Genomic DNA, 57,671 nt, shown 5'->3' with positions numbered 1-57,671 from the left:
CGACGCCGCCCTCCAACGGGCGGGCACGCCGCTGTCCGCCGGAGACGCCGTCGCGGTGCGCGGCGGATGGGACATCAACCGGCCCTTCGACCAACCCGTGCCCGGCCTGGACCTCAGCGCCGTGCGGTGGTTGGACGAGCAGGGCGCGAGCGTCTACGTCGGCGACATCGGCGACGCCCGCCCGGCACGGCCCCCCATGCCGATGCACCAGGTCGCCCTCGCGCGGCTGGGCCTCCCCCTGGTCGACGTCGCCGACCTCGAGCGGCTCGCCCGGCACTGCGAGGCGTCGAACCGCTGGAGCTTCATGCTGGTCCTGGCCCCACCGCGCATCACCGGCACCACCGGGCTCGCCGTCAATCCGATCGCCGTCTTCTGAGCCGCCGGACGGCGCGCCCGGCCCGGCGGGTCCGTCGACGCAGGCGGGGCCGGTCCCCTCCCGCTCGGCCGGCAGGACGGCCGCCCACCCGTGCCCCCGCCCGTTCGGCGGGGGCACCGGGCGGTGGGCATCTCAAAATCATTACGGTCCAGGTCCATGAGAACCGGCGCACCACGCACGCTGCTGCATGGCGGCGCGCACCATCGACGTGACGACGACAAAACCGGCGTCCCTCGGCTACTCGTCCACTCAGCTTCGCCGCCTCTCAAAGCACGGCAGCCGGGGACCCGGGTACGGCGGGCTGGTGGTACGAGCAGCGCGTGCAGCGCACTCCCCTGGTAAGCGGCTCAACCAGGTGGGCACGGGAATTCTCCGCTTCTGCCACACCGTCGGGGTAGAGGGAGAGGGCCGTTTCGAACCCCTGGCGAGCAGCCCGGACCTCGCCCCGGTACAACGCGATGTGCGCGAATCCCTCTTGTGCCCTCGCCTGGTACAGCCTCAGTTTCCGCTCGCGCGCGAGGCCGACGGCGTGTTGGAAGGCCGTCTCGGCGTTGTCCAAGTCCCCCGCCGCGAGGTACGTCTCACCGAGGCCGTCGAGCGCGTCGCACTCGACCTCGAGCAGTTGGTGCTCGCGGGTGAGGCGAAGTGCCGCACGTCCCGCTTCGAAAGCGCGCGGCAGGTCACCGAGCGCGCGGTGGGCCACGCACAGCGTTGCTCTTGCCACTGCGGCGATGTGCATGTGGGAGCCTTCGTCCCCCAGCCGGAGGGCACGGTCCAGGTACCCGGCCGCCTCGGCGAAGCGCCCTTCCCGCACCAGGAGGATGCCGATGTTCGCCAGGGCGTACGCCTCCGACAGGTCCCGATCGGTTGCCTGGTAGAAGATCAGTGCTTGGGAGAGGTGGTCGAAACCCTCGGCGTTGCGACCTAGTTCCCTGCAGACCACTCCGAGATTGTTCCTGAGTGCGGCAGTGAGTTCGGGGTCCGCAAGGTTCTCCACGAGGGCCAGAGCCGAACGGAAGCAGTCGTGGGCTTCGGCGAAGCTCTCGTCGTTGACCTTGAGTACACCGAGCTCCGTCAGCTGGTACGTCTCCGCGAACCTGTCCTCCGTGCGCCTGCTGATGGCGACGGCCAGCTCCAGGGCGGACCGGGCATCAGACATCCGGCCCCGTTCCCGCAGGACACCGGACAGCCCCATGAGGCACAGCGCTTCGCCGGGCTCGTCCTTGGCCGACCGTGCGGCTCCGACGGCTCCCTCGAAGAGTTCGAGCGCGTTGCCGGCATAGTTGGTGCGGCGCAGGAAGGGCTGGATGGCGCAGACCAGCTGCCATGCTGCTTCGGGTGGACCGTCGGCCAGGGCGGCGCGGGCGACCTCCGCGAGGTTGGCGGCCTCTCCGGTGAGAAGTTCGATCGCGTCGGCCGCCGAGGAGGGCACGGGTATGCCGCTGACGGAGTGGGTGATGTCAGGATTGAAGCGGAACGGCCCCTTCGCCAACGGAGCGCACCAGGCTCCGGCGAGCTGGAGGTAGTAGTCGGTCAACCGCCTGCGGGCGTCGTTCCTGACCGTTTCGTTGTCGTGCTCCCTGCACACCCGTGCCGCATAGTCCCGGACGAGGTCGTGGAAGTGGTAGCGGCCGGGCTTGTCCTGGAGCACGAGGTTGTCGTCGAACAGCGCCTCGAGGATGTCCTGGGCCCGGTCCGTCGGCAGGGCGGTGAGCACCGAGGCGGTCCGCGCATCGAAGTCGGGCCCGGGATGGAGGCTCAGCAGCCGGAAGAGCCGGCTACTGTCACCGGACAGGTGCCGGTAGGACAGGGTGAGCGCGGCTGACACGCTCCGTTCCCCGAAGTCGAGGAACCTGGCCCGCCGTTCCTGGTCCCTGAGCTGCTCGACGAGGTAGTGCACGGTCCAGCTGGCGCGGTCGCGAAAGCGTGCGGCGGCAATCCTGATGGCCAACGGCAGACGGCCGCAGAGTTCTACGACCTCGGCGACGTCGCTTTCGTGGGAAGCCAGGCGCCGGGCACCGACGATACGGGTGAACAGCGCAACGGCGTCCTCCAAGGGCATCAGGTCCAGGGACAGGGGGACGGCGCCTTCCAGAGCCGGCAGCCGGCGCCGACTGGTGATCAGGACGAGCGGCCCGCTCGTCCCCGGCAACAGCGGGCGCACCTGCTGGACATCGACCGCGTTGTCGAGCAGGAGCAGCACCTTCTTTCCTGCCACGGCACCGCGCCAGGCGACTGTTCTGGCCTCCAGACCAGGCGGGATCAGCTCGTCCGGCAGACCGCACTGACGCAGCAGCATGCCGAGGGCCTCTCCCGCATCGAGGGGGTCCACACCGGCGGCGAAGCCTCTCAGATCGACGAAGTACTGCCCGTCCGGGTAGTCGGGCGAAACGGTGTGTGCGAACCGGACCGCGAGGGCGGTCTTCCCGATGCCGCCCATCCCGTTGATCGCCGAGATCACGAGCGACACCGAGTCGATCTGCCGACTGTCCTCTGCCAGTTGACGGATCTCGTCCTGTCGTCCGGAGAACTCGCGAGGATCATGGGGCAGAAACTGCCGATGGGCCGATTCCTGCGCCGCCACGGTGGCCACCGCCGCTACGGGCGTCTTGGAGACGGGCGGCAGCCTCGACGCGGGCGGCTCGGCGACCGGAAGCCCGCGCAGGATGTGCTGGTGGAGCGCCTTGAGGTCGTCGCTCGGGTCGAGACCGAATTCCTCCGCCAGCAGCAGCCTGCCCTCTTCGTAGACCTCCAGGGCCTCGCTGGTACGGCCGCTGGAGTGGAGTGCGGTCATCAGGCTCGCCCGGAACGACTCCCGCGTCGGATGCGAGGCGACCAGTTCGACGAGCTCGGCCACCGCCTGAGCGCCGTCGCCCCGTCGGACGTGCAGTTCCAGCAGCAGTTCGACGGTCGACAGTCGCTCCTCCTCCAACCGAGTGGCGACATTGGTGAAGTACTCTCCGCCGAGTCCGGCCAGCGCGGCGCCCCGCCACAGTCTCCGGGCGCTCGCCAGTAAGGAAATGCCGGCGCCGGTGTCCCCGGCCGCCAGGGCTTCGTCGGCGCGCCGCACCATGGACCGGTAGCGGGTCAGGTCCAGCCGCTCGTCGTCGATGTCGACGCGGTAACCGAGCGGAACCGTGAGGATGTCGATCCCCTGTGCGTGGGAGACGATGCGGCGCAGCGCTCCCACCGTGTTGTGGATCTGCTGGCGCGCCGACCGCGGGGCTTCCTCCCACATGACGTCGATCAGCCGATCCGCCGTCACCACGCTGTTGGCGTTCAGCAGGAGGACGGCCAGTAAGCGACAGGAGCGGAGGCCCCCGATCGCCAACAGCTTTCCCTGGGCCTCGACCTCCAACGGCCCCAACAGTCGAACATCGAGGTCCATCCGCTCCCCCACGTCGTTTTCGCCTGTGCTCGCAGCAGGACCGAAACGGTTCACGCCTCCCCCGCGTGCGCCCTGGTCCCGACCACACTGCGCGAGAGGTTCAGACGGCAGGGTGGCCGGAACGGCGTGTACGAGATTAGCCGAACAGTAGTCGGCCGATAGTGCGACTCGGTAAGTTCGGCAACGTCCGTTCAGGTATATCGAAAAAAGTTTGACATACCATCAAACAGAGGAGAACACATGCGGTTTGCGGTCATGGGGGCCGTGATCGGGTTGATCCTGGCGGGAGCCGTCTTCGCCTCGACCGACACCTCGGCCGAAGTGCGGCCCAATGTCACCTGTCAGGCCTGCACGCAGTGACAGTGCGGTGACAGCATCACGGAACACGAAGTCTCCGCCGACGAGCGCCCAGGGATTCCAGTTCACCGCGTTCTTGCTGCTCGCGCTCCTTCTCTCCTCGCTCACCCAGTTGCTCCCGGCCGGGGCCGTGCCCGGTTGGTCGCGGTCAGGACGCTCCGCGATGGCGGTGTTCTGGCCGCAGGGATGGGGCTTCTTCGCCGACGAGCCGACAGCTGATCTCGAGATGGCGCTCACCGCCGGCGACGGCGATCGGCTGATCGCCGTCCCCCAGGTGCAGCAGGACCTTCGCACACGCTGGGGCCTGAGCCGCTCCGGATACGCCCGCTACGTCGAGCTGGGCAACCTGGGTTCCCTGGTCCCCGCGCACGGTTGGCTGGACTGCACAGGCCTGACCCCGTCCGCATGCCGGGACGCAGCGCTGCGCACGCCCCTCGTCCGCGTCCCGAACCGGACCGCACGTCCGACCCTCTGCGGGCACCTGCTGATCGTCGTGGTGAGTCCGGTGCGCTGGACCGCGGACACCAGGTTGTGGCAGAGCGACTGGAAGATCCTCCGCGCAGCGAACAGCTCTGTGGCATGCGGAGGTTGACCGCCTGCCTGCTCAGCTCGGCCGCCGGGTTCGAGCCCCGCGGTCTGCCGCTCGCCGTCACCAGGTCGGCGCTCGCGCTCGCCGAACTGACCACCCTCGTGTTCACTGCGGACCACGACCTCTTCACCTACGAGCCGAGCCTCCCCGGTGGTATGCGCTGCTACGGCGCCCACCGTCTGTCGCTGTGGTGCATCGCCGGCTCCGGTCCGAACGGCATGCTCGTCAGCAGGATGGTCGCGATCGCCGTCCTCGTCGTCACCGCGTCCGGTTACCGCCCCCGGTGGACCTGCGTGCCCCAATGGTTCGTCACCTGGAGCCTGACGACCGGCATGACCTTGCCCAACGGCGGTGACGAAGCCGCCCTCGTCACAACGATGCTGCTCGTGCCCGTCCTGTTGGGAGACACCCGGGCCTGGCATTGGGCTCGGCCACGAAAAGCACTCGCCCCGGTGTGGGCCGGCAGCTCCTACGCCGCCTGGTGCGCCATCCGCTGCCAGACAGCGATCATCTACCTCAGCGCCGCCCTCTCGAAGCTCCGCACACCGCAGTGGCGTGACGGCACCGCGCTGTACTCGGTCCTCGTCGATCCCGACTACGGCCTTCCCTTGGCGGTCCGGTCCTCACTGAGCCCGATCACGACCTCGGGCGCCGTCGTCGGCGCGCTCACCTGGAGCGTCCTGGGTGTCGAACTGGCCATCGCGGTGTGCGCCTTGTCGCGGCGCGGAGCCCGCCGCGCGGCCGGCTGGCTGGCAGTCGCCCTCCACGGCGGGATAGCGGCCGCCATGGGGCTGTTCAGCTTCGGACTGACCATGGTGGCGCTGGTGCTGTCGTTGCGGTTCGATGACCGCGCATCCCCGTCCGCACCCGTCACCGGCCCGGCGCGGTCCCGACGGGAAGCGCCTCCTGAACGCTGTCCTCCCCCCGGGCGGGAGCCTTCCCGCCCCCGATTCCGGATCCATTCCCCAGCATGCGGCACGACCGCGGACAAGGAGTCCCGTTGCCCTTCGACATCCGACCCCTGGATCCACTGACCGCCTCCGAAGACCTACTGGCCGACTACCACCTGATGCGGGCGGCGGTCGTGGCAGAGGACTTCCCCGAGGACCCGCCGCTCACCTACGAGAGTGCGGTCGGACGCCTGCGCACACCACCGATCGAGGACGGGGCGTGCCGCTACTGGGCCTGTCACCTGGAAGGACGCCTGGCCGGCTCGGTCAGAGTCGCCCTCCCCGACGACTCGAACAGCGGCATCGCCAACGTCGAGGTCCACGTGCACCCGGAGCTGCGCCGGCGCGGGATCGGCACCGCGCTGCTGCGCCCGGCGGCGGCCGCCGTACTGGCGGCCGGGCGTGCCGCCGTCCTCGGCGTCCCCGTGAAACCGGGCTCCCCCGGATCCCGTTGGGCGCACGGCCTGGGGTTCGCGGTGACCCGCAGCACCGTGATGCAGGTGCTGCTCGTCGCCGAGACTCCCCCGAAGTCGTGGGACGTACCCGTCCGGCCGGGCTACCGGCTGGCTCGCTGGACCGGCGCCACTCCTGAACCGTACGTCGACTCCTACGCGGTGGCCCGGCAGGCGATCCACGACGCCCCGCTGGGCACGACGAGCCACCGCGAGACGGTGTGGACCCCCGCGCTGATCCGCGCCACCGACCGCGACCTGCTGGACGCGGGCGTGGAGCAGCGGGTCGTCATCGCCGTCGAGGACGACACGGACCGGGTCGTCGGCGTCCACGTCCTCCACAACTACCCCCACCGACGTGAGTTCGGCTATGTCCACGACACCTCCGTACTGGTCGGGCACCGCGGCCACGGCCTGGGCAGGACGATGAAGGCGGCCATGACGCGCTGGCTGGCCGACGAACGACCGGACCTGGAACGCATCCTGACCACCACGGCCACCACCAACACCTTCATGATCGACATCAATCACTCACTCGGCTACCGCACCGCCCGGACGATGGAGTGGATCGAGATCCCCACGGCGCGGCTCGCCGAACGCCTGGCCTCCTCCCCGCACGGAGCCGGAGACTGATCCGCCGTCGGTCTCCGCGCCCGTCGGTGGCAGCCCTACTCTGCCGCTACCGAGGGGAAGTGGCGGCGAAGTACCCGTCGGTGAGGCCCGCTCTCCATACTCGGAACTCGACAGGACGACGCCGATTCCGACAGGTCCGGCAGACAGGAACGACCACCCCGGGAAACCGGATGGGACCTTCCGGATGCCGTTCCGCGCGCCGTCCCGTCCGGCTTCCTTCCCTTCGCGGGAATGGAAGCGGCGCCGTGGAGAGCAAGGAATTTTTCCATGGCGAGAACGAACCGCACTGACACCCTGTCCGACCGGTTCCGGGAGCCGTGAACTGCTCTGTCCTCCCGGAGCTCGGCCGTCAGTGTGCCGGTGCTCTCCGGGAGTCAATCGGTTTCCGGGGAATTCCGGTGGTCCGCTCCGACCCCGGAGCGGACTGTGGGCGGGCGCCCGCCCATGAAGCCGCCGGAACACATGACGATCACACAACCAGTGGAAGGAGTGGCTGATGTCCGACCAGCCGAACGAGAACCTGGACCTCCCCGCCGACGCGACGGAGACCGACGACGTCGAGGCCCACGGCATCGAGGTCGAGGATGACACCGAGGCCGGCATCCTGAACGCCAACGGCGGCTGCTTCTAACTCCGATGCAGACCGATTGGTCCGGCCGGGGGTTCGGCCAGGTGCGCTCCTTCACGGGTGCGGCCTGGCCGGGCCTCCTGGCTCCGGAGGACACGGTGATCTGGAAGCGCCCGGACGACCTCGCAGCGAGCCTCACGACCGAGCTCGCCGACGGAGCCACCGAACGGGCCTTCGTGGTGTCCAACCGACTCGCGCTCGAACTGTTCCGGGTCGGCCTGCGCACGGAGGCCGAGGATGTGTGCCGTCGTCAGATCGCCTTCGCCCGTGGGCTTCTGCAGCACTCGCCGACCCCCGGCCTGCTGGTGCTCGGTCTCCAGGGAGCCGTCAACCTCATCCGGATGCACGGGTACACCTCCGATCCGGCATTCGCCCTCGACGCGCTGTCACAGCTGGAAAGGGTGGCAGACGGAAAACCCGCGGAGATCATGGGAGTTCCCGTGCCCACCCGCCTGTCGACGGGAACCGGCCTCGCAATGAGCCGAGTACGGGGATTCGCCCGGAGCAACCGGATACTGGAGACCGCGAAAATACTGTTCCGCAGGGGGGAGCAGGATCTCGCCTCCTCGGAGTGCCGTCGATTGTGCAGGAAATGGCCGACCGCCGCTGCCACCGGGCCGTTCCACGCCCACGAGGTCCTGTGCCTGCTGGGCGTTCCCTGGCCGGAGCCGAACGACTTCGCCACGGCCGCCCCGGTTCTGCAGCGGATCGCCCTGCTGCGCGGGGCCGCCGGAGAACGGTCCACCGCACGCGCCCGAGCCACCGCTGCCTCGCTCTTCGAATCACGCGTCGCTCCGGAGCCGGGCCACGGGGCAGCGGCGCGTTTCCTGGCCGCACTGGGAGACCTCCTCTACACGTGCCGCCTGCCCGAGGCAGGCGCGGTCTCCTTCCGGGAGGCGCACCGGATGGCGCGCCCCGTCGACCCGAATCTGGCGAACTCCATGGTCCGCCGCTGGAGGGACCACGCCACCGACCACGAGGTCCTGCCTCCCCTGCTCGACGTTCCGGCCGCCAGGCCCGAACAGCTCCTGTCCATATCCGATCTGTTGGCCGCCAGGTTCGACGGAAGCCGGCGGCCCACCGGGCCCGACGACCGGCCGGAGTCCTGCCGTGAGGAGAAACCGTGAGGGTGGAACACCTGCGGGTGCGCGGGGCGGAGGCCGTCCTGGTCCACGAGCCCGCTCTTCCACTCGTGGCCGTGAACGTCCGCATCGCTGCCGGCAGCCGGGACGACCCGCCCGGACGGCACGGGCTGGCGCACGTGGTCGAGCACATGACCTTCTCCGGCACCGACGGGCGGGCGCGCGGGGAGCACGCACGCCTGGTCGAGGGTATGGGCGGATTCCTGAACGCGCGGACCTCTGCGGATTGGACGACCTACCTGCACCTGGTCCCGGCGGACGCGCTGGCCGAGGTGCTCACCCTGGAAGCCGACAGATTCTCGCAGATCACAACGGGCTTCGACGAGACCGGCCTGGCGGCAGACCGGGAGATCGTCCTGCGGGAGCGGGACGAGCGGCTGTCCCCGGCCTTCGGCGACGCCACCGCGACCCTGCTGGCCGGCATCCATCCGGCACCGTCCCCCTACAGCCACCTCCCGGTCGGTGACGCCGACCACGTCAGAGCCGTCACGGTCGAAGACTGCCGCCGGTTCTTCTCCCGCCACTACGTCGCCCCGAACGTCACGATGGCCGTGCTCGGCGGCTTCGATCCGGACCGCACCCGCGCCGGGGCCACCCGGCTGCTGGAGTCCTTCCGCGATGCGCCGGCCGTCCGGCGAACTGCGGTCCCGGGCGGTCCGCGTTCCCCGAAACAGCTCCGGCTGGAACTCGACGGCGATCACCGGAGCCGCGTCTACCTGGGGGTGCACCTCCCCCCGATGAGCGACCCCGCCGCGTTCGACCTGGCTCGGCTGGGCTCGGTCGTGCTCGCCCGCGGAACGTCCGGGATCCTGACCCGGCTGCTCGTCCACGAGCGGCCCGTGCTGCAACGGCTGTCGCTACGGACGGTCCCCCGGCGGTGGGACGGTTCACTGGGGGTCTTGGAACTCGTCCCGCTGCCCGGTGTCACCGCCGACCGGGCAGTGGACGCCTTCGACTCCGCGATGGAAGCGCTACTGCGCCACGGGCCGGAAGAGGCCGACATCACCCGGGCACGGGCCATCCACCTCTCGGACCGGGCCGCGGAGGACGACTCGTTGATCCACCGTGCGGCCAACCTCACGCTCGCCCTGCAGATGCACGGCGTCCTCGACCGGCACGCCGGACGAATCGAAGCCGTGGACCGGGACGGCTTCCACCGGGCCATCGGGTTGTGGCACCGTCCCGACGACCGCGTGAAGGCGGTGTACACCCGATGAACACCCTCCCGTGGCAGGAACAGCCGCCCCGGACGGGCGGACTGCTCGTGGTCCGGGTCCCGGCCCGGCCCGGCGGCTACGAGGTCGCGCGCGTCGTCTGGCACACCGCTCCGGGGACCGGGACCGACGGCGGTCCGGCGCTGGTGGCGCTCGAGGCACTGCTGCACTCCGTCGCGCTCCCCGGGCGCACCGTGGCCGACATGCTGGAATCCCTGGGGGTGTCGGTCGAACCGGGACGCACTCACGTGTCGTGTCACCTCGAGTTCCAGGGGTCGAAGGACGGGATACGGAAAGCGGTTCCCCTGTTCGCAGACGCGCTCGCGGCCACCGTCCTGCAGCCGGACGCGGTACGCACCGCCCGCGCCTCCGTACTCGGGCTCGTCGAAAGGCTGGACAGCAGCCTCCCGGACCGTGCCGAGCGGGCGTTCTACGCCGCCGTGGCCGGTGCGGACGGCCTGCTTGCCCGCCACGGGGAAGGTACCGTCGAGAGCCTCCTGGGCATGACGCCGGAACAGGTCACCGGAGCGCGGGAGGACCTCGTCCGCTCCCTCCCCGTCAGTCTGTTCCTCTCCGACGCCGCCGCAGAACCCGCCTGGCGCGCGGCCCTCGCTCGGACGGCTCCCGCAACCCCGGTCGTGGCCGCCGGTCCGACCCTCGTCCCCGCTCCGGCGCGGCAGCGGGTGGACGTCTCGGTCACCGGCCCCCGCGGTGCCCACCTGCTGTGGGGGTGCATGGCCGAACTCGGCGACGTGATGGACCACGTCGCGCTGGAGATCGCCGCCCACGCCCTCGGCGGCGGGTGGAGCGCCAGGTGGCAGCACTTGTTCCGGGAGGAGCTCGGACGCGTCTACGGCACCCACGCCCGCATACGCTCCCTGGGCCTCGACGGCCGCGCCCACGGTGCCGCCCTGATCGGCATGTCCACCGGCGCGGCCGACGCCGATTCGGCGGCCGCCCTGCTGGAGGAGGAGGCCGCCCGGTTCAGCCTCCACGGCCTGACGGAGAAGGAAGTCACCGACGGGGCCGGGCAGTTGCTGCGCGCGGAAGGGCTGTTCCAGGTGTCGGCCCAGAAGTTCGTCGCACGCGCCGCCCAACCCGTTCAAGCAGGTCTCGGCGTCTCCTTCGCAGCCCGGCGTCTGGAGTGCCTGGCCTCCGCGACACCTGATGAGGTCAACCTGAGGCTGCGCCGGCTGGAGGGCCGGGCGGCGGTCTCCGTGGCAAGAAGCAAAGGAGGACACTGACCAGTGGATGCCCTGCACGACGCACTCCCGACCGGGCCGGTGCCGGCGACGGCCTCCGGGCTGCGGACCGTCGACCCCTTGGTGATCGAGGCGTCCCGAGGAACGTTCCTGATCTCCAGTCCCAGAACCGCCAAGCGGCTCAAGGTGGAACCGCACGTCCTGGACCTGCTCCTCTCGGCACGCGACGGACTCGACGAGAACCGGTCGCCCACCGGCGACCGGGGAACCGTCCACCTGCTCGTCGAGCACGGGTTCCTGGTCACCGGCAACGGATCCGTTCCGGCCCCCTGGGACACCTGGGGAATCACCGCCTGGAGCTTCCACCAACGGGTCAGGGACACCCCGTTCATCGACGACTCCTCGCCCGGCCTCGCCGAACGGTACGCCCGGATGGTCGCCGACCGTCCCCAGCCCTCCAGCCTGCGTCCTCCCCCCACCGACCGGATCCTCCTGCTGCCCAGGGTCCGCACCCAGTGCGAATCCGGCTATCTGGACGTCCTCCAGAACCGGCGCACCCACCGGCACTTCGAGGACCGACCGCTCGACCTCGACCGCTTCTCCGACCTCCTGCACTACTCCTTCGCCCCGCTGCGTTTCACCGACGCCGGGGCGATGGGCACCCTCCAGCTGCGAGCCGCGGCTTCGGGCGGCGCGCGGCACGAGTGCGAGGCGTTCGTCCTCGTCTTCAACGTGGACCACGTCGAACCCGGGCTGTACGCCTACGACGGGGTCCGCCACGGCCTGGTGCCGCTGGACCGTACCGTCACACGGGAGCAGGTCGAGTGGCTGACGTTCCGGCAACGGTTCTTCACCGATTCCGCGTTCGGCGTCTTCACCGCATCGGTCGCCGACCGGATGGCCTGGAAGTACCGCCATCCCCGTGCTTACAAGCTCATGCTCCAGAACGTGGGCCATGTCGCGCAGGTGTTCTCCATGACGGCGCACGCACTCGGCCTGGGGGCGGCCGTCACGGGTGCCATCCGGGACACCGAGACGGACGACCTGCTCGGACTCGACACGCCGATGGAGTTCACCACGTTCGCCATGGCGTGCGGGTTCCCGCGCAAGCAGCAGGACGGGCTGCCGCTCGGCATTCGGACCCCGCGCCGGGCGCCGGAGGGCTACTGACATGGCCCCCCACAGCGAGTCGGCCCGCCCGAACCGGGACACGACGCCGCCCGTACCGGCCGACCGGGCCCCCGGTCTGCGCCACAACCGGAACTGGCAGGTCCTGTGGACCGGCCAGCTGGTCTCCCAATTGGGCGACTTCGTTTTCGATGTCACCGTCGTCCTGTGGGTCGGCACGGTGATCTCACACGGACAGAGGTGGGCGCCGATCGCAGTCAGCGGAGTCCTGGTCGCGGCTGCGGTGCCGACCGTCCTGATCGGCCCCGTGGCCGGTGTGTTCGTCGATCGCTGGAACCGCCGGCGGACCATGCTGGTGGCCGATCTGGTGCGCGCCGCGCTGGTCGGCTCGCTGCTGGCCGTCCCCGTACTGGGGGACCGCCTGCCCACATGGGCGCAACTCGCCGCGATCTACACCGCTGTCGCCGCAACGGCCACGGTCTCCCAGTTCTTCAACCCGGCACGCTTCGCCACCGTCGGCGCCGCTGTCGCCCCGGAGGACCGGCCGAAGGCGTTCAGCCTGGCCTCCGCCTCGGCGAACACCGCATCGGTGCTGGGGCCGCCGCTCGCCGCGCCGCTGCTCTTCAGCGTAGGAGTGCGCTGGGCGATCGCCGTCAACATGCTGTCGTACCTGCTGTCGTACGCCCTCATCCGGATGACCAGGATCCCGGAGAGCGCTGCCGGGTCGGCCCCGCACTCAGGGGGTTTCCGCCGGGAACTCGACGAGGGCCTGCACCACCTGCGCGGCAATCCCGTCCTGCGGACGATCACATTGACCGTGTTCCTGTACATGTTCGGCGTGGGAGCGGTGAACGTACTGGAGGTCTTCTTCGTCTCGGAGAACCTGAAGGCCGATCCCAGCTGGCTGGGGACGCTCAACGGGGCACTCGGTCTGGGAAGCATCGCCGGCGCGCTGCTCTCCCCCCGCCTGGCCGCCAGGATCGGTGAGCGACCGGTGTTCGCCTGGGGCATCGTCGCCACGGCGCTCCTCGTGTTCGCCTACGCGCGGTCGACCTCGCTGCCGTTGACCGTGGCGCTGCTGGGCGTGATGGGGGTCCCGCTGGCCATGGTGAACACCGTGCTCGGGCCGATCATCCTGCAGGAGACCCCCAACCGGCTGCTGGGCCGGATCAACGCCGTCCTGAATCCGCTGGTCTACCTGGCCTCCGTGGCGTCCATGGCACTGGCCGGGCTCCTGGCCAGCCGGATGGCACCGGGTTTCACCGCGAACCTCGGCGGCCTCCACCTGCACCGCATCGATCTGATCCTCAGTTGCAGCGCCGGCCTCATGGCCTTGGCCGGAGCCACGGCGGTCTCACGTCTACGCCCGGTCCCCCCGGCACCACTCCATCCCCCGCCACAGACGGCTGACGACAGATCCCGCCTCAGCCCGTGACAGTCAGTGACAGCCCGTGAAGGACCTTCCCCACGAATGGAGGACGCCGTGCACCTCGCCAGAAGCCGCTACCTGATCACGAGCGACCGTACCTACCGCCGTCCGGACGGCACACCCGTCCGTCTCGGCTACCTGTCTCGCCGGGCCCGCTTCTTCTCGATCGACGCGGCCGACTGCGACCGCCTGGAGCGCGGAGACATCGAGGCGATCGCAGCGGGCACCCTGCGGGAACTGGAACGGCTCGGTGCCGTCGTCGACGCTTCGACGGACGAACTGGGCGAGGTGCTGGACGTCTTCCGGGCCGGGTCGGACTCCGTCCGCCACCGCAGGTTCACCATCATGCCGACGGCCTACTGCAACATGGGCTGCTCCTACTGCGGGCAGGTGCACTTCAAGTCCCGCCTGGCCGCCGACCGGGCCGAGCGGCTGACCGCCCGGGTGGAGGCCGCCATGGCGGCCGAGGGCACGGAGGTCGTCAGTGTCAGCTGGTTCGGCGGCGAGCCGCTCCTCGGGTACCGCTTGATCACCGAGTCGAGCAGGCGGTTTCTCGCCCGCAGCCGGGCCACCGGCGTCCGGTACTACGCTCGGATGGCCACCAACGGCAGTCTCCTCACCACCCGCAAGCTGGCACAGCTCCACGACGACTGCGGACTGCGCGAAATGGACGTCACCATCGACGGTCCGCGCGAGGTCCACGACCGTCGCCGGGTCCTGAAGAACGGGTCGACGTCCTTCGACCGGTGCGTCGGCGTCCTGAGCGAGACCGCCGCACGCGGGCTGGCTCCGGAACTGCGGATCACCGTCCGGGTCAACGTCGACACCGGGAACGAGGCCCAGGTGCCCCGGCTGCTCCAGGACCTGGCGGCCGCCGGATTCGGCACGCCGCAGTTCAGTCTCCAGTTCATGCCGGTCCACTCCTGGGGGAACGACATCTCCAGCGTGGAGATCGGCGCCCGGAAGTACGCCGAACAGGAGGCCGGGTGGCTGCGCAGCGCACAGCAGCTCGGCCTCCGGTTCCTCCCGCTTCCGACCGCCACGCGAGCCACCACCTGCATCGCGACCACGCGCAGCGGTGAAGTCCACGATCCCGGAGGAAAGGTGTACTCCTGTTCGGAGCACCCGCTCGTCCCCGGGGCGCAGGACAGCGAGGTCATCGCCCGGACCGAGGACCTCGTCGGGGCCGGGCCGAGGCCGTCCGGCCGGTTCGACGACTGGTACGACCAGGTCGCCAACCCCTCCCAGCCCTGCCACCGGTGCCCGTTCCTCCCGATCTGCGGCGGAAGCTGTCCCAAGCTCTGGCGGGAGGGACATGTGCCTTGCCCCAGTTACAAGTTCAACGTCCAGGACCGCATGGACATCGCCGCGACCAGCCGGATGGGCTGCGAGCCCCCGGAGGTGGCGGGCCGTGCGGACGCTTAGCTTCGCGCACACCTCGGTCGGGGCCTGCCTCCCGGCGGGACGGGTGGCGGCGTCGTCGGCCGCCACCCGGGAGTGGGCCTGGGGAGACGGAAGCGGCGCGGGAGCGCGGGTCTGCGTCCTGGACAGCGGCGTGGACCCCGGCCATCCGCTGGTCGGGCCCCTCGCCGGCTCCTTCGCGGCCTTCGACGACGGCGGCCGGTGGAGCGTGCGCGCGGACGACAGCGGCGACCCGGCGGGCCACGGTACGGCGTGCGCCTCGATCATCAGGTCACTGGCACCGCACTGCGAACTGACCAGCGTCAGGATCCTCGGGAGTGACAACCGGGGCAGCAGTGCGGGGCTCCTGTCCGGACTCGCCTGGGCGGTCGAGCAGCGCTTCCAGCTGATCAGCGTCAGCCTCTCCACCCGGCACCGACCCGTGAAGGAGGCGCTGCACGACCTGTCGGACCGGGCCTACTTCGAGGGCGTGACGATCGTCTCGTCCGCGCACAACAGCCCCGTCCACAGCTATCCGTGGCGCTTCTCCTCGGTGATCTCGGTCGGCTCCCACAGTCTCGGCGGCCCGGAGCGGATCGAGACCAACCCCTCCCCGCCAGTGGAGTTCTTCGGCGCCGGAGCGCGGATCCGGGTCGCCTGGCCGGGAGGAGGGACCAGGGTGGTCTCGGGAAACAGCTTCGCCACGCCCCACATCACCGGGATGTGCGCACGGATCCTCGGCAGGCACCCCCGGTTCCGCACGACACAGCTACGGCACGCTCTCTCACTGATCTCGGACAACCTCGAAGGAGCATCCCGATGAACATCACGGACTACGAGGAATCGCTCCGATCGACCGTCCGGCTCGCCCGGCTGACCTTCTCCTCCGCCGCCGCGTCGGTGTTCCTCTACCGCGAGGAGCGGGACGTCCTGGTCTTCGAAGCGGCCTCCGGCGCCGGGGAGGACCGGATCATCGGCATGGACGTACCCGCGGGCCAGGGCATCGTCGGCTGGGTGGCCAGGACCGGAGAGCCGATACTCGTCCGCGAGGTGTCCTCGGACGAACGGTTCGACCTGCGGACGGCGGCTGAGACCGGGTTCATCCCCGACACCATCATGGCGATACCGCTCATCCAACACGGCGAGGTCATCGGCGTGATGGAGGTCCTGGACCCCCTGCTCGGCTCCTACGGCGACATCGAGGCCCTGGACATGCTCTCGGAGCTGGCGAACCAGGCCGCGATGATCATCTCCATGGTGCCGCCTCGGCGGTCACCGGAGGACTCGCCCAGGGCCGTCGTGGCGCGCGAGTTCGACGCGCTCCTGGACCGCGTTCCGGACGACCGGATACAGGAGGTCGACCGGCTGATCGCGGCGATCAGGTCGATCGTCGTCTGACCGCTCGAACCGCGTCCGGCCGGCACCCGCTCCGGAACGGACGGCGGCCCCGGAACCATCGAAGCACGGCACCCGACGAGTAGGAGAACGAACCAGTGGCAGACGAGCGGAGACTCGCGGCGATGCTCTTCGCCGACATAGTGGGCTCCACCTCGCTGGCGGACGGGATGGATCCGGAGGACACCAGGGTCCTGATGGGCCGGTACTTCGAGCACGCGGTGGCCGTGGTCGAAGCCGCCGAGGGCCGACTGGAGAAGTTCATCGGCGACGCCGTGGTGGCGGTGTTCGGCATCCCCCGAGCCCAGGGGGACGAAGCCGAACGGGCGCTCAGGGCCGCACTCGAACTGCGGTCCGCCGTACAGCGGGACGCGTTGCTCGGCAGGTACCTCAGAATGCGCGTCGGGGTGAACCTCGGTGAGGTCATGGCCACTTCCGACTCCCGTTCGGAGGTCTTCATCGCCTCGGGCGACGCCATGAACGTCGCAGCCCGGTTGCAGGAGTCCGCCGAACCCGACGAAATCCTTGTCAGCGACCGGGTCTTCCTGGCCACCGAGGACGCCTTCGAGTTCACGGCTCCCCGCATGGTGCGTTTGAAGGGGAAGGACGGCCCGGTTCGGGTCCATCCGGTGGTGGCGCCCCGTGAACGCCGCCGCGCCGAACGGCCGCCGATGGTTGGACGCCGCCACGACCTCCTGCAACTCAGGCTGGCCGCCGACCGGGTCGCCGAAGAAGGGCGCAGCCGCCTGGTGACCGTTCTCGGCGTGGGCGGCATAGGGAAGACCCGGCTGGTCGAGGAGTTCATCGCCGGCCTGCCGCTCGAACTCGGATTCGAGGTGGTCGACGCGTCCGCGCACGGACAGGGGGGCAGCGACCGACTGCGGTCCCTGCTGGACGGACTCGTCGGAAGCGGGCTCAGCACGGCACGGGTGCAGCACGTCTTCGAGGCCGACGGCTACGGCGCCGAGGAGAGCGCCCGCAGGGCACGGGACCTGATGGCGGCCCTCGGCAGCGGCGGCCGGCTCGGTGAAGACGGTGGAACCGTGCTCACCGCCCTGCGGCTCTTCATCGGTATCACGACCCGCGACCGTGCCGTGATCATCGTCCTGGACGAGGCCCACCGGGCCGGCGACTTCCTTCTGGACCTGATGGAGCAACTGGCCGTCTCGCGCGGACGCTCCCGGCTGCTGGTCCTGGTGGTCGCCCGGCCCGAACTCCTCGATCGCCGTCCACGGTGGGGCGCGGGACGGGACAATCACACCAGCCTGACGCTGCAACCGCTGGCCACCGCCCAGATCCGCACCGTGGTCGGAAGCTACCTGCACCAGCAACCGGAGGAACTGCTCGAACTGATAAGCCAACGGTCGGGCGGGAACCCCTACTACGCCCTCGAGTTCGTCCGGTCCGTTTCACGGCTCACCGGATCCGGAGCAGGGTCCACCCTCGGCACCGCGCTTCCCGACACCGTGCACGCCGCGGTGCTGGCCCGACTGGACTTCCTGAGCCCCGACGCCCGGGAGGTGCTGCGGCTCGTCTCGGTGTGCGGTTCCGTCCTGCCGATCCGCCTCTACCCGGACCTGCTGCCGGACCGGACAGATCATCAGATCGCCATCGCTGTCGAGGAGCTGCTCGCCCAGGACGTGCTGCACCTGAACAGTGGCAGGCGACCGGTGATCCGGCAGTCCTTCGTCCGGGACGTCGCCGAGGGCACGCTTACGCGCGCCGCCCGCATAGCCGTGCACGCCGGTGCAGCGGGTCTGCTGTCAGGGCTGGCCGAGGACACCGACAGCCACAGCATTCTCGTCGGCGAGCACTGCCTGGCCGCCTTGCGCCTGAGCCTGCGGTCCTCCGTTCCCGCCGCGCTGCCGTTCCAGCCGGCCGAGGCCGCGTCCCTCCTGGCACGGGCCGGAGCCGCCTCCAGTCGGGCGGGTCTCTCGACGGAGGCGCAGGCGTTCATCGAAGGAGCCCTCACCTTGGCGGGCACCGACCGGCGCGTGGAACTGCTGGAACTCCTCGCCACCGTCGCCGGGGTGTCCGCCAAGGCGGTCGCCAGCCTGGAACAGGCCATCGAGGAGGCCGGCGAACCCGACCGCCTCGCCCCGACCGGGCCGGAGACAGCGGTGCGGCTGCGACGCAGGCTCCTCCTGCTCTGGCTGCGGTGCGGACTCATGGCCCGGCTCCGTGTGAGCCGGGACTCGGTCCTCACCAGGTACACGGAAGCCCACCGCCTCGCCGGACTCGGCATCAGCCCGGACGAGCGGATGCACCTCGCAGCCGTGGACCTGTTCCTGGTGCTCGACAACCGGGCCGTGTCGGTCGAGGACGGCGCCTTCGTCGCCCGCACCGATCCGGACGCCCTCCTGGCCGAGGGGCGTGCGATCGCGGACCACTTCGAGGGGGCGGGAGACATCCGGACGACGAGCGAAGTGCTGGACGGATGCCAGTTCGTCGCCGCCACCATGAACCGCCCCGACCGCGTCCTGGAGTTCTGCGAACAGCGCACGCTCCTGCCCGACCTGCCGTCACGGGAACGCGCCGACGCACTGGCGATGCTGGCCGCCGCACATGCCGGACTCGGCGACCCCCTCGCAGGCCTGCGTGCCGTCGAGGACGAAGCGGTCAACCGCCGGTACGGCACCTACAGCATGCACCTGGCCCAGCCGCTCGCCTACGGCCTCTCCATCGCCTACGCGTTCGGGGAGTGGGACACCGCCGAGCGTCTCAGCGACTACCTGGTCCACGCGTTCGAGGAATCCTCCGCCTCGCCGGAGAACCGCGTCTTCTGCTTGGACGGCTTCTTCGCCCTGATACGCATCGCGATGGCCCGGGGAGAACGCGATGCCGCGAACCGGTTCGCCGACCTCCTGTCGGAATCCACCAAGGACGTCCAAAGTCTGTGGTCGACCACCAGGGCCCTCCTGGCGATGGAACTGCAGGACGGCCCCGGCGACCACGACCTCGACGCCGCGACGCTGGGCTCCCACGCCTTCGCCGTCGTCTCGTTCCACAACGAACGCGGCCTACCCAGTCCGTCCGCTCTCATCCAGGCGGCGGCCACCCACAGTTCCGCCCGCCACTCCCAGGTCGTCGAAGTGGCAACAGCCCTCCGCCGGCACGACCACCGCGCCCTGGCCGAATGCATCAACACACTTGAGAACCACGGACGCAGAGTGGCAGCCGCACGACTGCGCATCGTCCTGGCGGACCGCACCACGGATCCGGCTCCGCTGTCCGCAGCCCGCCACACGCTCGAAAAGCTCCGGGACGCCCGATTCCTGCACCGTCTGGCCGAAACGGAGGCCCGGATCCACGGCAGGCAGACCTCCCCCCGAGCCACCTGATCCGAGCCGACCCCACAACCGGCCTCCTGCTCGATCACCGAACCCCGGAGTGGCGGCTCGACCGAAGGCCGGGCAGTTCACTTACCGGGCGTTTCACTCGTAATTAGGATGGGATGGTTCATTCTGACTTCTCGGGCACCTGGGCTGTCGGCGTTCGGTGACGCCTGGGGTTCTGATACCAGGAGAGCCACCGTTACAGGAATGTCCGCTTGAAATGTGCGGTTCCTCCTGCCTCATCCCAGGAAGCCGAGCCCGTTGGCTTTCGTCCCTCAAGCAGTGTGGGCCCTGGACGGAGCGGCGATTGCGCCGTATGCCGTCGTCATGACGGAACGTCGACCGCACCGGCATCCCCTGGCGCTATCCCCCCCGCCGCGAGCATGCAGGACGGCGCCGCCGGCTGCGGTCGCCACCGAGCACCCCGTCATCCGCAAGGCACGGACCGACACGGGCGACAAGGACGCCCTCATCGAGCACGGCGCAACCCCGGCATCGATGTCGAGGTCATCCGCCGCGACTCCACCGCCAGGGATTCGCCGTCCAGCCCCGCAGCCGGGTCGCCGAACGCACCTTCGGCCGGCTCGTGAACCACCGCCGTCTCGTCCGCGAGTACGAGACCCTGCCGGCCCGTTCCGAAGCCATGGTCCACCTCGCGACGATCAACCTCATGACCCGCCGGCTCACCGGTGAGACCACCCCGGCCTGGCGCGGAACGTGAACCTCAAAACGGCGGACAAAACGCCCAGTCACGCCCGGCAACCTGCCGATACGTCAGACTTGCCGGGTGCCACGGGGCACGCAGGAACAGGCACGGGAGGTACAGCGCATGACGCGCTACAGCGTCGATCTCGACCGGCGTGAACTGATCGCCTCGTGGGGCACCGGGGAAGGCGACCTCTCCAGGTGCATCGCCGCCCTGCCGGACGACGCGGACACCTCCGCGCTGCTGGCCCTGGCCCGCTCGCTCACCCAACTGTCCGACGCCGCGTGGCGCACCTACACCCACCCGTCCAGCGCCGCCGGCTCCCCGGAGCCCGACGGAGAGGGCTGGCGCCGGGAGAGGGAACGCGAGGCGTTCGGCAGGGTTCCCGACGCGATCACGGAGCCCCACCTGCCGCACGGCGGCACGATGACGGTCTCCTACAGCCCGCTCGTCGAATCCGCCCACCGCGCCGGACGCGCCCTGCACGGCCTGCACGGCCCGGGCGGCCCGGGCGACGAAGCCCTGGCGAAGGCAGTCCGGGCCGAGGCGGCCCTGGAACTCGCCGCCGTGGAGAGCGCCGAACTCGGCGACCTCACCGGACGCGCCCAGCAGGCCGTCCTCCTCAGCCGCGAGGACGCCTCCCCCGTCCAGGTCGCCGCCGCCGACCACCTCCTCCAGCAGGACCCGTTCGGCCCCACCGCCCTGTTCTCCACCGTCGACCCCACCGCGGCCGCCGTCGCCGCGGCGCACTGGCTCGCCGCCGCGGCCGAGGTCGCCGCCGAGGCCACCGGCGAGGACCCCACCCAGGTCGTCCTCGAAGCCGACGACATCGAAGCACTCCCCCACGAGACCCCCACCCTCGTCCTCGGCCTCATCCAGGACGGCGCCACCCCGTACGAGGCCGTCGCCGCACTCGTCCGCCACGCCATGCACATCACCGACGGCCTCCTCCTGGACCCCGTCGCCCTGCGCGACCAGTTGGAGGACTTCGAGGAGACCGTCGCCGAACACACCGGCGAGGACGACCCCGACCTCGACGACGTCGCCGTCCGCCTGACCCCGCTCGACCCCAAGCGCCCCGCCCGCGACCTCCTGGAGGACCTCCTCGCCGGCATCCACGGCTGCTGGCTCCTGCACAGCGCACACGACGGACCCGACGAGGACGACGAGGACGACGGCCTCGGCGACACCCAGGACCGGGACGACGACGAACAGGCCGTCGCACACCAGCGGCGCAGCCGCGAACGCTTCGCCCGACTCGTCCGCGCCGCCGCCGCAGCCCACCGCGACCGCCTCATCTGACCGGCACCCCGGCCCCGACGGCCGGGGGCGTCCGCGACGGCGCCGACGGCGCCGGGCGGGGAGTGGCTCCGGGACCGGACCGGACCGGCCGGCCGGTCCCGGAGCCCTCGGTCACTGCGAGACGCGGACGTAGTCGACGATCATCTTCTGCGGCAGGACGGTGGTGGCGTCGGGGTTGCCGGGCCAGTCACCGCCGACGGCGTTGTTGAGGATGATGTAGAAGGGGTGGTCGTACACCCAGGGGCCACGGGTCTGCTCCAGCGTCGAGCGGTCGACGGTGAAGAAGTTGTGGCCGTCCACCGCGAACGTCATGTGGGTGGAGTCCCAGTCGACGGCGTAGGTGTGGAAGGCGGAGGCGAAGTCCGACCCGGCGAGGGTGTACGGCGAGCCGTAGCCGTTCCCGCCGTTGTAGGCCGGGGCGTGCAGGGTGGAGTACACCGAGTCCGCGACCTTGCCGACGTGCTCCATGATGTCGATCTCACCGCAGTTCGGCCACGGCGTGCCCGACTTGAAGTTCGAGCCGAGCATCCAGAACGCGGGCCACAGGCCCTGGGTGCCGCTGACCTTGATGCGGGCCTCGACGTGCCCGTAGGTGAAGTCGAGGTGGCCGTGGGTGTTGATCCGGCCGGAGGTGTACTGGCCGTTGGCCTCCTTGCGGGCCTCGATGACGAGGTTGCCGTTGCCGTCCAGGTTGGTGTTGTCACCGTTGGTGTAGAGCTCCAGCTCGCCGTTCTGGCCGTTGCCCGGGTCCTGGGTCCACTTGGCGGGGTCCGGCTTGGTGTTCGCGGCGCCGTTGAACTCGTCGCTCCACACCAGGCGCGGCGGGTTGGCCGGGTTCGGCGGGAGGGCGGGCGGGGCGGTGGGGCTGCCGCCGGTGCCGTACACGTCGAAGGTCCACAGCGAGTAGCCGTAGCCGTTGCTGCGCGCGGTGCCGTACATCCGCACGTACCGGCCGGTGCCGTCGACGTCGAGGGTCTCCTTGAAGCCCTTGCCGGTGGTGGTGGAGTACACGCTGGTCCAGGTGTTGCCGTCCGGGGAGACCTGGATCTGGTAGGCGGTGGCGAACGCCGGGTCCCACTGCAGCACCACCTGGGTGACGTGCGCGGTCGCGCCGAGGTCGACGGCGATCCAGCCCGGGTCGACCCAGCCGTTGACGTCACTGGTCGCCCAGCGCGTCGCCGGGTCCTCGTCGAAGGCCTTGGCCGGCGTGCAGCCCGTGCAGCTGCCGCTGTCCTGGAAGGTCGAGGCGGTGGCGGGCTTGCCGTACGAGAGCAGGGTCTTTCCGCCGCCCGGGTTGCCCGGGTTGCCGCCCCCGCCGCCGGTGAAGACCTGGAACTCCCAGAGCGAGTAGCCGTACTGGGTGGCGCGCTGGGTGCCGTACATCCGGACGTAGCGGCCGGTGCCGGACAGGGTGACCAGCTCGGTCGCGCCGCGGCCGTCGGCCGTCGAGTAGACGGTGCTCCAGGTGGCGCCGTCCGCCGAGACCTGGATCTGGTACGCCTTGGCGTACGCGTTCTCCCAGGACAGCTGGACGCCGCAGACGTTCTGCGAGGAGCCCAGGTCGACCTGGAGCCACTGCGGGTCGGCGGCGGCGGAGGACCAGCGGGTGCCGGCGTTGCCGTCGACCGCCGAGGAGGCCGGCGTTCCGGCGTTCTCGGTGGACGAGGCGGTGGCGGCCCTGTTCAGGGCGGCGTTGGTGGTCGAGCAGGTGCCGGTGCCGGTGCCTGCCGTGCCGTAGACCTGGAACTCCCAGAGCGAGACGCCGTACTGGGTGGCCCGCTGGGTGGTGAGGATGCGGACGTAGCGCCCCGTGCCGTTCACGGTCAGGCTCTCGGAGCCGCCCCGTCCGGTCGTGGTCGTGTAGACGTTCGTCCAGGTGGCGCCGTCGGCGGAGGTCTGGATCTGGTACGCCTTGGCGTACGCGTTCTCCCAGGTGAGCACGACGGAGGTGAGGGTGGCCGTGCCACCGAGGTCGACCTGGAGCCACTGCGGGTCGGCGGCGGCGGAGGACCAGCGGGTGCCGGCGTTGCCGTCGACCGCCGAGGAGGCCGGCGTTCCGGCGTTCTCGGTGGACGAGGCGGTGGCGGTCTTCCCCTGCGACAGCAGGGTGCCCTCGGCGCGGGCGGGGGCGGCCTGGTTCACGGCGAGGACGAGTGTCGCGATCAGGACGGCGACGAACGCGAAGACCAGAGTGCGGGGTGGTGCGGCGAGGGCGCGAGGTGGGGGGCTACCTGTCACAGCATCTCTCCTGGAGTGGTCCTGACTGAGAGAGCGCTCTCTCATGTCGTGATGATTGCGCCCCTGTTGCGGTCGCGTCAACGAAGTGAACAGGCTTCAAAGCATTGATCGTTAATCGGTGCACCGGATGCCGATATTCAGACATCAAGCTAGGCATTCAGTGCAATACGCACCCCGCGAAACTCGTTCGCCCTACACAAGATTGACTCAGCGAAGGCCGACGCGGGTCGAGGCGGGAGCTCCGAGGCGAAGCCGCGCTCGAAGAAGCGGCGCACTCGCACTGTGCGGGCAGCCGCCACAGAAGCGGAGCGGCCCGACGGATGGACCCGGGAGTGGCCGGGCGGTCTTCCGTTCAAGAGTCGAACCGGCCTTTGTTCGCCGGGGCGACCACCGTGGAACATGCGGACGAACTACGGCCCCTCCGACGGGAGAGCGCTCTCCCTGGTTCTCCTGAGCTTCCGCCCCGAGGCGGGCCGAGGCGTTCGCCCCGGCCTGCCCCACGTCCCTCGCCCGATCAGGCCCCGAACAGGCGCCCCAGCGCTCGTGCAGGTGCTCCAGCACCGTCGCGACGCGGGCCCGCTCGGTGCCGCCGGCCGCCGGGCAGTGCCACAGCAAGTTGGAGGCGTGCCAGTCGTTGTGCGTCCACAGCGACTCCAACTCGCCCAGCAGTGGTGCCAGTCGGGCGTGGAACGGCAGGTGCAGCCGCTCGGTGTCCGCGCGCACCGGGGCCCGGTCGAGGGCCTCGGCGAGCGCGGGCCGGGCCGCCGCGTAGCGCTCCAGCGCGGCCGACGGGTCGCGGTCGGCGAAGATGCTCCCCGAGGAGACCAGCGGCTGCACGGACCGGGCCGGCGCCGGATGCCCCGCCGCCGCGAGGTGGAAGCGGGCCGGCGCGGCACCGGCCTGCCGGGCGTGGGCCCGAGGCGAACGACGTCCACGACAGGGCGTCGCGGCAGAGGTCGGTGCCCGCCCCGGGGGCGTACGCCTCGTAGGTCCACTCGCCCCGGGCGTGCGCGCCGAGGACCTCGACCACCGGGGCGCCGCGCGCCCGCAGGTGGCGCAGGAAGGCGTGCTCCTCCGCCAGCCCCCGGAGGGAGCGGACGCTCGCGTAGTGGCGTTTGCGGAACACCGCCACCGCGCCCGTGCCCGGCCCCACCGCCGGTGCGCACCGGCGAGGTGGTCAACCCGCCCGCTTCTCCGGGGAGTTCGGGGCCGCCCGGGCGGGCGACCGGGAACGCGCCACACCCTGGGCCGACCGCCGCGACGTCCGCGCGCTGAGCGAGGGCCGAGCCGCGGGCACCCTGGTCTGCGCCCTCGGCACCGGGCAGTTCGAGGGCACCGACCCCACCCGGTACACCCGCCGGGGCCGCATCCCCGGCAGCGTCGGCCTGCCCGCCCACCCCGTCCTGGCCGCCGACGGAACGGTGCGCCCCACCGCCGAACTCGCCTCCTGCACGGCCGGCTTGCCGTCCGCGCCGGAGGGGCCGGTGGTGGTCTACTGCGGCGGCGGCATCTCCGCCACCCTGCTCGCCCTCGCCCTGGTCCTCACCGGCCGCGACGACGTCCGCGTCTACGACGGCTCCCTGGAGGAGTGGACGGCGGACCCGGACCTCCCCGTGCTGACCGGCCCGGCCGGGCGCACCCCGCCCGGGGCGGCCGGATGAGACCGCGACCGGTCCGGTTCAGGCCGTCCGCAGGGGGAACTGCTGGTCGGCGCCGCCGGTGGCGGTGACCGTCCCGGCCACCGCGTCGACGGCGCGCCCCGGGCCCCGGGCCCCGGTCCACGGCGAGGGTGCGGGACTCCGGGAGGGACGGGGGCCGCCCCACGTACCGGGAGTCGTTCACCGACCCGCCGAAGGAGTTCCCCCACCGGTCGCCCGGGTACGGGCAGGAGGTGCCGGCCGCGCCGTTGCCCCGGGCGGGCGCGGTGGCCGGCCGCGTCGCGCACCGGAGGGGGGCCCAGGAGCGACGCCGCACCCAGCAGACCCGCCCAGCAGACCCGCCCAGCCCCGCGGCCGCGCTCGCGCGACCGGCGGCGGTACGGCTGTGGCCGCGGGGAGGAAGCCATGGCGGCCCGGCTCCTCGACCGGCCCGCCCCTCCTCCGCCCGCGGCGCCGGCGGAGGCATGGGTGACGTCGGGTCAGGAACCGGCCGGTGTGGCGGGGCTGATGTCGTACGCCTTCTGGACCAGGTCGGGGCGGCTGCCGTCGTTGACCTGCCGCTCCCACAGGGCGTCGACCTGCGCGCGGACCTGCGGCTCCGTCTCGGCGGGCAGCAGGTTGCGGTAGCGGCGCTCCTCGCCGAGCAGGACGCGCACGGTGCGCTCGAAGACCGGTTCGGGGTCGTACTGCTCGTGCGGGAAGGCGAGCCGGGCGTAGTCGTACAGGCGCCCGGCGGGGTCGTCCCGCCACTCCTTCCACGTCTCGAACATGGTGTCGTTGAAGCCGGTGAGGAACGGGCCGGGGTTGATCGTCGCCACCGTGACGCCGAACTCGGCGAGTTCCTGGTCGAGCGCGTCCGCGAACGCCTCCACCGCGTGCTTCGAGGCGGCGTAGGCACCGGTGAACGGATCGACCGTCAGCCCGGCGACCGAGGACATGAAGACGATCCGCCCGCTGCGGCGGGCCGCCATCGCGCGCGCGACCCCCTGGGTGAGCAGGATCGGGCCGAACACGTTCACCTCGAACTGGCGGCGCAGCCGCTCCTCGGGGAGGTCGGCGCTCGCCCCGCCCTCGGAGACGCCGGCGTTGTTGAGCAGGACCTCGGCGTTCCACGTCCAGGCCCGCTCCCGGTCGCCCGGATCGGTGACGTCCAACTTCTCCACCCGCAGCTCCACACCCCGCTCCCGCGCCGCGGCCCGCACCGCGGTGACCTGGGCGATGATCTCCACGCCCGCGATCACCTCGTGCCCGGCCGCGGCGAGCCGCAGCGCGACCTCCTTGCCGAAGCCGCTGCCCGCACCGGTGATGAGAATCGGTCCCGCCATGTCGTCGCGCCTCTCCCGTACTGGTGGCCGGCCGTTCCGGACCACGCCTGCCCTCGGCCCCCTCGTGCTGCTTCCCCGGCCCGGCCACCCCACGCCGCCCGTGGTCACCAGGCCGCGGCCACCGCGCCCCCGCTCACCAGCGGCACCCGGCCCGGCCCCGACAGCGCCGAGCCCCGGAACCGCCCGCCCGGCCCGGCGTCCCCGCGCCAGACCACCCGTCGCCGACCGGAACAGCACACCGGTGTGCGCCCCGTCGACCCGCTGCCCGGCACCACCGAGCCGCCCGCCGTCCATCCGCACACGGACGACGAGGCCGCCGCCGGCGTCCACGACGGCGACGCTGCCGGGCGGCCCGCCCCGAGGACGCCCACCTCGATGATCCGACGGACACCGGAGAGGCCCGCCGTCTGCCCGGTGCCCATGACGGCACGTTAGGCCACCGACAGCCAGGACCACCCGTGACACGCGCCCGGAGCACGAAACGCCGACCCCCTCCCCCCGCCGGACCATCCGGGCGCTGACCCGGCCCGCCACCGCCCCCGCTGGATGCGTCCGCCGCCGACCACCTCCCCGACTTCGCGGTCGACCCGCGCGTCACGGTGCGGATGCCGCTGCGGCACACCGGTGGTGCCTCCCCTTCACGGGCGGGATCCACGCCGCGGACGCGGGGGCCGGAGCATCGCGCGGAAGGGCCCGGCCCTGGTACTCCCGGTGCTGTTCAGGCCGGCCCGCTTCGAGCCGGGTGCGGACCGGGGCTGCTCCCACACCGGCCACGCGCCGGCCCGGCCGACCGCCGGGCCGAACCGCGTGGACGACGCCGCACTCTCACTGGGCGCCGCGGTCCAGAGCGCCACGCGCCGGTTGCAGGGGCGGCAGCGGCCGGATGGTGCCCGACATCCCGGAGCGAGTCGCCCGCGCCCCTCCCGGGGAGGCGCCGCGCAACGTCACCGGGTCGGGGTCGACGGACGGACGGGGCGGGTGGTGATGCGGCCGCCGGTCATGACGAAGCGGACGCGGCCCATGGCGTCGATGTCCGTGAGCGGGTCGCCTTCGACGGCTGTCAGGTCGGCCCGCGCGCCGGGGGCGGTCCGGCCGAGGTCGGGGCGGCCGAGGAGGTCGGCGGCGGTGCTGGTGGCGGCCCGCAGGGCGCGCAGCGGGGACAGGCCGTGCTCGACGAGGGTGGGGAACTCGCGCCAGTTGTCGCGGTGGGGGAACATGCCGGCGTCCGTGCCGAAGGCCAGGTGCACGGAGGCCGCGGCCTGCCGGAGCAGGCCCTCCCGGAGCGGCTCGGCGAAGGTCCGGTAGGACTGCCGCAGGTGGGCGGGTCGGCCCCGCCAGAAGTCCTCGTCGTCGAGGTGGTCGACGAAGTGGCGCTGGCAGTACTGGGTGGGGACCAGGAAGGTGCCGTGGCGCTCCATCAGGGCGTAGGTGGGCTCGGTGGCGAGCGTCGCGTGTTCGACACTGCGCACGCCGGCCCGTACCGCGCGGCGCACCGCCTCGTCGGGGAAGGCGTGGACGGCGCAGGGCAGGTGCAGGTCGCGGGCGGTGGCGACGAGGACGTCCACCTCTTCTTGTGCGTAGGCGATGCTGTGGGGGCTGTCCGCGGGTGAGGAGAAGCCTCCGCTGCCGGCGTACTTGATCCAGTCGGCGCCGTCGCGGGCCTGCCGGCGGACCATCCTGCGGATCTCGTCCGGGCCGTCGGCGACGCTGCCGATCTGCGCCCCGTAGCGCTGCGCGAGGCCGGGGGCCTTGTCCTCGTGGCCGCCGCGCGGGGAGATGATGTTCGGTGCGGCGACGACCCGGGGGCCGGTGACGAGCCCTTCCCGCACGGCGCGGCCGAGGGCGACGTTGAGGGGCTGGTGGGCGCTGCCCAGGTCGCGCACGGTGGTGAAGCCGTTGTCGAGCAGGGCGCGCAGGGCCGGCAGGGCCGTGAGGACCTGGTAGGGGACGGAGTCGCCGTCGGCGCCCTCGTCGGCGAGGTGGACGTGGCAGTCGATCAGGCCGGGCAGCAGGGTGCAGCCGGGCAGGCCGACCACTTCGGCGTCCGCGTGGTGCCGGGGCTCTGGATCGACGCGGACGACGCGGTCGCCCTCGACCAGTACCTGCGCCCCCGGTTGCGGGTGGTCGTGCACGCCGTCCCACAGGGCGTCGGGGCGCAGGAGGAATCGCCGGTCCTTCTTCTCCGTCATGGGGGCTCCCGGGATCAGGACGGTGGTTGCGGTGCGGCGCGCGGTGCTCCGGTCCGGCCGCCCCGCCGGAGCGGGACGGGACGGGACGAGACGAGAGGGGACGAGAGGAGACGAGAGGGGACGAGCCGGTGTGGACGGGGTCAGAAGAGGAAGACCAGACTGGAGACGATCTTGACCCAGTCGCCGTTCTCCGGGCCCCGGGCCTCGATGGAGGCGGCGTGCGTGCGCACCGCCGTGCCGGCGATGTCGTAGCGGTCCCGGCCGGGCTGGTGGGCGCTTTGGCCGTCGTAGTCGTGGTGGCCCAGTTCGAGCCCCATGGCGGTCAGCGCCATCTGGACGGCTTTGGCCTCGGCCGTCGCCGCGTCCTTGCCGACGGCGTCCTGCTCGTGGACTTCCGCGACACAGCCCAAGCCTCCGCCGTCGGGGACGGCGACGCCCACGGCGGTGGCGATCCGCGCACCGGGGGTGTTGGTCTCGGCCAGCGCCTGGATCGCGAACAGGATCTGCCCGTCGGTGAGTTGTGCGCCGCCTTCGTCGGGCGGGATGAGGCGGCAGTGCGGGGGGACGCGGCTGGAGACGATGACCCGGTTGACCCGGCCCAGCCCGGCGTCCATGTACATCAGGTCGTGGGCCTGGAGTTCGCGGGCGTGCGCACCGGCGCCGGTGGTGAAGTACATGCGGTCGGGCACGAGCGGTCCCCGGGGGCTTTCGGTCATGTCGTCTCCTCGACGGAAGAGCGGGGGCGGGTCCGGAGCGGGGGGCGGTCGGCCGTCAGGTCCGGTGCGACGGCCAGGCTTTCGATCAGGTCTCCCATCCGTCCCGCCCCGTGGTGGGCGGCGCGCTGGGCGCCGCTGGCGCCGCCGGTGCGGACGAGTTCGGCCAGCCAGTGCTCGACCGTCCGGCGGTCGTCGGCGGTGAGGTGGGGGCCGGCGAGCCGGAGCGCCGTGCCGATCTGTTCGACCACCGGGACGGCCACCACCGGAAACCCGGACCGGGGGCCGGGGGCCGGAGCGGTCAGCAGGTCGAGGACGGAGCCGGTGACGCCTTCGCGGGCGGCTTGCCAGCAGGCCGCGGCGAGGACGTCCTGCTCGACCTGCGGCGCCGGGTGCCCGGCGGCCAGTGCCGCGCGGGCCCGGGCGACGAGGGCCCGCACCAGCAGGGCGTAGGCCACGGTCTGCCCGGTGGTGGGCAGCACGTCGGCGATGCGGATCTCGACGGTGGGCACGTGGCGCGAGGGGCGGGCGTACCAGTAGATCATCGCCGGGTCGAGTGCCGCGCCGCTGGCCACCAGGGCGCCGACGAGGTCCTCGTAGTGCTCGGGCGAGTGGAGGAACGGCGGGGGCCCGGCGGTCGGCCACCTGCCCCACAGCACCGTCCGCCAGGACGCGTACCCGGTGTCGGCGCCCTGCCAGTACGGGGAGTTGGCGGTCAGCGCCAGCAGGAGGGGCAGCCAGGGCCGCAGGTGGTTGACGACGGCGACGGCGGTGGCGAGGTCGGGCACGCCCACGTGGACGTGGCAGGCACAGGTGCCCTGGTGCCTGATCAGGGGTCCGAACCGCCGGCGGATGGCGTTGTAGCGGGGGTGGTCGTGCAGGGCGGGGAGGCCGTCGGGGTCGTCGCCGTGCCCGGGGCCGGCCGAACCGGACGGCGCGACACCGGAGGCGAGCAGGAGGCAGCCGTGCCGTCGGGCCTCCGAAGCGGTTCCCGTGCGCAGCCGGGTCAGTTCCCGGGCCAGATCGGCGGCTCCGGCGCACACGGGGCTGACGGTCTCCACCATGGCCTGGGAGATCTCGGGCACGAGGTGCTCGGCCCCAAGGACGAGCCGGCCGCCGGCGATCACGGGACCGGCGCGGGGCACGGGCCGGTGGGTACCGGTGTCGAGCAGGACGAATTCCTCCTCGACGCCGAGGGTCGCCTGCTCGGGAGGGTGCTCCACGGCGGCGCTCCGCCCGTTCGCCAGTCCGTCGAGGCCGGGGCCGAAGATGTCGTTCTCGAACATGGCCCGTTCCGCCCGCCCGTCCCCCGCCAGGGGGTGGAACCGGGCGCTCCAGTGCACCTCGCACCGGCCCGGGTCCAGCGGGCGGACTTCGATGCGCGCCCGGTAGTCGGTGACGGGGAAGGGGTGCCGGACGAGGGCGTACTCCTGCACGCGGTTGCGGTCGTCGTCGGTGAGCAGTTCCTCGACGATGCGCTGCCCGTCCCGGGTGAGGATCTCCCGCAGGTGCGGCCCGGCGGCGGGCGCGCTGCGGGCGAGGGCGGGGTGCCAGGACGCGATGGCCGGGAAGTCGGCGACGTCGGCCCACACGGCGTCGGCGGGGCGGTCGATGACGCGGCTGGTTCGGGCTTCCACGGTCCTCCTCATGACGGGCCGTCCGGGGGGTCGGCCCGGCGGGTGGGCAGCAGGGTGTAGTCGCGGGTGTCGAAGCCGGGGGCGACGACGCAGACGAACAGGGCGTAGACGGGCTCCAGCAGGCGGGTGCTCTGCCAGGTTCCGGCGGGTACCAGGCGGTGCATGCCGTCCCAGGGCCGGTGGTCGCCGTCCGGGCCGAGGCGGTGGGCGGCGGGGCGGTGTCCCGGTGCGCCGGGCGGAGCGTCGGCGGTGAGCAGGTGGGCCGGGCCGCCGTCCTGCCAGATCCACAGCTCGTCGGAGTCGACGCGGTGCCACGCGGCGCCCTCACCGGGGTCCAGCAGGTACTGGATGGCGGTGCCGGCCGCGCGCTCGGAGCGGTGGTCGAGCGGGTGGACGGGCTGTCCGGACTCCCAGATCACGCGGTGCCGGCCGCCTTCGGGGTGCGGTCGCATCGCGTCCCGCAGCGGCCGGGGGGCGTGGTGCGGGTGCTCGGGTGGGGTCATGTCAGCGCTCCGGGGTGTCGGAGGCGGCGCGTTCCGGCTCGCCGGTGAGGTGGCTGGTGTAGACCTCGTGGCCGGGCGAGGGGAGGTCGAGCGGGATCGATCTCGCCTCGACGGCCAGGCGCGCGACCTGCCGCTGGATGCCCTCGTCGAGCTCGTGCAGACCGGGCGGGGGGCGGCGGGTGACGAGGTCGACGACGGCGAGGGCCTGGGCGGCGAAGGACAGGTCCATGGCGGCCGCGGCGTGGCCGGGCCCCCCGGCGGTGTTGACCGGGTTGCCGTCGGCCAGCAGCAGGACGGACCGCCCGGCGGGGTCCGTGAACTCCTCCACCCCGGGCCGGACGGTGCGGGTCGTGCGGCCCGCCGCGAGCGCGGCGCGGTCGATCTCGACGCTGCCGTGCCCGGCACTGGCCAGGATCGCGCCGTCGGGCAGCAGGGCCAGGTGTTCGGCGCGCACCACCCGGATGCTTCCGGTGGCGGTGATCAGGACGGTCGCCTCCCGGGCGGCGGCGGCGAGGGGGCTGACCCGGTGGCCGAGCGCGTGCGCCTCCAGCGCCCGGTAGGGGTCGATCTCGGTCACCAGGACCTGGGCCCCCAGGCCCCGGGCCCGTTCGGCGATGCCCCGCCCCACCGCCCCGAAGCCGACCACCACCGTCACCGATCCGGCGAGCGAGACGTTGGTCAGGGCGACCACCGCGTCCAGCGCGCTGGCACCGGTGCCGTGGCGGTTGTCGAACGTGCCCTTGAGCGCGGAGCCGTCGACGGCCATCACCGGCAGCCCGAGACCGCGGCGCGCGGCGAGGCCGCGGACTCGTCTGACGCCGGTGAGGGTGTGGACGCAGGCGCCGATCAGGCCGTCGAGTTGTTCCGGCCGCTCGGCGTGCAGAAGGCCCAGCAGGGCGTCGGCCTCGTCGATCACCACGTCGGGCCGGCGGTCGAGCAGGGCTGCCGCAACCGGGCGGCCCCCGCCGTCCGGCACCACCTCGATACCGGGCCGGCGCGCGAGCCAGCGGGCCACGCCGTCGGAGGTGGAGGCCGGATTGGAGCCGCTCACCACGAGCCGGGCCCCCGCCTCGCGGTAGGCCAGCAGCAGCGGCACGGTGGACGGCAGCAGGTGCAGGTCCGCCGCGATCAGCAGACCCGCCAACGGGCGCTGCCGCGCGAACGCCCGCCCCAGACCGGCCGTCACCGGCATGGCCCGGACCGCGAGGTGGATGCGCCCCTCCGTCTCGTCCACCGCGGCGCCCCCCTCGACTCCCGTGCGACGCCACCGCCCGCGCTTCCGGATGCACCCGACGGAAGCACAGGGCGACAGGTCCATTACCCTTCGTCATTGAAGCAGGTCGGCCGTTCGGGTGCCAGGGCCGGAGCGGGACGAGATCGCCGGAACCACCCGTTGGTGCGACGGAGAGTTAAGGATCATCACTCCGGGAAGTCGCACGGGGACGGTCCCGCCGCCGCGGCCGGTCCCGTCGCCCCTGCCCCGCGCGATCCTCCGGAGGCGACTTCCCGTGTCACCCGATCCGGCCGCTCCGCCGGCCTGCGACCTCCAGCCCGACTTCCCCTTCGACTACGCCGCCCACCTCGCCGGCGAACGCCGCCTCGGCCGGCTGCCGGACTCGGCGCTCGGCGCGCCGGTGGCCGTCGTCGGTGCGGGCGGCGCGGGGTTGTGCGCCGCGTACGAACTCCTGCGACTGGGGTGCAGGCCCGTCCTCTACGAGGCGGAGTCCTGCCCCGACGGCCCGGGCGGGCGGCGCCTGGGCGGGCGGATGCACAGCCTGCGCCTCGACCCGGCCGACAGCGCGGTGGTGGAACTGGGCTGCATGCGCTTCCCCGACTCCGCGCGGCTGCTGTTCCACTACGCCGACCGGTTCGGCCTGTCCACCGTCCCGTTCCGGGAGAACTACGCCCACCCGACGACCCCGGTGACGGTGTGGGACGTCGACGGACAGAGCCACCGGGTGCGCACCCTCGCCGACCTGCGCTCCCGGCACGAGGGCTTCCGCCGCGCCCACACCCGCTGGCTGGCCGCGCTGGAGCGGGCCGGCCTGCCGGCGCTGCGGCGGGCCGTGGCCGACCGGGACCGGGCGCAGGTGCGCCGGCGCTGGTCGGCCCTGGTGCGCGGCTACGAGCAGTGGACGTTCCACCGGTTCCTGCGCGACCCCGAGGGAGCGGGCATGTCGGAGGAGGAGGCGAGGCTGCTGGCCACCGCGGGCATCGGCCCGGCCGCCTGGGACTGCTTCTTCGGCATGGGCATGGTGGACCTGCTGCGGCTGCTGCTCGCCTCCGACGGCGCCGTGCTGCACCGCTTCCCGGACGGCGTCAGCGCCTTGGCCGAACAGTTCTGGGCCTGCCGCACCACCGGCCCCGGCGGGCGCGGCACCAGCCTGGAGGAGGTCAACTCCGGTGCGCCGCGCCCGGCCGTCACCGCGATCGAGGTGCCCGGCGACCCGCGGCGCGGGGTGGTCGTGCACGACGCGGACGGCGGGCGGGCGAGGTACGCGGCGGCGGTCTTCACCCCGCAGCTCGACCTGCTGGAGACCACCGTCCGGCTGAGCGCCGCGGCGGGCGGTCCGGACCCGCTGGGCCCGCGGCTGCGGCGCGCCGTTCGCTCGGTCACGTACTGGGCGGCCGCCAAGACCGCGCTGGTCCTGGACGAGCCGTTCTGGGAGGGCACCGACCTGGACGGCGTCACGCTCACCGACCGGCTGCCGCGGGCGGCGTACACCAGCGACTTCGGCCCGCCGCGCGGCCCCGGCGGGCGGCGGGCCGTGCTCGACCTCAGCTTCACCTGGTCCTTCGACGCGATGAAGATCGCCGCCTCCTCCCTGCAGGAGCGGGTGGACGCCTTCGTGCGGGAGCTGGCCGCCGTCCACCCCGACTCGGCCGAACGGCTGCGGCAGGCCGCGGCGAACGCTCCGGCCGTGACGGTCTCCTGGGCGGAGGAGCCGAACTTCCGGGGCATCGCCCGCTTCTCGCAGCCCGGCGAGTACCGCTTCCAGTACGACCTGTTCCACCAGTGCCTGAAGGACCGCGACGGCCGCTGCCCCGTGCCGGGCGAGCCCGCCAACGCCCTCTTCCTCGCCGGGGACGACACGTCCTGGTCGCCCGGCTGGCTCGACCACGCGCTCGCGACCGGAATCAACGCCGCCTGGGGCGTGATGACCCTGCTCGGCGGGCGCGGCGACCCGGACGCCCCGGGCCCCGGCGACCTGCTCACGCACCCCGACTACCGGCCCCTGCCCCCGGACGAACTGGACGCGCCGTAGCGAGGCCGGCGGGTTCAGAGGCTGCGGCGGACGGCGCCGCGCTGCATCACGAAGTCGACCCGGTGCAGGGCCTCGATCTCCTCGAACGGGTCGCCCGGCAGGGCGATCAGGTCGGCGGTGGCACCGGCGGCGATCCGCCCGAGGTCGGGTCGGCCGAGCAGGTCAGCGGCGGTGCTCGTCGCCGCGCGCAGCACGCGGTGCGGGGTGAGTCCGGCACCGGTCAGGGCCGGGAACTCCCGCCAGTTGTCGGTGTGCGGGAACATCCCGGCGTCCGTGCCGAAGGCGACGGCGGCGCGGCTGGCGGCGACCCGGCGGCCGTGCCCGCGCAGGGCGGCGGCGTGCCGGGCGAGCTTCTCGCGGGTCGGCCGCCGGGCCGGTGGCCAGAAGGCGTCGTCGTCGAGGTGGTCGAGGAAGTGCTCGACGGCGTGCAGGGTCGGCACCAGGTAGGCGCCGTGGTCGGCGATCAGGTCGAGGACCGGCGGCGTGGCGAGGCAGGCGTGCTCGACGGAGCGCACGCCGGCCCGCAGGGCGCGGACCACGCCCTCGTCGGAGAAGGCGTGGGTGGCGCACGGCAGTCCCAGGTCGGTGGCGGCGCCCACCAGGGCGTCCGTCTCGCGCTGGCCGTAGGCGGGCCGGTCGGGCCGGTCGGTGGGGCTGGTGAGGCCGCCGGTGGCGGCGAACTTGATCCAGTCCGCGCCGTCCCGGGCGTCGGCCCGCACCCGCTGGACCAGGGCGTCCGCGCCGTCGGCCAGCGGGCCGATCCTGGCGGCGCCGTAGGGCCGGGCCAGCGGGGTGCGGTCGCTGTGGCCGCCCGTGGCGGAGATCAGGTGGGGTGCGACGAGCATCCGCGGCCCCGGCACCAGGCCCGCGCGGACCGCGTCGCGCAGGTGGACCGCCACCGGCTCCTCCAGGTCGCAGCCCAGGTCCCGCACCGTGGTGAAGCCGCGCTCCAGCAGTTCGCGCAGCGGACGCAGTGCGGTCAGCACCCGGCGGCCGACCGGGTCGCCGGGGTCGCCGGCCGGTGACTCCGCGAGGTGGACGTGGCAGTCGACGAGGCCGGGCATCAGGGTGCGGTCGCCGAGGTCCAGCACCCGGGTGCCGGGCGGGGCCGCCGCGTCCTCGCCCACGCCGGTGATCCGCCCGCCGCGGACCGCGATCCTGGCCCGGGGACGGAGGTGCTCGCCGGTCCCGTCCCACCAGCGGGCGGCGGTCAGCAGCAGTCCGGCCGCCCGGTCGCCCGTCCGGTCGCCGCTCACGGCGCGGTGGGCGGGCGGTGCGCGGCGAGCAGCACGTCGCCGGGGCCGGGGTTGCCGGGTTCGGGCCGGCCGCCCAGCAGGCGCAGCACGCCCCAGGCGGCGTTGATGCCGGAGGCGAGGGCGTGTTCCAGCCAGCCCGGGGACCAGGAGGTGTCGTCCCCGGCGAGGAACAGGGCGTTGGCGGGCTCGCCCGGCACGGCGGGACGGCCGGCGAAGTCCTTGAGGAAGTGGTGGAACAGGTCCGCCTGGTAGGCGTGCTCCCCCGGGCGCGAGAAGCGGCACATGCCGCGGAAGTGGGGCCGGTCCGCCCAGGAGACGGTGACGGCGTGCGCCCGGGCGGCCTGGGCGCGCAGCTCGCCGGCCGCTTCCGGGTGGATGAGGGCGAGGTCGCGGACGAACAGCTCCACCCGTTCCCGCAGGGAGGAGGCGGCGACCTTCTCCGCGTCCCGGCCCCAGGTGTAGCTGAGGTCGAGGACGGCGCGGCGGCCGCCCGGGGCGCGGGGCGGGCCGTAGTCGAAGGTGTAGGAGCTGCGCGGCAGGCGGTCCGTGAGGGTCACGCCGTCCAGCGTGGTGCCGCGCCAGAACGGTTCCTCGACCACCAGCGCGGTCTTGCTCGCCGGCCAGTAGCTCAGCCGGCGCACCGCTCGCCACAGCCTCGGCCCCAGCGGCGAGGTGCCGGGGACGGTGGAGCGCAGTTCGACGCCGGTCTGCAGCAGGTGCAGCTGGGGCGTGTAGACGGCGGCGGCGAAGCGCCGGGCACGGCCGTCGCGGCTGTGCACCACGACCCCGCCCGCCGGGTCGGGGTCCACCTCCAGGGCCGTCACGGCGGGGCGCGGGGCCCCGTCGTTGATCCGCTCCAGGCTGACGGCCGCTCCGGCGGGGCCGGTGGTGCGGTGCGTCCAGAACCCCTCGGCCAGCGCGCTGATGCCCTCCTGCGCGTAGTACTGCGTGGTGTCGTCGGTGGCCAGCAGCAGGCGGAGGATCTCCAGGACGCTCAGGTCGAAGAAGCTGTCCCACAGACCGGGGCCGACGCCGGCGGTGCCCAGCAGCGCGGCCTGCTCGTGGGTCAGCCCCGCGCCGTCCCGGTCGCGCAGGAACCGGTAGAAGCTCCACTGCTCGTACTCCCCGACCAGCGCGCGCCACAGGCACCCCGCCCGCTCCGCGTCGCGGTCGGCCAGCGCCGCCTGGAGGCGGGGCAGGCCGATGCGGTCCAGTGCCGCCAGCCACCGGCGGTGCGCGGTCGCGAAATCCTCGTGCCGGGCGTACAGGTCGGTGATCCGCCGCACCGCGAACCGGGCGCCGTCGACGTCCAGGACGGTCAGCGGCGTGGTGCCGGGGGTGTAGTTGTCCCGGCACGGGCGCCAGTGCACCCCGAAGCGCCGCGCGTACTGGCGCAGCAGCGCCGCGGAGTCCGGGAACCTCATGCAGCCCAGTTCCACGACGGCGCTGTCCGCCTCGGTGTGCCGGTAGGAGAACATCCGGCCGCCGAGCCGCCGGCCGCCCGGGCCGCCCTCCTGGGCCTCCGCCTCGTACAGGACCGGCCGGAGCCCGGCCCGCATGAGCTCGTACGCGGCGGCCAGGCCGCTGCCGCCCGCGCCGATCACCGCGACGGGCCGGCCCAGGGCCTGCGCGGGCAGGCGTCCGATCCGGCGCCCGTCCGCGAGGTGCGCCGCGTAGTCGAACGGGAAATCGACCTGGAGCCGCGCCGGACGGCCCGACGCCCCCGAAGGGGCGCAGGTGTCGGTGCCGGGCGTCTGATCGGTTTCCGGGTCCATCGCCACCACCCCCTGGCGGCGGGGTTCTCCACCCCGCCCTCCCCCGTGTTCGATTCCCTTCCTGACGCCCCGTCACACTGCCGGAGTGGAAACAGCCGTGCCGTGGACGCCCGCGCCCGTGCCCGGGCACCGGCCACGGCCGACCGCTGCACCCCGGCCGGTGACAGCCGCGCAGATCCGGCCCCGCCCCACCCGTCCCGCCGCCGGACGGTGGCGGCGGTGGAGGCCGCGCCGGAGGCGGGCGAGGTGGAGCGGGCGGTCCCCGGGGCGGTGCCGCGGCGGCGAAGCAGCCGTCGGCACTTGCCGTGGTCGCAGCCGCGGTCGGCGCAGAGCCCGCGGGGGCGTCGGCGCGGCCGTCCGCGCGGGCCCCGGACCGGTGGGGCCGCGTCCAGCGACGGCGGGAGCCGGGCGGCGTCGTGCCGGTTCCCGCCGGTCAGGGCGACGGCGGGCGGGGTGCCGTGCCGGTCGGTGAGCAGGTGGTGCCCGCCGCCCGGCCGGTCCCGGCCGACCGGCCGCACGGACCGTGGCGCCAACCGCGCCCCTCGCACCGACGACCCCGCCGGGGACCGGCCCGTGCGGCCCTGCCACCACCCCCCGCCCGCCGGTTGACCGGGCGACGGGAAGAACCGACAGGTGATGTCCCGAGTGCCGCCTCCCCCGACCGACTTCACGGTCGGGACGGCAGGACGGGGGCCTGTGGCCCCTCGGCTCCCGTCAGGACGGGCTCAGGTGCAGGCGGACGGTGGTCAGCTCCGGGCCGGAGTCGATCTCCACCAGGTCGCACAGTTGGCGCACCACCCACAGGGCGTGCCCGCGCGGCTGCCGGGGATCGGGAGGCAGATAACCCAGGTACCAGTCGACGCTCCCCCGGGAGGGACCGGTGACGTCGCACACGACGCGGTGACCGGAACGGCACAGGGTCAGTTGCCCACCGCCCCCGTGCTGGACGGCGTTGGTGACGATCTCGTTGACCGCGAACACGAGGCGCCGCGCGCCCCTGTCGTCCAGCCCCAAGGAGGCGGCCCGCTCCGTGACGAAGGCCCGCGCGGAAGCCGGATCGTCACCGAACCGCATCACCGCCCGCTCGCCCTCGGCGACCACCGCGGACAGCCGCCGCGCCCAGGGAGCGTCCGCGGCGTCGGGAGCGGCGTATCGACCGCTCGGGTGCGCGGCCCGACCGGTCACCGTCTCCGGGTGGGTGCGACGGGCGTCGTCCACCACGTCGCGGGGCAGCACCCGGGTGTCGTAGGGGCAGACGATCCACGCCGGACAACTGGCGAAGGCGGCGTTGATCACTGCTTCGTAGCGGGTCCACTCGGCCTTCTCCAGCGGGTCCCGGCCGTGCCACACCGGCTCGCCGATCACCCGCACCTGCCGGTGCGCGCCGTCGGCGGTGCGCCGGTCGACATAACGGTGGTAGGCCCCCAGCGTGCGTCCCGGCGCCCTGTACCAGTCGAGTGCGTCGATGAGCTCCACCCGGGCGGCGTCGCCGTCCAGGGCCCGGCGCAGCAGCGAGATGTTGGCGCCGGTGGTCACCGCGAGGACGGCGTCCCCCCGGTCGAGCCCGTCGCGGCAGAACGGCACCGCGGCGGCGAGGAACTCCTCGTCGCTGCCGTAGACCAGCGCCTGGTGCGTCAGGCGTCCCCCCTGCTCGGGGCGGGGGCCGCGCGAGCTCGCGGTCGCGGTCATCCGGCCGTCTCCCGCGCGGTGACGGCCAGCGCCGGCTCCTGGTCCCAGCCGACCACGCTGATCACGTGCTGCAGCATCGGATCGAGGTCGACGACGTGCAGTCGCCGTCCCGGGGAGAGCCGTTCGGCGGTGCGCACCAGGGCCCGTATCCCGGCGAGGTCGAGGAAGTGCAGGTTCCCGGTGTCCACGGTGATGTCGCCGGGCCAGCCCTCGGCGGTCCGGAGGGCGGCGGCGAGCGCTTCGGCGGAGTGGAAGTCCACGTCGCCCTCCACCCGCAGCGAGCGCCGGCCCCGGTGGAAGGACGGCACCAGCCGCAGCGTCGAGCTGCTGTGCAGCGGAACGGCTTCCACCATGCCGGGGTGGGCCCGCCCGAAGGCGTGCAGGGCTGCCGCGTCGAACCGCCGGGCGTCGTACTGGCAGATCGCCGACGCACGCCCTGCGGCGAACACGGCGTCGACCTTCCGCTCGTACTCGGCGAGCCGCTCGGCGCCCGGTACGCCGCGCAGGGCCCAGCCCATCTCGCCGCTCACCCGGAAGCCGGTGTAGCCGGCCGCCAGGGCGTCCGCGACCTCCCGGTTCAGCGCGGCGACCATCGCGTCGGGGTCGAAGGGGCCGGCTGCCAGGTAGCCGGCGCCGGCCGTGGTGACCTGGAGCCGCCCGTCGGACAGGGCCTCACCGGGGTCGGTCCCCGCCTCGCGCAACCAGTCCAGCACCTGCCGGGGGGTGCACTGGTCGGCGTAGTACACCACCCGCTCGCCGCGCTCCAGCCCGTCGCGCAGGTAGGCGGTGACCACGCGGCGCTGTTCCTCGTCGTCGTCGAACGCCAGGCACAGGTGGTCGCCCTGCCCCATGTCCCGGACCTGGCGATCCTCGATGATGCGCTTCGTCACCTCGACCACACGGCCTGTACCGCCCCTCCTGGGGCCGCCCTGGTCCGATGGCCCAGTGGCGTGCCCGCGCCAGTCTATCGTCGGCTCGTCAAGCCCCGGCCGGTACCGGCCGGGGCTCCGGACGGCAGGTTCACGGACCGCTGTCGGCGGCGGTGACGTCGGCCAGGCCGGAGATGGCCAGGATCGGGTCCAGGAGGGGGTTGGCGACGAGCTCGATCCGGTCGGCGTGGCGGAAGAGCACGCTCAGGCCGGCGCTGTCGAGGTACTCGACGGCGCTGAGGTCGAGGACGAGGGGGCCCTGGATGCTGTCGAGCGCGTCCGTCAGGTCGGCGGTGTTGCTCATGTCGATCTCGCCGACGGCGGTGAGCACGGCCGTGCCGTCGGGCCGCCGGCTGGGCGTGAGGGTCAGGGGCGTGGTCATCAGGCGATCCTCGTGTGCATGTCGACGGTGGTTCCGGCTGGTCCGGGGTTGACGCTGACGTGCTGCATCAGGGCGCGCATCAAGCCCATGCCGCGTCCTCGGTGGGTGTTGTGCTCGGGCTGGGGCGGCTTCCAGCGCCCGGTGTCGACGATGGTCAGGTGCAGGTTGTCGACGAAGGCTTCGGCCCGGAAGTAGACGGTGTCGCCGGGGGCGTCGCGGTGGCCGTGCTCGATGGCGTTGGCGCACGCCTCGCCCGCGGCGACGAGGATGTTCTGCACGGTCGCCTGGGGCAGGTCGCACTGCGCGAGCCAGCCCCGCAGCGCCTTGCGCACGGGGGCGAGCTGCGAGGACTCGGCGGGGAAGGACATCTCCAGCGGGGCGGGGTGGCGGTACAGCAGCAGAGCGACGTCGTCGTCGTAGCCGTCGGCGGGCGCCAGGCGGGACATGACGTCGGTGGCCAGGTCGTCGACGGCCGTGTTGCGCCCGTCCTGGAGTGCCTCGCCGGCCTGGCCGATGCCGGCGGTGATGGGCCGGCGGCGGCGCTCGACGAGACCGTCGGTGTACAGCAGCAGGGTGGACCGGGGCGGGATGGTGCAGGTGCTCTCCGGGCGCGGCCTGCGCGGGCGCACGGCCAGCGGCAGGGAGCGGCCGCCCTCCAGCAGCCGGGTGGTGCCGTCGGGTTGGACGAGGATGCCCGGCGGGTGTCCGGCGCTGGAGTAGGTCAGGTGGCCGGTCTCCGGGTCCAGGACGCCGCAGAAGACGGTGGTGCAGGCCGCGCCCGGCACGCTGGCGGCGAACTGGTCCAGGGCCGTCAGCACCTGTGCGGGGTCGGCGTCCTGCAGCAGCAGGGCGCGGCAGGCGCTGCGGAGCTGGCCCATGACGCTGGCTGCTTCGAGTCCGCGGCCGACGCAGTCGCCGACGACGATGCCGATGCGGCCGTCCGGCAGGGTGACGGTGTCGTACCAGTCGCCGCCGACCTCCAGGGGCCGGGTGGCGGGCTCGTAGCGGACGGCGAAGCCGTCGGGGAGGTGGGAGGGGCCGAGGATCGCGCGCTGCAGGGCGATGGCGGTCTCGCGCTGCTGGTCGATCTGGTGCGCGCGGGCCAGGCCCTGGGCGAGGTGGCTGGCCAGCAGGGACAGCAGGAGCTGGTCCTCGCCGGTGAAGGGCCGGAGGCTGCCGAGGTCGAGCCACAGGACCAGTCGTCCCTCGGGGTGCTCCAGGGTGACGCCCGCGCCGCCCTGCCCGGCGGTGGCGGTGAGCAGGGGCTGCCGGCGCAGTTCGGCGAGTGTCCGGCGCTGTTCGACGGGCAGGTGCTGCCAGGTCAGGTCGGCGTCGGTCGCGGTGAGGGTCGGCCGGTCGTCCTGGTCGAAGACGACGGCCGCGGCGTAGCGGGCGTTCCAGAGCTTGCCCAGCTCGGCCAGGGCTCCGGTCACCGCTTCCGGCACGCTGGTGGCTCGCGACAGGCAGGTGCCCAGGGCCGCCAGGGCGCTTTCGCGCTGGATGGCGTAGTGCTCGGCGGTCACGTCCCGGAAGGTGCCGACGATGGCGGTGCGGCCGGTGGTGGGGTCGTGGACCTGGTTGAAGGTGGCGGTGGCCCACAGCCGGTGCCCGTCCCGGTGGGTGACGGGGATGGTGTAGCTGCCCCGGCTGTGTTCGAGCAGGTTCTGGAAGGCCTCGGTCACCCGGCGGTGCGCCTCGGGGTCGGTGGTGGCGTCGGGCCACCAGGGGTGCACGGGCCGGTAGGGCAGTCCTTCGGGACCGTAGCCGAGGATGGCGGCGAACGCGGCGTTGATCTCGACGACGGTGCCGTCCTCGTCGCAGACGAAGAAGGCCTCCTGGAGGGAGTCGACCAGCGCGGTGCGCCAGCGGGCGTGCTGGTTGCGCAGCCGGGAGAGCTCGATGTTGGCGCGGACCCGGGCGAGGAGTTCGGCGGCGGCGAACGGCTTGACCAGGTAGTCGTCCGCGCCTGCCTGGAGACCTTCGATGGAGGCCTCCTGTCCGGCGCGGGCCGACAGCAGCAGCACGGGGACCGATGCGGTGCGGGGGTCGGTGCGCAGCGCGCTGACCAGGGCCAGACCGTCCAGGCCCGGCATCATGACGTCGCTGATCACCAGGTCGGGCGCGTCGGCGCGGACGGCGCCCAGCGCCTGCCACCCGTCCTGGACTTCGTCGACCCGGTACCCGGCGCCGCGCAGCAGGCGGGCGAGGTACTCGCGCATGTCGGCGTTGTCGTCGGCGACCAGTACCCGCGCCGGGAGCGCCGCGCCGTTCGCGGGCGCGTCGCCGTCGGTCTGCGGGGGGACGGGGGCCGGCTGTCCGGACGGCACGGCGCCCTGCTCGCCGGGCAGCCAGCGCAGGGCCTCCTGGAGGTAGGGGTCCGCGGCGGAGGCGGGAAGGACCCCGTCGCCCGGGAGGAGGGCCTCGGCGGGCAGGTGCGCCGACCCGAACGGCAGGCGGATGGTGAAGCGGGTCCCCTCCCCCTCGACGGAGGCCGCGGTGATGGAGCCGCCGTGCAGGCCGACGAGTTCCTGCACCAGGGCCAGGCCGATTCCGCTGCCCTCGTTGGAGCGGGAGCGGGCGTTCTCGATGCGGTGGAACCGCTCGAACAGCCGGGGCATCTCCTCGTCCGGTACGCCGATCCCGGTGTCGGCGACGGTGACCACGGCCTCGCCGTCCCGCGCCTCCACCGCCACCGTGATCGAGCCGTCGAAGGTGAACTTCAGCGCGTTGCTGAGGAGGTTGAGGATCACCTTCTCCCACATGCTCCGGTCGACGTACACCGGTTCGGGCAGCGCCGCGCAGTCGACGTGGAAGTCCAGGCCGGCCCGGTCGACGGCGGAGCGGAACACGCTGGCCAGTTCCCGGGTGACCGCCGCGAGGTCGACGGGCGCGTAGCTGGCCTGCATCCGGCCGGCTTCGATCCGGGAGAAGTCGAGCAGGGTGTTGACGAGTCGGCCCAGGCGCAGTCCGTTGCGGTGGACGACGTCGAGTTCCTCGCGCACGTACGGGTCCGCGTCGGCGAGCCGGTTCCGGAGCTCTTCGACCGGCCCCATGATCAAGGTCAGGGGGGTGCGGAACTCGTGGCTGATGTTGGAGAAGAACGTCGTCTTGGCCCGGTCCAGCTCGGCGAGCTCCTCGGCCCGCCGCTGCTGCGCCTGGTAGCTGCGGGCACTGGCGACGCCGGTGGCGACGTGCCCGGCCACCAGCTCGACGAACCCGCGGTAGCCGTCGTCGAGTTCCCTGTAGCGGTTCAGGCCCGCCACCATGAACCCGTACGGTGCGCCGCCCTGTTGCAGCAGGGGGACCACCAGGGCCTGCACCGGCGGCTGCTCCCAGGCTCCGGCCGGCAGGTCGGCGAACGGCGCGCCGTCCAGGGGGACCAGGACGCCCTCCCCGTGGGCCACGGCCGCCACCGGCCACAGCGGGTCGGTGCCCGCCCGGAGCCGGGGCGCGGCGACCGGGTGGGACGCCGGTATGCCCGTGGCCGCGGCGAGCCGGGCCCCGCCCTCGTCGTCGGCGAGGTAGGTGAGGGTGAACGGCAGGTCGTACGGGTTGCGGCCGAGCTGCGCGGCGACGAAGTCGAGCATCTCCTGCTCGGTCCGCACCACGCTGGGATCGGAGCCCAGGTCGCGCAGGGTGGCCATCCGGCGTTCGCCGATGACCCGTTCGGTGTCCTCGCTGACCACGCACAGCATGCCCACGGGGGTGCCGTCGTCGTCGTGGAGCGGGCTGTAGGAGAAGGTGTGGTAGCTCTCCTCGGTGTAGCCGGAGCGCTCCAGGAACAGCAGCAGCCCCTCGTCCCAGGTCGCCTCCCCGGTGGTGAGGACGGCGTCGATGCGCGGGCCGATGTCGCCCCAGATCTCCGCCCACACCTCGGCGGAGGGGCGGCCCAGGGCCCACGGGTACTTCTGGCCGAGGGTGTCGCGCCGGTAGGCGTCGTTGCAGAAGAACGTCAGCTCCTCGCCCCAGGCCATCCACATGGAGAACTTCGACGACAGCAGGATGCGCACCGCGGTGCGCAGGCTCTGCGGCCAGTGCTCGGGCTCACCGAGCGGCGTGGCCGACCAGTCGACCCGGGCCAGGTCGGCGCCGACGCTCCCGCCGACCGCGAAGACCTCGTTCCCGGCCGTCGACGGCGCGGGACTCCCGCCTTTGTCCGCACGTGTCACTGAGCACCCTTTCGTGAGCCTGGAGCGGGAGGGGACCTTGACTCGTTCCGTAGGATAGATCAGTCGCGTTTGTGGTCGGTAAGGACCGTACGGAGCAGCAGGGCAGCAGCACCCGCCGCGCTGCGCCGGCCGGTGCGGAGCGGCCCGTCCCGGCGGGCCGGTCGGCGCGGTGCCCGTCGGGGGCGGCGCGGTTGTCGTCGGGTGCCGCCCGTCCCGTACCGTTCGACGGAGGCAGCCCCCTGCTACCCGCACAGGAGAAAAGGTGTCCGATCGTACTTTTACCGCCGCCAGGCTCCGGCACCCCTCCGGGGTGGACGTGTTGCGCGCGGCCGGCGAACTCGATCAGCACACCGCGCCGGAGCTGACCCGACTCGTCGAAGAGGCGACCTTCGGGCCGGACAACCCCGTGGTGATCGACCTCTCCGGCCTCACCTACTGCGACTCCACCGGCATCACCACCTTCGTCATCGCCTACAACCTGGCGCGGGACACCGGTGCCCCCTTCGTCCTGGTCGGTCCCAACAGCGATCTGATGCGTGTCTTCCGCATCGTCGGGCTCGACCAACTCTTCACCTTCCGGCCCACGCTGGACTCCGCGCTCGACGCCCTGGCCCCCTCGCCGGAGGCGGGTGCGCCGCTCCCGGCCGGCGAGACCCGATGAGGCCGGGAGGCGCGCGCCGCGCTCCCACCAGCCCGGCCACCGGAGAGCGGGGAGGAGGAAGAGGATGACCGAGACCCCCTTCCACTCCGACCGGATGTCCGACCGGATGTCCGACCGGATGCGCCCGTCCGCGACGGCCGGCGGCCCGAGCACCGAGACCGACCTGCGGGCCCTGTTCGGCGAGTCGACGGCGGTGTTCGCCTCGATGGCGGGCCCCGCGCACCTCCTGGAGGCGGCGAACCCGGCGTTCTTCACCGCCATCGGCCGGGCCGACCGGCCGCAAACCGGCCTGCCGATCGGCCAGTTGATGCCCGAGCTCGCCGAGCAGGGGTTCCTGGCGCTCCTCGACCGCGTGTACCGCACCGGCCGCTCCCACACCGGCCGTGACGTACGGGTCGTGCTGGGCGTCGGCGCGCGGGCCCGGGAGGCGTTCTTCGACTTCACGTACGAACCCCGGCGCGACAAGGGGGGGAACGTCACGGGAGTGCGGATGATCGGGGTGGAGACCACCCAGGTCAAGCACGCCCAACGGCTGACCGCCGAACACCGCGTCCTCCTGGAGCAGATCGCCCGCCAGGCCCCCCTGTCCGAGGTCCTGGAGGGGATGGCGAGGGCGATCGAGGAACTGTCGCCGGGGGTGCTCGTCTCGGTGCTCCTGGCGGACGAGGACGGCCGCCACCTGCGCCACGGCACGGCCCCCAGCCTGCCGGCCTTCTACAACCGGGCGATCGACGGCATCGCCACCGGTGAGGGCGTGGGCTCCTGCGGGACGGCCGCCCACCGGCGCCGACGGGTCATCGTCTCCGACATCGCCACCGACCCCTACTGGGACGACTTCCGCGACCTGGCCGAACGCGCCCGGCTCGCCGCCTGCTGGTCCACCCCCATCCTGGCCCGCGACGGCCGCCTGCTGGGCACCTTCGCCATGTACCACCGCACACCGAGCACCCCGAGCGAAGCCGACCTCGCACTGGCCGGCGTGTTCGCCGACACCGCGGCCCTGGCCATCGAACGCCACCAGGTCGAGCAGGCCCGCTCGGCCGCCGAAGCGCGGGAGAAGGCGGCCCGGGACGACCTGGCGTTCCTCCTCAAGGCCAGCACCGCCCTGAGCGCCGACCTCGACCACACCGAGATCCTCAAGCGCCTGGCCACCCTGTGCGTCCCCGACCTGGCCCCGCTGAGCGCCGTCGACATCCTCGAAACCGGCCGGCTCCGCCGCGTCGCCACGGCCGCTCCCGACGAACCCGCCCGGCACCTGCTGGCCTCCCACGGCCAGGCCGACCCGACGGACGGCCCGGCCGCGCGCGTCCTGGACTCCGGCCTCAGCGAGGTCGCCCGCCGACCCCCCACCGAAGCCGGCCCCTGGGCCGAACTGGACGTCACCGCCTACCTGTGCGTCCCGCTCACCGACGGCGGCCGGCTCTTCGGAACGCTGACCCTCCTCAGCACCGGCGGCCGCACCTTCGACGGACGGACGGTCGTCCTGGCGGAGGAACTCGCCCGCCGCGCCGCCTCCGCGGCCCGCAACGCCCTCCAGTACTCCCAGCGCGCCGCGCTCGCCCGGGACCTCCAGGCCGGGCTCCTGCTGCCGGACCTGCCGGATCTGCCGGGCGCCGAAGTGGCCACCCACTACCACCCCGCCGGCGAGGGACTGGAGGTCGGCGGCGACTTCTACGACGTCTTTCCGCTGGAGGGGGACCGCTGGGCCTTCATGCTCGGCGACGTCAGCGGACGCGGCGCCCGGGCCGCCGCCACCACCGCCCTCGTCCGCAACACCGCCCGCGCCGTCGCCCCCCTGCTGGCCGACCCGGAAGCCGTCGTGCAAGCGGTCAACCGCGCGCTGACCGACTGGCACAACCAGAACGGCACCGGCTTCGTCACCCTCGTCTACGGCCACTTCGTCCCCACGGCCACCGGGTTGGACATCGAACTCATCAGGGCCGGCCACACCCTGCCCCTCCAGCTGACCGCGGAGGGCACGCACCCCGTCCACAGCGAGGGCCTGCTCCTGGGCATCATGCCCCGCCCCCGGCTGGAGACCCGCCGCCTCCACCTCGACTCCGGCCAGAGCCTGGTCCTCTACACCGACGGCATCACCGAAGCCCGCAACGGCGACGGGGAGCAGTTCGGTGAGGACCGCCTCCTCGACGCCCTCGCCCCCGCCACGAGCAGGGAGGCACCGGCCGTCCTGGCCACGGTCGTCGAGGCGGTCCGGGCCTTCACCGGCGACAGCGGCACCGACGACGACCAAGCCGTCCTCGTCCTCACCGCCACCGCGTCCGTCGACGGGTGACGCACGGCGGACGCCTGCCGCGTCGGAACCCCCGGCGCCCCGTCATCAGCTACTGGAGGGCGGTCACCCGCCTCGCCCACCTCGTGCCTCGCATCCCACTCTCCACGCCCTGTCGGCACGCCGAACGGGCCAGCAAGTCTTGGTGCCACAGAGCACCGAGTGCGAGGAGGAGTCCATGGGACAGCGTCCACAGCGGGGAAGGGTCTACCGGTGGTGCGGCTGCTCAAGCAGTAACGGCAAACAACTCGGGCCGTGGTGCCCTCAGTTGGCCGCGAAGATGAAGCACGAGACGTGTGGGCTTGATTCGCTTTGACGGACACTCCTGATCGGGGGCTTCGGCTCCGGAAGGATGATGTCCGTCGTGGAGAGCACGGGGAAGAAGAAGCCGCGTCCTCGCCGCTCGTTCACGCCGGAGTTCAGGGCCGGCACCGCCGGCGGCGCCACCGTACGACGATCCCCGATCCCCGATCCGCGTGCGGCCCTGCGGCCCGACCTGGTCCAGCGGGGTTTCCGGCCCGACCGGGCCGCTCTCGACACGCGCTGGTGCGGCGGCATCACCTACATCCCGACGCAGGAGGGCCGGCTCCACCTGGCCACCGTCATCGACATCGCCTCCCGCCGCGTCGTCGGCCGGGCCACCGCCGACCACCTGCGGACCGAACTGGTCGCCGACGCCCTGCGGGCCGCCTGCCGAACCCGCCGCCCGACCGGACCGGCGGCCTTCCACCCCGATCGCGACTGCCAGTGCACCAGCCGCGAATTCGCCCTTCTTGCAGCCGAGTTCAGAGTTCGACTGTCGGTCGGCCGCACCGGACAGTGCTGGGACAACGCGCTCGCGGAGTCCTTCTTCGCCACGCTGGAACGGGAGTGGATCGGCGACCGGCCGTGGCCGAGCCGCGCAGCGGTCAGAACGGCGACCTTCGAGTGGATCGAAGGCCGGTACAACATGCGCAGGCTGCACAGCAGCCTCGGCTACCGCAGTCCCGCTCAGGACGAGAGCGCCTTGGCGGCCTGACCACCACACCGAGGGTGCCCGCCAAAGCGGAGCAAGCTCAGCGCGGGACCGGATCGATGCCCGCCGCCGTCAGGATCTCCCAGACCGTCGCCGCGCCGATCGGACGCCCGAGGCGGACCGGTTCGCCCTGGATCCGACGGCTACCCCCGCGCGGATTCTCGTTGGCCAGCCGCAACACCAGCGCCTTCACGGCGCTCGCGGTCGGCGGCCTGCCAGGCCTGCCCCGCTGCTTGCTGTAGTCCCACTTCTGGGCGATCGGCCTTCGGTGCCACACGAGCAGTGTCCCGGGCGTCACCGGAAACACCCGCGCCCACCGGCACCGGGGGATCAGCGACGACAGTGCCGTGAACCACAGCCGGTCCGCCTGCTCGTACCGCACTGGTGCGGTGAGTTGCCTGCGCAGCACCGCGTTCTCATGCCGCAGCACCAGCAGTTCGGCGTCCTTGGCCGCGTCCCGACGCAGCAGCACTGCCGGAACCGCGAGCAGCTTCCGAGCCCCCTTGTAGACCAGTGAGACGATCACTCGGACAGGGTTCCAGGAGGTCGTGACGGCTCGCCAGATCCACTCCGAGTAGCAGCGATGAGTTTCCGCGAACGACACAGGCCCATCGCGCACCCCCGCTGCACCAGGGCGCTGGGTCTGCGTCCGGACGCGCAGTGAGCGGGCGCCGGTCCGCAGCCAATCGCCCGGTCAAGCGACGGAGTCGACCGGCACGCCCGTGCTACATGCCGAAGTCCTCGGCCACCTGCTCCGCATCGGCCTGGACGTCGAAGGGCTCCGGTGTGCCGTCGTAATCGGCCCACCAGATGGCCGGAGTGGTGGGGGCGAGGTCCCGCAGGAGGGTGTGGATGATGACGACGGGCACCCGGAGCGGTTCCTGGTCGCGGAAGGCGAAGAACCGAAGGTCGTCGTAGAAGAGGATCTCGCAGTGTTCGTCGCCGACCCGGACGTCGATCTCCAGGACATCGCCGGGTACCACGCCGGCGGTGCTCTCGGGCCAGCGCCGCTGGACGGCCTCGGCGACTTGCTGTTCGGTGAACGGCCAGGCCGGGACGACGGATCGGTCGGCGCTGACGTAGAACTTGGCTCCCACGGTGTCCTCTTCCAAGACGGGCGGTCGGGCGGACGGCATCGGATCAGGGAACCACGCGGGTCTCCCCGGGAACATGCTGAGCGGCCATCAGCGCGTCGAAGTAGGCCGCGGACTTCTCGTCGTTGGTGACGACCTCCAGGTGGTTGACCTTGTTGCGGGGGTCCTGGAAAGCCGAACCGTACCGGGTGATCTCGAACGCCTGGTCCCTCATCGCAGGCTCGTAGACGTAGGGCGGGACACCGTCGACGTTGCCGAGGCGGAACGGCGACTTGCACCCCTTCTCCTGGCCGACGTACTTGGCCTCGACCGCCGCGCCGTCCTGGGGCCGGACGCCGTCGGCCTGCATGGTCGACTGCTCGCCGGGCTTCTTCGGGTTGGGCACGGTGGTGTACAGCTCGTACTGCGTGCCGCCCGCGACCCGCAGCTCGTACGCGCGCCGGGCGTCGATCTTCGGCTTCCCGGTGGGGCCAGGGGCTGTCGAGGTCCTGCCGTCGGCGGCCATCTTCGCCATCCAGACCCGCACGTCGTGCTGCTGCGCCGGCGGGAGGACCGGGAAGGCGCTGGCGGGATCCGGCGGCAGGGGGCCGACGCCCGGGGCGGCGAAGGGGGAACCGGGCGGGGTGGGGCCGGGCGCGGCGGCGGCGGGGGAGGCGACGGCCGCGAGCGTCAGCGCGGCGCCGCCGGCGACGGCGACCGGCACCAGGGCGGCGGCGGCCGCGTCGACGATCGAGGCCGCCTCGGCCAGGACCGCGATCTCCGCGCTCGCTTCGATCTCGGCGGTGAGCGCGAGCGCCGCGGCCCCGGCCTCGGCGGCGATCGCCGCCTCCCCGCCCGCCGCCGCCGCGTCCGAGATGCCGACGGTGAAGACGGTCAGCGCGACTCCCGCGACCGCCACGGCCGCGGCGGTGATCGCCAGGTCCTCCAGCGTGTCGCGCAGGTCCTCGATGCCGGCCGCGTACGCCTCGCACGCCTCGCCCAGTTGGTAGGCGACGTGCTGCATCGTGTTCAGCAGCGGGCCCGAGGTGGCGCACCCGTCGTGGACCTTGGCCCAGTTCGCGGCCATGCCGTCCACCGCCTGGGCGGTGCTGCTGGAGGTGACCGCGCGGATGCGGGCGTCGCCCTCGGCCCCGAGCTGGCTGAACAGCTGCGCCGCGCGTCTCCAGTCCTGTCCGGCCTGCCGCAGCTTCGCGGGGTCGCCTTGCGGCCAGAACTTGCTGACGATCTCCCGCACCGCCCAGTTCTGGTGCCCGACCGCGGTGGGGATCTGGACCGTCCTAGGCTCCTGCTCGCACTGCGGCTGCGACGACTTCGGCAGCTCCTGCGGTTTCATCAGGCTCTCGGCGATGTCCGCGTCGGTGCGGATGTAGTTCATCGCCATCGAGTAGAGGCCGTTCGCGGTCCCGCCCAGCTGCCCGAACACCCGGCCCAGCGCGTTCACCACGGACTGGGCGGCCGGGTCGTACTTGGCGGCGAACGCCCGGCCGGTGTCGTCGTCACCGGCCATGCCAGCCGCCTCGTCCAGCGAGCCGACCAGCCCGCTGTGCATCTGCGCCGCCCATGCCTGCAAGTCGGTGAACCCGGCCGACGAGATGATCATCTGCGACGGATCGACGTGGAACCCAGTCATGCTCGCCCCCCCAGTGAGCCGCAATTCGAGGCGTACGGTAACAGAAGGTGCGTTTCCAACCGCAAGCAGTGCGCTTGCGCGCGGGGGGCTGCGAGCCGTCACCCGCCAGCCGCACACGACACGGTGCTGCGCAACCACGCCGGATGACAGCAGAGTTGGCCCGAATCGCTCCGCTGTACGCGATCAATCGAGGGCAGCACGGGAGGCCGTCGCACTATCTCGCAACCGACGATCACAGGGGGAGCCGACGTCACTACAGTTCATCGGGAAGGACCCGAACAGCCCGAACGGCGACTCGCCGACGATCTGGGTCGACGAGGAGAGGAAGGACCTGGTGATCCAGGGGTGGAAGGCCGACCCGGAGACGGAGGCCGAGTGCCGGGCGACCGGGCGCATCCCCAACCACGAGGCCGTCGTCCGCGTGCCGGCGCGGCTCGCGCAGGCGATCAGGGAGGCACTGGATGTCGCCGAGCGCGACGACAAGGATTGACGAACTGCTGCGGGGGACCACCCGCTCCGCGCTCCACCTGGAGATGCGCGACGGGTACATGCAGGACGACCCGGCGCTGCGCGCCTGGCGGGACGGGCACCGGCTCGACCCCGCCGACCGGGCCTCGTGGTGGCGGCCCTGGCTGGACACCGTCGCCGAGGCCGTCGACCGCGGCGTGGAGATCCGCCGGGCCCGGATCGTGTCCGAGCCGGTCAGCGAGTACATCCGCTACGAGTACGACGTGACGTTCCCCAACGTGGCGGCCGGCGAGCAGGTGCGGTGGCTGCCGCGGCGCAACGCCAGCACCCTGGCGCTGCCGGGCAACGACTTCTGGCTGTTCGACGACCGGCTGGTGCGCTGGGGGCACTTCTCCGGCGACGGTGACTCCCTGGGCGGCGAGCTCACCGACGACCTGGCGGCCGTCCGGCTGTGCGCGGACGCCTTCGAGCAGGTGTGGGAGCGGGCGATCCCGCACGACAAGTACACGATCTGACCAGCTGGAGCACGAGCACACCGGACCGACAGCCCCATGCCGTACACCCCGTCCTCCAGCGTCGTCGCCGCCCGCAGAGCCCTCGCCGAGCGGCTGCGCGACCTCCGCCGGAACGCCGGGATCACCGGCGACGAGCTGTCGGCCCGGTGCGGCTGGAACCCCGCCAAGACCTCCCGCCTCCGGGCCGGGAAGGCCGCGCCGTCGGATGCGGACATCCGGGCCTGGTGCCGGGCGTGCGGGGCCGACCAGCAGGCCCCGGAGCTGATCGCCGCCTCCCGCGCGGTGGAGTCGATGTACGTCGAGTGGCGCCGCCTGGAGGCCGGCGGGCTGCGTCAGGCCCAGGATTCCGTCCTCGACCTCTACCGCAGAACCCGGCGCTTCCGCGTCTACGCCTCCCGCACCGTCCCCGGCATGGTCCAGACCCGCGCCTGCACCGAGGCCGTGCTGCGCGCCGTCCAACGCTCCCGCGGCACCGTGGACGACGTGGGCGGCGCGGTGGAGGCCCGGACGGCCCGCCAGCAGATGGTTTTCTCCAGCGGCGCCACGTTCGCGCTGCTGGTCGAGGAGTCGGTCCTGCGCGGCGCGGTCTGCGACGCGGAGACGATGGACGGCCAGCTCGGCCACCTCATCGCGGTGAGCACCCTGCCGCAGGTCAGCCTCGGCGTGATCCCCCTGGCGACCGGCCGCACCCGCTCCCCGGCGGAGGACTTCTACCTGTTCGACGACGTCCAGACCTCCGTCGAACTGGTCAGCGGACACCTGCGGCTGACGCAGCGCCACGAGATGGAGATGTACGCGGGCGTCTTCACCGAGCTGTCCCGGATGGCGCGCTTCGGCGCCGAGGCCCGGGCGCTGATCGCCTCCGCCATCGACGGCCGCCGTCGGTGGGTGCGCAAGAACTCGCAAGATCGTGGTCCCCGGGAAGCGGCACCTCCTAGCGTCGAGGCACCGCCACTTCACGGAGAGGCACCACATGCGACCAGCACCGACGACACCGACGGCCCGGCCGCCGGCACCCGACCCCAGGACCCGCCACCTGAGCTGGATCAATGACCGGCCCCAGCAGGTCGCCCTCCAACCCACAACCTTCTACAACCTCGACTGCGCCTACTGCTACCTGCCGGGGCGGGCGTCAAAGAGCACGATGCCCGTCGAGGTCGCCGAGCTGACCGCCGCGGGCGGGCGGCCGGTACGGATCATCTGGCACGCGGGCGAACCCCTCGCCCCGTTCGAGCCGCTGCGCGCCGAAGGCCGCGTCCAGCAAGCCGTCCAGACCAACGCCACCCTGGTCGACCGCCGCTGGTGCGACCTGCTCGCCGCCCACGGCGTCCGCGTCGGCGTCAGCATCGACGGGCCGCGCGCCCTCAACGCGCGCCGTGTCGACCGCGCCGGACGGGCCGCCTTCGACCGGATCGTGCGCGGCATCAACGCGCTGCGCGAGCACGGCGTGCCGTTCTCGGTGATCTCGCTGGTCAGCCGGGAGAGCCTGCACGCCCCGGAAGTGCTGCTCGACTACCTCGCCGACCTGGGCTGCCGCTCCATCGACCTGAACATCGAGGAGCACGAGGGCGTCAACACCAGCCGGGAAGTCCCCAAGCCGGACTGGTGCGCGAGCGCACCACGCAACGCACCGACTCCACCCACGTCCTGGCTGCGGTGCGCAACCTGACCCGCCTGGAACTGGTCACCGAGGCGGTCCGCGCCGCACTCGAAGAAGTCGCCGGCACCTCCCCTCATCTGCTGGACGAACTGGTCGACGAAGCATGGGGGCGCCGTTACGGCCGGCCGGTCCGCCTGGGCAAGAACCCCACCAAGCCCACGACCAGGATCCTCGCCACCGGCAACGACGTCGCCCAACTCCTGGAACACCTGCACCGGCACGGAGCAGGCCACGGTCCCGGCCCTCGCGCCCAGGCACTGCACCAGATCATGGTGCAGAACCACCACCGTGACCAGGCAGGCCGACTGCGCTGGCGCACCGCCGAGAAGGAAGGTGGACCCGGGCTGCCGCCCTCGTCCCGGGCGGTCGTCTCTCCCTAGGACACCTCAGCCCGCCATGCGAGGCACGGGCACATCATCAGCTGGAAGGGCTTTGCCGCCCATCGGACGGAGACCTGCGCTTCCGACAGCCCCAACGTGATCACGGACGTGGCCACCACCGCGGCCACCACCCACGACAGCCCGGTCCTGCCCGGCATCCACACCCGCCTGGCCCGCCGTGGCTTGCTGCCCGCCGAGCATCTGGTCGACGCCGGCACACCTCCCTGCCCCACCTGGAGCAAGCCACCCGTGAACACCGGATCACCGTCTCCGGGCCACTGCGGAGCAACCCCACCCACCAGCACCGCCGCAACGAGGGATTCGCTCGGGACGACTTCCATATCGACTACGGCCGTCAGCAGGTCACGTGCCCCAGGGGCAGATCAGCGCGGGCTGGCACGGCCCCTACCCGACCTCGTCACCCACCGCCGCCCCGTTGACCGCGGCCAGGTTCACCAAGAGTCAGTGCCGTCCCTGCCCGGCCCGCACCCGGTGCACCTCCACCGCCGACAGTGCCCGAATCGTGGGCTTTCCACCGCGAGAACTCCGTGACCTGCAACTCCGCGTCCGTGCCGAGCAACGGACACCCGAATGGAAGGCACGCTACGCAGTCCGCTCCGGAGTGGAGGGCACGGTCAACGAGTTCGCCCACGGCCACGGCATGCGACGCTGCTGCTACCGAGCACAAGGAAAGGCCCACATCCAGCACGTTCTGACAGCGATCGCCGTCAACATCGAGCGCCTCAGCGGACTGCCACCGGCCGAAGAAGCCCCCAGGTCCCGGCGACCGACTGCCTTCCAGCACTACCTCGACCAGCGCGAGATGCCCCGGTCGAGATCCTGGCGAACCCTGGGAACCTGACCGACATCTCCAAGATCCCCGACAGAATCAAGCTAAGAGTCGACCCCACCGCGGCCCCCGGACCTCCCGCAGCCCTCCCCGTGCCCGTAGACACTCCCCCGCCACGCCCCTGTCCCCGAGTGCGGCGCCAGGCCGAAAAGCGGCGTCTGGGACATCGGGACGGCGAAAGTGCGGGCGGTGGAGAGGCGAACCCTGCCAGGAAGTTGTCGTGGCTGGTAGGAATGTGGTGTGAATGAAGACGAGATCCTCCGGCGGATCCGGGAGCAGGCCCGCCCGGGGGAACTGCCGCCGCCCGCGCCGCCCGCGGCCGTGACCGAACTTGAAGCTGTGGTGGGGCATCCGATGCCTCCGTTGCTCAAACGGATCTACCTCGAAGTCGCTGACGGCGGCTTCGGACGCTGGGGCGAGGCGCTGTCCCTGACCGACACGACCTACAGCTTCAGTGACAGCGAGCCCCTGTTGCAGGAGTACCTGGGGTGGCGCGGGCGACCGCACCACCCGAAGTCCGTCGTCCCGCTCCTGACCTGGGGGTGCGCGATATGGTCCCTGGTCGACTACAGCACGCCGGAGGGCCGGATGTGGGGTTGGGACCCGAATGTCCGGTGCATCGAACACGCCTTGTTCCCCGAGGAGTTCACACTCACCGAACGACTCCTGGGGTGGCTGGACGGCGACGATGTCTTCCCCGAGGCCCCCGTCCCGGCCGACTGCCCGGAGTGCTGAGCAGGAAGCCCGGAACAGCAGCCTAGGCCGACGGACTGCGGACGCCGGAGATCAATCTCGCCGTTTCCTCCCGGGAGAGGAGGGAATCGAGTTCCACCGTCGCCCTCATGTGTGCGTACGTCCTTCCCGCCAGCCAGCCGAAGGGTTCGGGGGAAGGGCGGACGACGAGCGTACGGACGCCCTCGAAGACCGGGATGTTCGCGGGACGGCCCTCGGGTTCTACGTACCCGCCGTATGCGTCGTGGAGGAGGAAGCGCCTGGCGATCGGCCCGCCCTCCGAGATCTGCGGCCCCGTCAGGGCCGCGTCGACCCATGCGGGGTCCGGGCGCTCGCCGGGAAGGAGTCCGTCCGCCGGGTCACCGATCAGCACGTCGGCGAGCAGGGTGTAGAGCTGGAAGTTGTCGCCGACCCCGCTCATGGTCAGCCGGTAGCCGTTGCCCGTCCCTGGGTGGAGCACGACGAGCGGTTCCTCGTCCAGCACCAGGGAGAGCCCGTGGAGCCACCCGGCACGCGGCCAGGACGCGGCAAATTCCCCGGCAGCCCGCCGGAGGCGCTCACGGGACGTCATCGCAGCGCGGAACTCCTTGTTCCCCATCGCCGTGATCGACGCCTTGAGCCAGTTGTCGAGGTCGAGGTACGAGACCACCATCTCCGCGACCTCCGGCTCCGTGTACCTGTCGCCCTCCAACAGCCTCTCCAGGACGCTCCTCATCAACTGCGGATCACCACGGTCCGGGAGCGCGCCGCGGTCTCCCGAGACCCTGCCCCACTCCTCCGCGAAGACCACGCACCCCTCCAGCGCCGCTGCGGAGCGCACCGGGAGCACCTCGGCGAGCGGAAGTGGGGAACCGCCGAGTTCCACGCACGCTCCCGCCACCACGGCCAGCTTCGAGAATTCTCCGGCCACTCCGGGGAGCAACCGGGCGATTTCCTCGACGACAGCCGTCCGGAACCGGTCGTCCTGTTTCCTGGATTCATGGAGGAGTTCTCCCGACCGCCGCTGGAAGTCTGCGACGT

Annotated in this window: 46 protein-coding genes and 3 pseudogenes (2 of these 49 cut by a window edge); 28 read left to right on the top strand and 21 right to left on the bottom strand. The window is 72.5% G+C overall.

Annotated features, from left to right (window positions below; genetic code table 11):
• Positions 1–376, top strand: partial view of a cyclase family protein gene (locus ACIP60_RS31155; RefSeq protein WP_400690732.1) — the end only. 500 nt of this gene lie to the left of the window's left edge; the window shows 376 of its 876 coding nt (coding positions 501–876); its start codon lies off the left edge, out of view; it ends in the stop codon at positions 374–376.
• 265 nt (positions 377–641) lie between these two features.
• On the opposite strand, the gene ACIP60_RS31150 is transcribed toward ACIP60_RS31155, so the two are convergent.
• Positions 642–3,776: a BTAD domain-containing putative transcriptional regulator gene (locus tag ACIP60_RS31150; RefSeq protein WP_400690729.1), complete on the bottom strand. Its 3,135-nt coding sequence runs from the start codon at positions 3,774–3,776 to the stop codon at positions 642–644.
• Positions 3,777–3,986: 210 nt separating this feature from the next.
• Positions 3,987–4,229: a hypothetical protein gene (locus tag ACIP60_RS31145; protein ID WP_400690790.1), complete on the bottom strand. Its 243-nt coding sequence runs from the start codon at positions 4,227–4,229 to the stop codon at positions 3,987–3,989.
• Here ACIP60_RS31145 and ACIP60_RS31140 point away from each other — a divergent pair.
• The 15 genes from ACIP60_RS31140 to ACIP60_RS31070 all read left to right on the top strand — a co-directional run bounded on the left by ACIP60_RS31140 (position 4,132) and on the right by ACIP60_RS31070 (position 21,627).
• Positions 4,132–4,713 carry an SdpA family antimicrobial peptide system protein gene (locus ACIP60_RS31140; RefSeq protein WP_400690726.1) on the top strand — a complete coding sequence of 194 codons (582 nt, stop codon included), beginning with the start codon at positions 4,132–4,134 and terminating at the stop codon, positions 4,711–4,713. The genes ACIP60_RS31145 and ACIP60_RS31140 overlap by 98 nt on opposite strands.
• Positions 4,710–5,744, top strand: a complete 1,035-nt coding sequence (locus tag ACIP60_RS31135; RefSeq protein WP_400690724.1) for a hypothetical protein — start codon at positions 4,710–4,712, stop codon at positions 5,742–5,744. The genes ACIP60_RS31140 and ACIP60_RS31135 overlap by 4 nt, the downstream gene beginning before the upstream one ends.
• Positions 5,711–6,745 (top strand): GNAT family N-acetyltransferase, encoded by a 1,035-nt coding sequence (locus tag ACIP60_RS31130; RefSeq protein ID WP_400690722.1) that lies wholly within the window; start codon positions 5,711–5,713, stop codon positions 6,743–6,745. Before ACIP60_RS31135 ends, ACIP60_RS31130 begins: the two co-directional genes overlap by 34 nt.
• Positions 6,746–7,241: 496 nt before the next feature.
• Positions 7,242–7,376, top strand: a complete 135-nt coding sequence (locus ACIP60_RS31125; protein ID WP_400690719.1) for a hypothetical protein — start codon at positions 7,242–7,244, stop codon at positions 7,374–7,376.
• A 5-nt stretch (positions 7,377–7,381) separates the two neighbouring features.
• Positions 7,382–8,500, top strand: coding sequence for a hypothetical protein (locus ACIP60_RS31120; RefSeq protein ID WP_400690716.1), 1,119 nt, complete (start codon positions 7,382–7,384; stop codon positions 8,498–8,500).
• Positions 8,497–9,732, top strand: coding sequence for a M16 family metallopeptidase (locus ACIP60_RS31115; protein WP_400690713.1), 1,236 nt, complete (start codon positions 8,497–8,499; stop codon positions 9,730–9,732). The genes ACIP60_RS31120 and ACIP60_RS31115 overlap by 4 nt, the downstream gene beginning before the upstream one ends.
• Positions 9,729–10,973, top strand: coding sequence for an insulinase family protein (locus tag ACIP60_RS31110; RefSeq protein ID WP_400690711.1), 1,245 nt, complete (start codon positions 9,729–9,731; stop codon positions 10,971–10,973). The genes ACIP60_RS31115 and ACIP60_RS31110 overlap by 4 nt, the downstream gene beginning before the upstream one ends.
• Before the next feature lie 3 nt (positions 10,974–10,976).
• On the top strand, positions 10,977–12,101 hold the full coding sequence (locus ACIP60_RS31105) for a SagB/ThcOx family dehydrogenase (protein WP_400690709.1): 1,125 nt from the start codon (positions 10,977–10,979) through the stop codon (positions 12,099–12,101).
• A gap of 1 nt (position 12,102) precedes the next feature.
• Positions 12,103–13,494, top strand: coding sequence for an MFS transporter (locus tag ACIP60_RS31100; protein WP_400690706.1), 1,392 nt, complete (start codon positions 12,103–12,105; stop codon positions 13,492–13,494).
• Between the two features lie 36 nt (positions 13,495–13,530).
• On the top strand, positions 13,531–14,913 hold the full coding sequence (locus tag ACIP60_RS31095) for a radical SAM protein (protein WP_400690704.1): 1,383 nt from the start codon (positions 13,531–13,533) through the stop codon (positions 14,911–14,913).
• Positions 14,900–15,712 (top strand): S8 family serine peptidase, encoded by an 813-nt coding sequence (locus ACIP60_RS31090; RefSeq protein WP_400690701.1) that lies wholly within the window; start codon positions 14,900–14,902, stop codon positions 15,710–15,712. Before ACIP60_RS31095 ends, ACIP60_RS31090 begins: the two co-directional genes overlap by 14 nt.
• Complete coding sequence (locus tag ACIP60_RS31085) at positions 15,709–16,287, top strand: GAF domain-containing protein (protein WP_400690699.1); 579 nt, start codon at positions 15,709–15,711, stop codon at positions 16,285–16,287. The genes ACIP60_RS31090 and ACIP60_RS31085 overlap by 4 nt, the downstream gene beginning before the upstream one ends.
• A 95-nt stretch (positions 16,288–16,382) precedes the next feature.
• Complete coding sequence (locus ACIP60_RS31080) at positions 16,383–19,625, top strand: adenylate/guanylate cyclase domain-containing protein (protein WP_400690696.1); 3,243 nt, start codon at positions 16,383–16,385, stop codon at positions 19,623–19,625.
• A gap of 580 nt (positions 19,626–20,205) precedes the next feature.
• A complete protein-coding gene (locus tag ACIP60_RS31075; protein ID WP_400690693.1) occupies positions 20,206–20,340 on the top strand; it encodes a hypothetical protein in 135 nt (44 codons plus the stop codon).
• Between the two features lie 108 nt (positions 20,341–20,448).
• Positions 20,449–21,627: a hypothetical protein gene (locus ACIP60_RS31070; protein WP_400690690.1), complete on the top strand. Its 1,179-nt coding sequence runs from the start codon at positions 20,449–20,451 to the stop codon at positions 21,625–21,627.
• Positions 21,628–21,738: 111 nt separating this feature from the next.
• Here ACIP60_RS31070 and ACIP60_RS31065 read toward each other — a convergent pair whose 3' ends face one another.
• Both ACIP60_RS31065 and ACIP60_RS31060 read right to left on the bottom strand, forming a co-directional pair.
• Positions 21,739–23,793, bottom strand: coding sequence for a discoidin domain-containing protein (locus ACIP60_RS31065; protein WP_400690785.1), 2,055 nt, complete (start codon positions 23,791–23,793; stop codon positions 21,739–21,741).
• Positions 23,794–24,072: 279 nt separating this feature from the next.
• Positions 24,073–24,732: pseudogene (locus ACIP60_RS31060) on the bottom strand (hypothetical protein); the annotation flags it as partial.
• A gap of 248 nt (positions 24,733–24,980) precedes the next feature.
• Between ACIP60_RS31060 and ACIP60_RS31055 the strand changes: the two are divergent.
• Complete coding sequence (locus ACIP60_RS31055; protein WP_400690688.1) at positions 24,981–25,526, top strand: sulfurtransferase; 546 nt, start codon at positions 24,981–24,983, stop codon at positions 25,524–25,526.
• 476 nt (positions 25,527–26,002) lie between these two features.
• On the opposite strand, the gene ACIP60_RS31050 is transcribed toward ACIP60_RS31055, so the two are convergent.
• From ACIP60_RS31050 to ACIP60_RS31025, 6 genes are all read right to left on the bottom strand, one after another.
• Positions 26,003–26,848, bottom strand: coding sequence for an SDR family oxidoreductase (locus ACIP60_RS31050; RefSeq protein WP_400690685.1), 846 nt, complete (start codon positions 26,846–26,848; stop codon positions 26,003–26,005).
• 944 nt (positions 26,849–27,792) lie between these two features.
• Entirely contained in the window at positions 27,793–29,037 is a 1,245-nt protein-coding gene (locus tag ACIP60_RS31045; protein WP_400690682.1) for an amidohydrolase family protein, read from the bottom strand.
• A 140-nt stretch (positions 29,038–29,177) separates the two neighbouring features.
• Entirely contained in the window at positions 29,178–29,753 is a 576-nt protein-coding gene (locus tag ACIP60_RS31040; RefSeq protein ID WP_400690679.1) for a pyruvoyl-dependent arginine decarboxylase, read from the bottom strand.
• On the bottom strand, positions 29,750–31,387 hold the full coding sequence (locus ACIP60_RS31035) for a glutamate--cysteine ligase (RefSeq protein WP_400690676.1): 1,638 nt from the start codon (positions 31,385–31,387) through the stop codon (positions 29,750–29,752). Before ACIP60_RS31035 ends, ACIP60_RS31040 begins: the two co-directional genes overlap by 4 nt.
• An 8-nt stretch (positions 31,388–31,395) precedes the next feature.
• Positions 31,396–31,890, bottom strand: a complete 495-nt coding sequence (locus ACIP60_RS31030) for a cupin domain-containing protein (protein WP_400690673.1) — start codon at positions 31,888–31,890, stop codon at positions 31,396–31,398.
• A gap of 1 nt (position 31,891) precedes the next feature.
• Positions 31,892–33,124 carry an adenosylhomocysteinase gene (locus ACIP60_RS31025; protein WP_400690670.1) on the bottom strand — a complete coding sequence of 411 codons (1,233 nt, stop codon included), beginning with the start codon at positions 33,122–33,124 and terminating at the stop codon, positions 31,892–31,894.
• Between the two features lie 274 nt (positions 33,125–33,398).
• On the opposite strand from ACIP60_RS31025, the gene ACIP60_RS31020 reads away from it, so the two are divergent.
• Positions 33,399–35,156 (top strand): flavin monoamine oxidase family protein, encoded by a 1,758-nt coding sequence (locus ACIP60_RS31020; protein WP_400690668.1) that lies wholly within the window; start codon positions 33,399–33,401, stop codon positions 35,154–35,156.
• Positions 35,157–35,170: 14 nt separating this feature from the next.
• Here ACIP60_RS31020 and ACIP60_RS31015 read toward each other — a convergent pair whose 3' ends face one another.
• The 7 genes and pseudogenes from ACIP60_RS31015 to ACIP60_RS30985 form a co-directional block, all read right to left on the bottom strand.
• On the bottom strand, positions 35,171–36,412 hold the full coding sequence (locus tag ACIP60_RS31015; RefSeq protein WP_400690664.1) for an amidohydrolase family protein: 1,242 nt from the start codon (positions 36,410–36,412) through the stop codon (positions 35,171–35,173).
• Positions 36,409–38,187: a flavin monoamine oxidase family protein gene (locus ACIP60_RS31010; RefSeq protein WP_400690661.1), complete on the bottom strand. Its 1,779-nt coding sequence runs from the start codon at positions 38,185–38,187 to the stop codon at positions 36,409–36,411. Before ACIP60_RS31010 ends, ACIP60_RS31015 begins: the two co-directional genes overlap by 4 nt.
• 262 nt (positions 38,188–38,449) lie before the next feature.
• Positions 38,450–38,699, bottom strand: a pseudogene (locus ACIP60_RS31005) (transposase); the annotation flags it as partial.
• A 202-nt stretch (positions 38,700–38,901) separates the two neighbouring features.
• Positions 38,902–39,876 carry an anti-sigma factor RsbA family regulatory protein gene (locus ACIP60_RS31000; protein ID WP_400690658.1) on the bottom strand — a complete coding sequence of 325 codons (975 nt, stop codon included), beginning with the start codon at positions 39,874–39,876 and terminating at the stop codon, positions 38,902–38,904.
• Positions 39,873–40,766 (bottom strand): MEDS domain-containing protein, encoded by an 894-nt coding sequence (locus ACIP60_RS30995; protein ID WP_400690655.1) that lies wholly within the window; start codon positions 40,764–40,766, stop codon positions 39,873–39,875. Before ACIP60_RS30995 ends, ACIP60_RS31000 begins: the two co-directional genes overlap by 4 nt.
• 130 nt (positions 40,767–40,896) lie before the next feature.
• Complete coding sequence (locus tag ACIP60_RS30990; RefSeq protein ID WP_400690652.1) at positions 40,897–41,187, bottom strand: STAS domain-containing protein; 291 nt, start codon at positions 41,185–41,187, stop codon at positions 40,897–40,899.
• Positions 41,187–45,356 (bottom strand): SpoIIE family protein phosphatase, encoded by a 4,170-nt coding sequence (locus ACIP60_RS30985; protein ID WP_400690649.1) that lies wholly within the window; start codon positions 45,354–45,356, stop codon positions 41,187–41,189. Before ACIP60_RS30985 ends, ACIP60_RS30990 begins: the two co-directional genes overlap by 1 nt.
• A 262-nt stretch (positions 45,357–45,618) precedes the next feature.
• Between ACIP60_RS30985 and ACIP60_RS30980 the strand changes: the two genes are divergently transcribed.
• The 3 genes from ACIP60_RS30980 to ACIP60_RS30970 all read left to right on the top strand — a co-directional run bounded on the left by ACIP60_RS30980 (position 45,619) and on the right by ACIP60_RS30970 (position 49,325).
• Positions 45,619–46,017 carry an STAS domain-containing protein gene (locus ACIP60_RS30980; protein WP_400690646.1) on the top strand — a complete coding sequence of 133 codons (399 nt, stop codon included), beginning with the start codon at positions 45,619–45,621 and terminating at the stop codon, positions 46,015–46,017.
• Positions 46,018–46,081: 64 nt separating this feature from the next.
• The gene (locus ACIP60_RS30975) at positions 46,082–48,310 is read left to right on the top strand and encodes a SpoIIE family protein phosphatase (RefSeq protein WP_400690643.1); all 2,229 of its coding nucleotides are present in this window, start codon (positions 46,082–46,084) and stop codon (positions 48,308–48,310) included.
• Between the two features lie 361 nt (positions 48,311–48,671).
• Complete coding sequence (locus tag ACIP60_RS30970; RefSeq protein ID WP_400690640.1) at positions 48,672–49,325, top strand: IS3 family transposase; 654 nt, start codon at positions 48,672–48,674, stop codon at positions 49,323–49,325.
• Between the two features lie 40 nt (positions 49,326–49,365).
• On the opposite strand, the pseudogene ACIP60_RS30965 reads toward ACIP60_RS30970, so the two are convergent.
• The 3 genes and pseudogenes from ACIP60_RS30965 to ACIP60_RS30955 form a co-directional block, all read right to left on the bottom strand.
• Positions 49,366–49,848: pseudogene (locus tag ACIP60_RS30965) on the bottom strand (integrase); the annotation flags it as partial.
• A gap of 199 nt (positions 49,849–50,047) precedes the next feature.
• The gene (locus ACIP60_RS30960) at positions 50,048–50,419 is read right to left on the bottom strand and encodes a hypothetical protein (protein WP_400690637.1); all 372 of its coding nucleotides are present in this window, start codon (positions 50,417–50,419) and stop codon (positions 50,048–50,050) included.
• A 43-nt stretch (positions 50,420–50,462) separates the two neighbouring features.
• Positions 50,463–52,046 (bottom strand): restriction endonuclease fold toxin-2 domain-containing protein, encoded by a 1,584-nt coding sequence (locus ACIP60_RS30955; RefSeq protein WP_400690634.1) that lies wholly within the window; start codon positions 52,044–52,046, stop codon positions 50,463–50,465.
• Between the two features lie 334 nt (positions 52,047–52,380).
• On the opposite strand from ACIP60_RS30955, the gene ACIP60_RS30950 reads away from it, so the two are divergent.
• The 7 genes from ACIP60_RS30950 to ACIP60_RS30920 all read left to right on the top strand — a co-directional run bounded on the left by ACIP60_RS30950 (position 52,381) and on the right by ACIP60_RS30920 (position 56,654).
• Positions 52,381–52,536 (top strand): hypothetical protein, encoded by a 156-nt coding sequence (locus ACIP60_RS30950; RefSeq protein ID WP_400690631.1) that lies wholly within the window; start codon positions 52,381–52,383, stop codon positions 52,534–52,536.
• Entirely contained in the window at positions 52,508–53,029 is a 522-nt protein-coding gene (locus tag ACIP60_RS30945) for a DUF6879 family protein (protein ID WP_400690628.1), read from the top strand. Before ACIP60_RS30950 ends, ACIP60_RS30945 begins: the two co-directional genes overlap by 29 nt.
• A 36-nt stretch (positions 53,030–53,065) precedes the next feature.
• Positions 53,066–54,082, top strand: coding sequence for a helix-turn-helix domain-containing protein (locus tag ACIP60_RS30940; protein WP_400690625.1), 1,017 nt, complete (start codon positions 53,066–53,068; stop codon positions 54,080–54,082).
• Entirely contained in the window at positions 54,003–54,698 is a 696-nt protein-coding gene (locus tag ACIP60_RS30935) for a radical SAM protein (protein ID WP_400690622.1), read from the top strand. Before ACIP60_RS30940 ends, ACIP60_RS30935 begins: the two co-directional genes overlap by 80 nt.
• Positions 54,635–55,069 carry a hypothetical protein gene (locus ACIP60_RS30930; RefSeq protein WP_400690619.1) on the top strand — a complete coding sequence of 145 codons (435 nt, stop codon included), beginning with the start codon at positions 54,635–54,637 and terminating at the stop codon, positions 55,067–55,069. The genes ACIP60_RS30935 and ACIP60_RS30930 overlap by 64 nt, the downstream gene beginning before the upstream one ends.
• Positions 55,070–55,436: 367 nt before the next feature.
• Entirely contained in the window at positions 55,437–55,931 is a 495-nt protein-coding gene (locus ACIP60_RS30925) for a transposase (RefSeq protein ID WP_400690616.1), read from the top strand.
• Positions 55,932–56,159: 228 nt separating this feature from the next.
• Positions 56,160–56,654 (top strand): hypothetical protein, encoded by a 495-nt coding sequence (locus ACIP60_RS30920; protein WP_400690613.1) that lies wholly within the window; start codon positions 56,160–56,162, stop codon positions 56,652–56,654.
• 22 nt (positions 56,655–56,676) lie between these two features.
• On the opposite strand, the gene ACIP60_RS30915 is transcribed toward ACIP60_RS30920, so the two are convergent.
• On the bottom strand, positions 56,677–57,671 hold the 3' portion of the coding sequence (locus ACIP60_RS30915) for a hypothetical protein (RefSeq protein ID WP_400690610.1). Its footprint extends 58 nt past the window's final position; 995 of the gene's 1,053 nt are visible here — the last part of the coding sequence; its start codon lies off the right edge, out of view; its stop codon occupies positions 56,677–56,679.

It is taken from the genome of Kitasatospora sp. NPDC088783, from assembly GCF_044750705.1.
GTDB lineage: Bacteria > Actinomycetota > Actinomycetes > Streptomycetales > Streptomycetaceae > Kitasatospora > Kitasatospora fiedleri.
Note: the sequence above shows the minus strand (reverse complement) of the source record. Positions and strands in the feature narration are given on the sequence as shown.

Excerpts from the sequence above, each read along its gene's own strand:
- ACIP60_RS30935 (WP_400690622.1), top strand. The coding sequence starts at position 54,003 with ATGCGACCAGCACCGACGACACCGACGGCCCGGCCGCCGGCACCCGAC.
- ACIP60_RS31095 (WP_400690704.1), top strand. The coding sequence starts at position 13,531 with ATGGAGGACGCCGTGCACCTCGCCAGAAGCCGCTACCTGATCACGAGC.
- ACIP60_RS30955 (WP_400690634.1), bottom strand. The coding sequence starts at position 52,046 with ATGACTGGGTTCCACGTCGATCCGTCGCAGATGATCATCTCGTCGGCC.
- ACIP60_RS30990 (WP_400690652.1), bottom strand. The coding sequence starts at position 41,187 with ATGACCACGCCCCTGACCCTCACGCCCAGCCGGCGGCCCGACGGCACG.
- ACIP60_RS31100 (WP_400690706.1), top strand. The coding sequence starts at position 12,103 with ATGGCCCCCCACAGCGAGTCGGCCCGCCCGAACCGGGACACGACGCCG.
- ACIP60_RS31040 (WP_400690679.1), bottom strand. The coding sequence starts at position 29,753 with ATGACCGAAAGCCCCCGGGGACCGCTCGTGCCCGACCGCATGTACTTC.
- ACIP60_RS31110 (WP_400690711.1), top strand. The coding sequence starts at position 9,729 with ATGAACACCCTCCCGTGGCAGGAACAGCCGCCCCGGACGGGCGGACTG.
- ACIP60_RS30940 (WP_400690625.1), top strand. The coding sequence starts at position 53,066 with ATGCCGTACACCCCGTCCTCCAGCGTCGTCGCCGCCCGCAGAGCCCTC.
- ACIP60_RS31010 (WP_400690661.1), bottom strand. The coding sequence starts at position 38,187 with ATGGACCCGGAAACCGATCAGACGCCCGGCACCGACACCTGCGCCCCT.
- ACIP60_RS31120 (WP_400690716.1), top strand. The coding sequence starts at position 7,382 with ATGCAGACCGATTGGTCCGGCCGGGGGTTCGGCCAGGTGCGCTCCTTC.
- ACIP60_RS31070 (WP_400690690.1), top strand. The coding sequence starts at position 20,449 with ATGACGCGCTACAGCGTCGATCTCGACCGGCGTGAACTGATCGCCTCG.
- ACIP60_RS31030 (WP_400690673.1), bottom strand. The coding sequence starts at position 31,890 with ATGACCCCACCCGAGCACCCGCACCACGCCCCCCGGCCGCTGCGGGAC.
- ACIP60_RS31085 (WP_400690699.1), top strand. The coding sequence starts at position 15,709 with ATGAACATCACGGACTACGAGGAATCGCTCCGATCGACCGTCCGGCTC.
- ACIP60_RS30945 (WP_400690628.1), top strand. The coding sequence starts at position 52,508 with ATGTCGCCGAGCGCGACGACAAGGATTGACGAACTGCTGCGGGGGACC.
- ACIP60_RS31045 (WP_400690682.1), bottom strand. The coding sequence starts at position 29,037 with ATGACGGAGAAGAAGGACCGGCGATTCCTCCTGCGCCCCGACGCCCTG.
- ACIP60_RS30975 (WP_400690643.1), top strand. The coding sequence starts at position 46,082 with ATGACCGAGACCCCCTTCCACTCCGACCGGATGTCCGACCGGATGTCC.
- ACIP60_RS31050 (WP_400690685.1), bottom strand. The coding sequence starts at position 26,848 with ATGGCGGGACCGATTCTCATCACCGGTGCGGGCAGCGGCTTCGGCAAG.
- ACIP60_RS31000 (WP_400690658.1), bottom strand. The coding sequence starts at position 39,876 with ATGACCGCGACCGCGAGCTCGCGCGGCCCCCGCCCCGAGCAGGGGGGA.
- ACIP60_RS31125 (WP_400690719.1), top strand. The coding sequence starts at position 7,242 with ATGTCCGACCAGCCGAACGAGAACCTGGACCTCCCCGCCGACGCGACG.